This is a genomic window from Curtobacterium sp. MCLR17_036 (genome assembly GCF_003234445.2).
Taxonomy (GTDB): Bacteria; Actinomycetota; Actinomycetes; order Actinomycetales; family Microbacteriaceae; genus Curtobacterium.
The window spans coordinates 332612-389550 of sequence record NZ_CP126269.1 but is presented as its reverse complement, the minus strand read 5'-3'; the positions used below and the strand labels follow the sequence as shown (position 1 = coordinate 389550).

The 56939-nt window shown below is 72.1% G+C and carries 52 protein-coding genes, 1 tRNA gene and 1 pseudogene (2 of these 54 running past the window's edge); 25 read left to right on the top strand and 29 right to left on the bottom strand.

Translation table 11 applies throughout. The features are described from left to right. Window positions 1-48, bottom strand: the start of a protein-coding gene (locus DEI99_RS01960; protein ID WP_258369315.1) for an ABC transporter substrate-binding protein. Its footprint begins 1695 nt before the window's first position; the window shows 48 of its 1743 coding nt (coding positions 1-48); it begins with the start codon at window positions 46-48; the stop codon falls past the left edge of the window. A gap of 97 nt (window positions 49-145) precedes the next feature. Further along, window positions 146-1252, bottom strand: a complete 1107-nt coding sequence (locus DEI99_RS01955) for a LacI family DNA-binding transcriptional regulator (protein ID WP_181434402.1) — start codon at window positions 1250-1252, stop codon at window positions 146-148. A gap of 209 nt (window positions 1253-1461) precedes the next feature. Here DEI99_RS01955 and DEI99_RS01950 point away from each other — a divergent pair, with 209 nt between their 5' ends. Beyond that, a complete protein-coding gene (locus tag DEI99_RS01950) occupies window positions 1462-1608 on the top strand; it encodes a hypothetical protein (protein ID WP_175472176.1) in 147 nt (48 codons plus the stop codon). Between the two features lie 221 nt (window positions 1609-1829). On the opposite strand, the gene DEI99_RS01945 is transcribed toward DEI99_RS01950, so the two are convergent. Next, the gene (locus tag DEI99_RS01945; protein WP_254782813.1) at window positions 1830-2531 is read right to left on the bottom strand and encodes a GntR family transcriptional regulator; all 702 of its coding nucleotides are present in this window, start codon (window positions 2529-2531) and stop codon (window positions 1830-1832) included. Between the two features lie 80 nt (window positions 2532-2611). Between DEI99_RS01945 and DEI99_RS01940 the strand changes: the two genes are divergently transcribed. After that, window positions 2612-3826: an MFS transporter gene (locus tag DEI99_RS01940; protein WP_111041372.1), complete on the top strand. Its 1215-nt coding sequence runs from the start codon at window positions 2612-2614 to the stop codon at window positions 3824-3826. A 192-nt stretch (window positions 3827-4018) separates the two neighbouring features. Here DEI99_RS01940 and DEI99_RS01935 read toward each other — a convergent pair whose 3' ends face one another. Further along, entirely contained in the window at window positions 4019-5197 is a 1179-nt protein-coding gene (locus DEI99_RS01935) for a baeRF2 domain-containing protein (protein ID WP_111041374.1), read from the bottom strand. Between the two features lie 190 nt (window positions 5198-5387). On the opposite strand from DEI99_RS01935, the gene DEI99_RS01930 reads away from it, so the two are divergent. The 4 genes and pseudogenes from DEI99_RS01930 to DEI99_RS01915 all read left to right on the top strand — a co-directional run bounded on the left by DEI99_RS01930 (window position 5388) and on the right by DEI99_RS01915 (window position 11759). Next, window positions 5388-6746, top strand: a complete 1359-nt coding sequence (locus tag DEI99_RS01930; RefSeq protein ID WP_111041376.1) for an extracellular solute-binding protein — start codon at window positions 5388-5390, stop codon at window positions 6744-6746. Continuing rightward, window positions 6743-7660, top strand: a pseudogene (locus DEI99_RS01925) (carbohydrate ABC transporter permease); the annotation flags it as partial. The gene DEI99_RS01930 and the pseudogene DEI99_RS01925, both read left to right, overlap by 4 nt. A 176-nt stretch (window positions 7661-7836) precedes the next feature. Further along, window positions 7837-8772, top strand: coding sequence for a carbohydrate ABC transporter permease (locus tag DEI99_RS01920; RefSeq protein WP_111041380.1), 936 nt, complete (start codon window positions 7837-7839; stop codon window positions 8770-8772). Beyond that, on the top strand, window positions 8769-11759 hold the full coding sequence (locus tag DEI99_RS01915; RefSeq protein ID WP_284180916.1) for a glycoside hydrolase family 2 TIM barrel-domain containing protein: 2991 nt from the start codon (window positions 8769-8771) through the stop codon (window positions 11757-11759). The genes DEI99_RS01920 and DEI99_RS01915 overlap by 4 nt, the downstream gene beginning before the upstream one ends. 304 nt (window positions 11760-12063) lie before the next feature. On the opposite strand, the gene DEI99_RS01910 is transcribed toward DEI99_RS01915, so the two are convergent. Beyond that, the gene (locus DEI99_RS01910) at window positions 12064-12489 is read right to left on the bottom strand and encodes a DUF3151 domain-containing protein (protein ID WP_111041384.1); all 426 of its coding nucleotides are present in this window, start codon (window positions 12487-12489) and stop codon (window positions 12064-12066) included. 273 nt (window positions 12490-12762) lie between these two features. On the opposite strand from DEI99_RS01910, the gene DEI99_RS01905 reads away from it, so the two are divergent. Beyond that, the gene (locus DEI99_RS01905) at window positions 12763-14334 is read left to right on the top strand and encodes an ABC-F family ATP-binding cassette domain-containing protein (RefSeq protein ID WP_111041386.1); all 1572 of its coding nucleotides are present in this window, start codon (window positions 12763-12765) and stop codon (window positions 14332-14334) included. Between the two features lie 6 nt (window positions 14335-14340). Here DEI99_RS01905 and DEI99_RS01900 read toward each other — a convergent pair whose 3' ends face one another. From DEI99_RS01900 to DEI99_RS01885, 4 genes are read right to left on the bottom strand one after another with little or no spacing between them, the layout of a single operon-like run. Then, window positions 14341-15036 carry an SDR family oxidoreductase gene (locus tag DEI99_RS01900; protein ID WP_071253050.1) on the bottom strand — a complete coding sequence of 232 codons (696 nt, stop codon included), beginning with the start codon at window positions 15034-15036 and terminating at the stop codon, window positions 14341-14343. Between the two features lie 10 nt (window positions 15037-15046). After that, entirely contained in the window at window positions 15047-15538 is a 492-nt protein-coding gene (locus DEI99_RS01895) for a DedA family protein (protein WP_111041387.1), read from the bottom strand. Window positions 15539-15574: 36 nt separating this feature from the next. Beyond that, the gene (locus tag DEI99_RS01890) at window positions 15575-16606 is read right to left on the bottom strand and encodes a YihY/virulence factor BrkB family protein (protein WP_111041388.1); all 1032 of its coding nucleotides are present in this window, start codon (window positions 16604-16606) and stop codon (window positions 15575-15577) included. Between the two features lie 4 nt (window positions 16607-16610). Continuing rightward, window positions 16611-17138: a hypothetical protein gene (locus tag DEI99_RS01885; protein WP_071253056.1), complete on the bottom strand. Its 528-nt coding sequence runs from the start codon at window positions 17136-17138 to the stop codon at window positions 16611-16613. A 64-nt stretch (window positions 17139-17202) separates the two neighbouring features. On the opposite strand from DEI99_RS01885, the gene DEI99_RS01880 reads away from it, so the two are divergent. Then, the gene (locus DEI99_RS01880; protein WP_111041397.1) at window positions 17203-17943 is read left to right on the top strand and encodes an MBL fold metallo-hydrolase; all 741 of its coding nucleotides are present in this window, start codon (window positions 17203-17205) and stop codon (window positions 17941-17943) included. Between the two features lie 135 nt (window positions 17944-18078). Here the strand turns inward: DEI99_RS01880 and DEI99_RS01875 are convergent, their stop codons facing one another. From DEI99_RS01875 to DEI99_RS01845, 7 genes are all read right to left on the bottom strand, one after another. Next, complete coding sequence (locus tag DEI99_RS01875; RefSeq protein WP_111041398.1) at window positions 18079-19122, bottom strand: Gfo/Idh/MocA family protein; 1044 nt, start codon at window positions 19120-19122, stop codon at window positions 18079-18081. 375 nt (window positions 19123-19497) lie between these two features. Continuing rightward, window positions 19498-20424, bottom strand: coding sequence for a prenyltransferase (locus DEI99_RS01870; protein WP_111042255.1), 927 nt, complete (start codon window positions 20422-20424; stop codon window positions 19498-19500). Next, window positions 20421-20855 carry a lycopene cyclase domain-containing protein gene (locus DEI99_RS01865; RefSeq protein WP_111042253.1) on the bottom strand — a complete coding sequence of 145 codons (435 nt, stop codon included), beginning with the start codon at window positions 20853-20855 and terminating at the stop codon, window positions 20421-20423. Before DEI99_RS01865 ends, DEI99_RS01870 begins: the two co-directional genes overlap by 4 nt. Next, the gene (locus DEI99_RS01860; RefSeq protein WP_071296802.1) at window positions 20852-21184 is read right to left on the bottom strand and encodes a lycopene cyclase domain-containing protein; all 333 of its coding nucleotides are present in this window, start codon (window positions 21182-21184) and stop codon (window positions 20852-20854) included. Before DEI99_RS01860 ends, DEI99_RS01865 begins: the two co-directional genes overlap by 4 nt. Next, window positions 21184-22824 carry a phytoene desaturase family protein gene (gene crtI / locus DEI99_RS01855; RefSeq protein WP_111042251.1) on the bottom strand — a complete coding sequence of 547 codons (1641 nt, stop codon included), beginning with the start codon at window positions 22822-22824 and terminating at the stop codon, window positions 21184-21186. The genes DEI99_RS01860 and crtI overlap by 1 nt, the downstream gene beginning before the upstream one ends. Further along, the gene (locus DEI99_RS01850; RefSeq protein ID WP_111042249.1) at window positions 22821-23744 is read right to left on the bottom strand and encodes a phytoene/squalene synthase family protein; all 924 of its coding nucleotides are present in this window, start codon (window positions 23742-23744) and stop codon (window positions 22821-22823) included. Before DEI99_RS01850 ends, crtI begins: the two co-directional genes overlap by 4 nt. Further along, entirely contained in the window at window positions 23741-24799 is a 1059-nt protein-coding gene (locus DEI99_RS01845; protein WP_071253065.1) for a polyprenyl synthetase family protein, read from the bottom strand. The genes DEI99_RS01850 and DEI99_RS01845 overlap by 4 nt, the downstream gene beginning before the upstream one ends. A 21-nt stretch (window positions 24800-24820) precedes the next feature. Here DEI99_RS01845 and idi point away from each other — a divergent pair, with 21 nt between their 5' ends. From idi to DEI99_RS01815, 6 genes are all read left to right on the top strand, one after another. Next, the gene (gene idi, locus DEI99_RS01840) at window positions 24821-25363 is read left to right on the top strand and encodes an isopentenyl-diphosphate Delta-isomerase (RefSeq protein WP_071253070.1); all 543 of its coding nucleotides are present in this window, start codon (window positions 24821-24823) and stop codon (window positions 25361-25363) included. Between the two features lie 302 nt (window positions 25364-25665). Next, window positions 25666-26715: a magnesium and cobalt transport protein CorA gene (locus DEI99_RS01835; protein ID WP_111042247.1), complete on the top strand. Its 1050-nt coding sequence runs from the start codon at window positions 25666-25668 to the stop codon at window positions 26713-26715. Between the two features lie 230 nt (window positions 26716-26945). After that, on the top strand, window positions 26946-27965 hold the full coding sequence (locus DEI99_RS01830; RefSeq protein WP_111042245.1) for a LacI family DNA-binding transcriptional regulator: 1020 nt from the start codon (window positions 26946-26948) through the stop codon (window positions 27963-27965). 527 nt (window positions 27966-28492) lie between these two features. Further along, entirely contained in the window at window positions 28493-30016 is a 1524-nt protein-coding gene (gene mmsA, locus DEI99_RS01825; RefSeq protein ID WP_071253197.1) for a multiple monosaccharide ABC transporter ATP-binding protein, read from the top strand. After that, complete coding sequence (gene mmsB / locus DEI99_RS01820) at window positions 30013-31305, top strand: multiple monosaccharide ABC transporter permease (RefSeq protein ID WP_111042243.1); 1293 nt, start codon at window positions 30013-30015, stop codon at window positions 31303-31305. Before mmsA ends, mmsB begins: the two co-directional genes overlap by 4 nt. A 65-nt stretch (window positions 31306-31370) precedes the next feature. Then, complete coding sequence (locus tag DEI99_RS01815; RefSeq protein WP_111042241.1) at window positions 31371-32480, top strand: substrate-binding domain-containing protein; 1110 nt, start codon at window positions 31371-31373, stop codon at window positions 32478-32480. A gap of 158 nt (window positions 32481-32638) precedes the next feature. Here DEI99_RS01815 and DEI99_RS01810 read toward each other — a convergent pair whose 3' ends face one another. The 3 genes from DEI99_RS01810 to dcd form a co-directional block, all read right to left on the bottom strand. Then, window positions 32639-32971, bottom strand: coding sequence for a HepT-like ribonuclease domain-containing protein (locus tag DEI99_RS01810; protein ID WP_071253199.1), 333 nt, complete (start codon window positions 32969-32971; stop codon window positions 32639-32641). Between the two features lie 11 nt (window positions 32972-32982). Beyond that, window positions 32983-33498, bottom strand: a complete 516-nt coding sequence (locus tag DEI99_RS01805; protein WP_181434486.1) for a helix-turn-helix domain-containing protein — start codon at window positions 33496-33498, stop codon at window positions 32983-32985. Window positions 33499-34019: 521 nt separating this feature from the next. Beyond that, the gene (gene dcd, locus DEI99_RS01800) at window positions 34020-34607 is read right to left on the bottom strand and encodes a dCTP deaminase (protein ID WP_071253081.1); all 588 of its coding nucleotides are present in this window, start codon (window positions 34605-34607) and stop codon (window positions 34020-34022) included. 71 nt (window positions 34608-34678) lie between these two features. Between dcd and DEI99_RS01795 the strand changes: the two genes are divergently transcribed. Next, window positions 34679-36724, top strand: a complete 2046-nt coding sequence (locus DEI99_RS01795) for a bifunctional copper resistance protein CopD/cytochrome c oxidase assembly protein (RefSeq protein ID WP_111042237.1) — start codon at window positions 34679-34681, stop codon at window positions 36722-36724. Between the two features lie 75 nt (window positions 36725-36799). Here DEI99_RS01795 and DEI99_RS01790 read toward each other — a convergent pair whose 3' ends face one another. The 3 genes from DEI99_RS01790 to DEI99_RS01780 all read right to left on the bottom strand — a co-directional run bounded on the left by DEI99_RS01790 (window position 36800) and on the right by DEI99_RS01780 (window position 41366). Then, window positions 36800-39736 (bottom strand): Ig-like domain repeat protein, encoded by a 2937-nt coding sequence (locus DEI99_RS01790; RefSeq protein WP_111042235.1) that lies wholly within the window; start codon window positions 39734-39736, stop codon window positions 36800-36802. Between the two features lie 204 nt (window positions 39737-39940). Continuing rightward, window positions 39941-40288 (bottom strand): hypothetical protein, encoded by a 348-nt coding sequence (locus DEI99_RS01785; RefSeq protein ID WP_071253085.1) that lies wholly within the window; start codon window positions 40286-40288, stop codon window positions 39941-39943. Beyond that, window positions 40278-41366, bottom strand: coding sequence for a DUF6177 family protein (locus DEI99_RS01780; protein ID WP_111042231.1), 1089 nt, complete (start codon window positions 41364-41366; stop codon window positions 40278-40280). Before DEI99_RS01780 ends, DEI99_RS01785 begins: the two co-directional genes overlap by 11 nt. Window positions 41367-41564: 198 nt before the next feature. Here DEI99_RS01780 and DEI99_RS01775 point away from each other — a divergent pair. After that, window positions 41565-41635: transfer RNA gene (locus tag DEI99_RS01775), tRNA-Gly, on the top strand. A gap of 57 nt (window positions 41636-41692) precedes the next feature. Here DEI99_RS01775 and DEI99_RS01770 read toward each other — a convergent pair. Next, window positions 41693-42385 carry an SDR family NAD(P)-dependent oxidoreductase gene (locus DEI99_RS01770; RefSeq protein WP_111042263.1) on the bottom strand — a complete coding sequence of 231 codons (693 nt, stop codon included), beginning with the start codon at window positions 42383-42385 and terminating at the stop codon, window positions 41693-41695. Between the two features lie 129 nt (window positions 42386-42514). Here DEI99_RS01770 and DEI99_RS01765 point away from each other — a divergent pair, with 129 nt between their 5' ends. From DEI99_RS01765 to DEI99_RS01755, 3 genes are all read left to right on the top strand, one after another. Continuing rightward, window positions 42515-43366, top strand: coding sequence for a helix-turn-helix transcriptional regulator (locus tag DEI99_RS01765; protein ID WP_181434485.1), 852 nt, complete (start codon window positions 42515-42517; stop codon window positions 43364-43366). Window positions 43367-43416: 50 nt separating this feature from the next. Beyond that, window positions 43417-43857, top strand: coding sequence for a cytidine deaminase family protein (locus DEI99_RS01760; protein ID WP_111042229.1), 441 nt, complete (start codon window positions 43417-43419; stop codon window positions 43855-43857). A gap of 383 nt (window positions 43858-44240) precedes the next feature. After that, entirely contained in the window at window positions 44241-44942 is a 702-nt protein-coding gene (locus DEI99_RS01755; RefSeq protein ID WP_146247151.1) for a hypothetical protein, read from the top strand. Window positions 44943-45066: 124 nt separating this feature from the next. Here DEI99_RS01755 and DEI99_RS01750 read toward each other — a convergent pair whose 3' ends face one another. Beyond that, window positions 45067-45888, bottom strand: a complete 822-nt coding sequence (locus tag DEI99_RS01750) for a hypothetical protein (RefSeq protein ID WP_146247150.1) — start codon at window positions 45886-45888, stop codon at window positions 45067-45069. 336 nt (window positions 45889-46224) lie between these two features. Here DEI99_RS01750 and bla point away from each other — a divergent pair, with 336 nt between their 5' ends. The 4 genes from bla (at window position 46225) to DEI99_RS01730 (ending at window position 50684) form a co-directional block, all read left to right on the top strand. Then, window positions 46225-47178 (top strand): class A beta-lactamase, encoded by a 954-nt coding sequence (gene bla, locus DEI99_RS01745; RefSeq protein ID WP_111042223.1) that lies wholly within the window; start codon window positions 46225-46227, stop codon window positions 47176-47178. Between the two features lie 31 nt (window positions 47179-47209). Then, window positions 47210-48316, top strand: coding sequence for an FAD-dependent oxidoreductase (locus DEI99_RS01740; RefSeq protein ID WP_111042221.1), 1107 nt, complete (start codon window positions 47210-47212; stop codon window positions 48314-48316). A 39-nt stretch (window positions 48317-48355) separates the two neighbouring features. Beyond that, window positions 48356-49468, top strand: a complete 1113-nt coding sequence (locus DEI99_RS01735) for a glycerate kinase family protein (RefSeq protein WP_111042258.1) — start codon at window positions 48356-48358, stop codon at window positions 49466-49468. 169 nt (window positions 49469-49637) lie between these two features. Beyond that, window positions 49638-50684, top strand: a complete 1047-nt coding sequence (locus DEI99_RS01730; RefSeq protein ID WP_111042219.1) for an NAD(P)-dependent alcohol dehydrogenase — start codon at window positions 49638-49640, stop codon at window positions 50682-50684. Window positions 50685-50761: 77 nt separating this feature from the next. On the opposite strand, the gene DEI99_RS01725 is transcribed toward DEI99_RS01730, so the two are convergent. The 4 genes from DEI99_RS01725 to DEI99_RS01710 all read right to left on the bottom strand — a co-directional run bounded on the left by DEI99_RS01725 (window position 50762) and on the right by DEI99_RS01710 (window position 54760). Next, window positions 50762-52168, bottom strand: a complete 1407-nt coding sequence (locus tag DEI99_RS01725) for a hypothetical protein (protein WP_146247149.1) — start codon at window positions 52166-52168, stop codon at window positions 50762-50764. Then, a complete protein-coding gene (locus tag DEI99_RS01720; protein ID WP_111042215.1) occupies window positions 52158-52988 on the bottom strand; it encodes a TIGR03943 family putative permease subunit in 831 nt (276 codons plus the stop codon). The genes DEI99_RS01725 and DEI99_RS01720 overlap by 11 nt, the downstream gene beginning before the upstream one ends. Then, a complete protein-coding gene (locus DEI99_RS01715) occupies window positions 52975-53988 on the bottom strand; it encodes a permease (protein ID WP_111042214.1) in 1014 nt (337 codons plus the stop codon). Before DEI99_RS01715 ends, DEI99_RS01720 begins: the two co-directional genes overlap by 14 nt. A gap of 193 nt (window positions 53989-54181) precedes the next feature. Next, window positions 54182-54760, bottom strand: a complete 579-nt coding sequence (locus DEI99_RS01710; RefSeq protein WP_258369469.1) for a TetR/AcrR family transcriptional regulator — start codon at window positions 54758-54760, stop codon at window positions 54182-54184. Between the two features lie 98 nt (window positions 54761-54858). Between DEI99_RS01710 and DEI99_RS01705 the strand changes: the two genes are divergently transcribed. Beyond that, the gene (locus tag DEI99_RS01705) at window positions 54859-55173 is read left to right on the top strand and encodes a DMT family transporter (RefSeq protein ID WP_071253114.1); all 315 of its coding nucleotides are present in this window, start codon (window positions 54859-54861) and stop codon (window positions 55171-55173) included. 1 nt (window position 55174) lies between these two features. Further along, window positions 55175-55558 carry a DMT family transporter gene (locus DEI99_RS01700; protein WP_111042212.1) on the top strand — a complete coding sequence of 128 codons (384 nt, stop codon included), beginning with the start codon at window positions 55175-55177 and terminating at the stop codon, window positions 55556-55558. A 604-nt stretch (window positions 55559-56162) separates the two neighbouring features. Here the strand turns inward: DEI99_RS01700 and DEI99_RS01695 are convergent. Then, window positions 56163-56939, bottom strand: partial view of a CE1758 family FMN-dependent luciferase-like monooxygenase gene (locus DEI99_RS01695; RefSeq protein ID WP_111043129.1) — the 3' portion only. The gene runs 363 nt beyond the window's last position; only the last 777 of its 1140 coding nucleotides appear in the window; its start codon lies off the right edge, out of view — the gene reads right to left on this strand; it ends in the stop codon at window positions 56163-56165.

Genomic DNA, 56939 nt, shown 5'->3' with positions numbered 1-56939 from the left:
GTGGCCCGGGTCGCGCGGGCCGCGCGTGCGCTGTGGGGGAAGCGTCATTGCTCGGTCGACCTCCATGTCGATTCGGTACGTGCTCAATGTATGCGCTTACATCGCGCCGCGCAACCGGGATGTTCCGTGGCGGCCCGGTACGGATCTACGGCTGGAGCGACGGCGGGCAGCTCTCGCGCAGCAGCACCTCGACCGGCAGCCGCACCGCACGCGGCGGCCCGTCCGGACGCTCCAACCGGTCCACGATCGCGAGCACCGCGGCACGGCCGAGCGCCCCCATCGGCTGGTGCACGGTGGTGAGCCGCGGTGCCGCGAACCGCCCCGCGTCGATGCCGTCGAACCCCGTCACGACGACGTCATCGGGGACCCGGACGCCCCGCGCGGCGGCGGCCTCGAGCACCCCGAGCGCCGACTGGTCGTTCGAGCACAGGATCGCCCGCGGCACGTCGCCCGCCAGCAGCGACGCCGCGAGCTCCCGCGCCCGTGCCCGTCCGAAGTCGCCGTGCACGATCCGCACCGACGACGCCGGCACACCGTGGTCGTCGAGCGCCGCCCGGAACCCGGCCGAGCGCTCCATGTCGTCGGGCGAGTCGATCGGGCCCGCCAGGTACGCGAGCGACCGGATGCCGAGCCGCCCGATCACGTGCGACGCCAGCGTGCGCATCCCGGCGGCGTTGTCCACGCTCACCGAGTCGAAGCCGTGTGACCGGCGGTCGTCGGCGAGCACCACCACGGGGATGCGGCGCGCGACGTGTTCGAGCAGGTCGTCCGGCACGGTCTGCGCCAGCACCGCGAGGCCGTCCACCCGACCGGCGACGTCGTTGACGATGACGTCGCGCGACGAACCGCGCCCCGCGGCGACCATCAGGGCGAGGCCGCGCTGCCAGGCCTCGGTCTCGGCACCGCGCAGGACCTCGTCGAAGTACAGGTTCGACGAGAACGGCTGCGTCATGTGCCGCCGGTCGTCGACCACGCGGACGCCGCCGTCGGTGACGAGATCGGGGCGCTCGTCCGGCACCACGTCGAACCCCGGCAGCAGCAGGCCGACCACACCGGTGCGCTTGCCGGCGAGGCCCCGGGCGTTGCCGGAGGGCACGTAGCCGAGACTCCGGATCGCCGCCTGCACGCGGTCGCGGGTGCCCTCGCGGACGGCGTCCGGCGTGCGGAGCACGCGCGACACGGTGGCGATGGAGACGCCCGCCGCAGAGGCGACGTCGTAGACCGTGGGAGGTGCGGTGCGCTGGTCGGCCAAGCCGTGCCTCCCGTCCGACGTCCGCTGGAACCGCGCCTCGACCGCGCGGCCGGACCATCCTAGTTCTCCACAGGTCGACGGAGACGCTTGCGGCAGGGCAGCGGTGGCGTGACACTGGTGCGACCTCAGTACGTCCCGTGAGGAAGCGCACCAGCGGGCCGTGTGCCCGCACCGACCAGGTTGCCCACACACAGGGGAAGGACACCGACATGTCACAGTCGACACGATCCGGGAGCAAGCTCGCCAACCGCGCGAGCCACGACGAGGCCGAGGTGCGCGACGCGCTGCTCGACCACACGGAGGGCGCCACCTTCGACGACCTCGACGGCGCAGGGGAACCCGCCGAGCGGCCGTAGCGGACGGTCGCGCGGGCCTCCGGCGGTGTGCCGGGAGGCCCGTGCCCCGCACCCTGCGCGGGTCACCTCGGCGGGTGGTCGCGTCAGCGGCGCCGGTCCGGTCGCGTCAGCGGCGCTGAGCCGGGCGCGTCGACGGCGCTGAGCCGGGCGCGTCAGCGGCGCCGGGCCGGTCGCGTCATAGGCGCTGAGCCGGTCGCGTCAGCGGCGCTGAGCCGGTCGCGTCAGCGCTCGGTGGCGCCGACGATCGTCATGCCCGCTCCGCGCAGCCGGCGTCGCTCCTGGGCGATCCAGCCGAGCAGGCGGTCGTTCGTGCCGGCGACGTGGGCCGCCACGAGGTCCGCTGCCCGGTCGGCGTCGCCGTCGCGCACGGCGTCGATGATGGCGCTGTGCTCCTGCCAGGCGGCGTCGCGCGCCTCGGGGGTGCGGACCTCGATCCACCGGGTGCGTTCCAGGCGGGTCAGGGCGTCGGCGATGGCGTCGGTGACGAACCGGTTGCCGCCGAGGGCCGCGAGGTCGAGGTGGAACGTCGAGCCCATCCGGATGCCGGCCTGCTGGTCCGGGGTCGGACGGAGGGCGTCGAGGTGCCCGCGGACCTCGGCGAGCTGCTCGGCACTGGCCCGCTCGACGGCGAGCCGGACGGCCGCCGGCTCGAGGATCCCGCGGAGCTCTGCGAGCGAGGCGATCTCGTCGAGGTCGATCGGTGTGACCGTCCACGAGCGCCCCTCGTGCAGGATGAGTCCCTCGCGCTCGAGCCGGGACAGCGCGGCACGGACGGGGGTGCGCGAGGCGTGGAACCGAGCCTCGAGACCGCGCTCCGAGATCCGCTCACCCGGTGCGATGTCGAGCGTGAGGATGGCCGCGCGGAGGTTGTCGTAGAGCTGGGCCGTCTGCGACACGGGGGCGGCGTCGGTCGTGTCGGTCACGGCGGACAAGCCTAGCGGCGTCGTGCCCGGAATGGTATACCGCTGTGGTACACCAACTGGTTCCACGACGGGACGGCAGCATGCCCACGACCGACGTCCGGCGACGGACCCCCGCCGCGACGACGCCCGTGCCGGCCCGCGCGTGGACGATGCTCGCCCTCGGGGTCGCGGCGCAGGCAGCCGGGACGCTCGTCGTGTCCGCCCCGGCGCTGCTCATCCCCCACCTGCACGCGCACGGCACGTCGCTCCCCGTGGCGGGACTGCTCGCGGCCGCGCCGACCTTCGGCATGGTGCTGACGCTCATCGCCTGGGGAGCGGTCACGGACCGCTTCGGCGAGCGCATCGTCATCGCCGGCGGCCTCGTGCTCACGACGGTGGCGGTCGTCGGCGCGTGGCTCGCGGCTGGCGATCCGGTGCTGCTCGGCCTGGCGTTCCTGGCCGGCGGCATGACGAGCGCGTCGACGAACGCCGCGAGCGGACGCGTCGTCGTCGGGTGGTTCCCGAAGGAGCGACGCGGACTGGCGATGGGGATCCGGCAGATGTCACAGCCGCTCGGGGTGACGCTGGCGGCCGTGACGGTCCCGCAGCTCGCCGAGGGCTCGGGGATCCGCGCCGCCCTGGTGCTGCCGATCGTGCTCTGCGCGGTGCTGGCGGTCGCCTGCGCGATCGGCATCCAGGACCCGCCGAGGCCCACCCGGTCCGCGGTCGCCGAGTCGGTCACGACCAACCCCTACCGGTCGAGCGGATTCCTGTGGCGGGTGCACGCGGTGTCGGTCCTGCTCGTGGTGCCGCAGTTCACCCTGTCGACCTACGGACTGGTCTGGCTCGTCGGCCTCGGCTGGTCCACGCCGGCCGCCGGGCTCCTGGTCGGCGCGTCGCAGTTCGTCGGTGCCGTCGGGAGGATCCTGGTCGGCGGCTGGAGCGACCGTGCGGGCTCCCGGGTCGGGCCGCTGCGGATCGTCGCGGTGGGCGCCGCCGTCGTGATGGCGGTGCTGGCGGTCGTCGACGCGACGCACCTGGCCGGCGCGGCGGTCTTCCTGGTGCTCGCGACGAGCGTCACCGTCGCCGACAACGGGTTGGCGTACACGTCGGTGGCCGAGGCAGCGGGGCCGTTCTGGTCCGGCCGGGCGCTCGGCGCGCAGAACACCGGGCAGTTCGTCGCCGCGAGCGCCGTCGGCCCCGGGGTCGGCGCGCTCGTCACGGCGTTCGGCTTCGCGGCGTCGTTCGGCCTGGTCGCCGTGCTGCCGCTGCTGGCGCTGCCGTTGGTGCCGCGCGCCTACCGCTCGCACGACTGAGGCGGCAAGGCCGTCGGGGAGTCCCCCGTCGGAACGTCCCATCGCACGTGCAGTGGGAAGCTGTTCCGCGCGTCGGAGGCAGGAACTTCCGGCCTCCGACGCGCGATCCACCTCACCACGCGCGGTTCAGCTCACCACGCGCGGAACAGCACCCCGCACCCCCACCTCAGCACCCGGCACGGGTCAGGCGGGTCAGGCCGGGACGGCGGGGCCGACGGGCCAGCGGAGGAGTGCGGCGGCCGGGGCGCCACCGGGCAGGGACGCGGCGTTCACGAGCACGAGCTCGGCGTCGGTCAGGACCGCGGCGCGGACGAGCGCGCACACCGCCGGGACCGCCCCGATCACCGGGGTGCCAGCAGCCTGCTCCGGGGCCGTCGCCACCCAGGGGGCACCGGCCAGCGCCAGGAGCGTCCGGTCCCCGATCGCGACCGCGTCGAGCGCGACCGTCGACCCCTGCGCCTGCTGCAGCGCCTCGACGACGGAGCCGATGCCGGTGACGACCTGGTTGTCCCCGCGCCCGGCGTGCGTGCGGAGGCGGTCCTCGAGATCGTGCCGGTGCGTCGCCACGGCCCGGGCCAGCGCGGTCTCGACGTGCTCGACGAAGGCCTGCTCCGCACCGGCGTCGGCGCGCGGGTCGCCGGGGAACACCGAGGTCAGGGCGCGCGTCTCGGCGGACAGGGCCTTCACGAGCAGCTCTCGTGCGGTGACGTCGCCGGCCACGACGACGAGTCCGGGCCGGAGGGTGCGGACGGCCTCGTCGACGGCCGCGGCGGTCTCGGCGGAGTTCTGCCGCCAGATCTCCTCGGTGTGCTGCTGCCAGTGCGGCTGCTTCCACCCGGTCCCGGCCTTGGCGTAGTGCAGGGTGTCGTTCCGCCCCTGCACCTGCTGCTCCGACTCGGCAGCGGCGACCGGTGCGTGACCGAGCCGGTAGGTGCGGAAGGCGCCGCCCTCCTTGCTCGCGTGGACCACGAGGAACGGCAGGTCGACCGGTCGGTGCGCGACGAGCGGGACCAGGTCCGGGACGGCTCCCACGCCGACTGACCCCACGCCGACGGACCCCGCGCCGTGCAGACGCCCGGGCAGGACGTCGCTGACCACCACCGACCCGTCGTGGACGAGCACGTACCGGCTCACGGGTGACGGGACGCCGGCCTCCTGCTCGAACTCGGCGGCCACGGTGTCGACGACGTCGTCGGTCGCGCCCTGGGCACGGAGGGCCTCCTCGACGGCGCGGAGCCGCAGCGCCGCCTGCCGTCGGGGGTCCTCCACGTTGCCGGAGGCGTCCGCGTAGGCCCAGGCCCACGTCCCTCCGTGTTCCAGTCGCTCCCCCAGGATCCGGTGCAGTTCGCTCGTCGCGTTCGTGGACGTCATGGCAGCTCCTCTCGGACGGTTGCCGGAGCCGACGAGCCCCGGCGCTCTCACGTGCCGCCACACTCCCCCCTCGCGGTGACGCCCGACCGGAGTGGACGGCGAACACCCAGGCGCGAAAGCACACCGACGCTCGGTTTTGTGGTTTGCTGAGGCGCAACCCCGATCCGACGACGAACCGGAGTGCACCGCGATGACGCAGCGCCCACCATCCCTCTCCAGACGACAGCTGTTGGGCTTCGGCCTCGGCACCGCGGCGGCCGGACTGCTCGCCGGGTGCGCGGTCCCCGGCTCGACCAACGTGAACCGGGCGGCGCTCGTCCCCACCGCCGCCTCCGGCGAGACCGTTCAGCTCACCTACTGGGCGTGGCTCAAGGACCTGCAGAAGGTCTGCGACGTCTGGAACGCGCAGAACCCGCGCATCCAGGTCACCGCGAACTGGATCCCCGGCGGCAACACCGGCGGCTACCAGAAGATGTACTCCGCGCTCGCGGCCGGCGGCGGCCCGGACATCGGGCAGGTCGAGCTCCGGCAGATCCCCGAGTTCATGCTCGCGAACGGCCTGGTCGACCTCGCTCGCTACGGCGCGAAGGACCACCAGGCGAAGTACGACGACGCCGCCTGGGCGCAGGTCTCGTTCCTCGACGGCGTCTACGGGATCCCGCAGGACACCGGCCCGATGGGCTTCTACTACCAGACCGCACTGCTCGAGCAGGCCGGCGGCGAGCCCCCGGCGACCTGGGACGCGTGGCGCGACCTCGCCGACAAGGTCCGCTCGACGGGCAGGCGGAACTACCTCGAGGTGTTCCCGGTCGCGGACGCGTCGCCCTTCGCGGCGTACGTGCAGCAGGCCGGAGCGCGGTGGTTCCGGACCGACGGCGACGAGTGGGTCGTCGACATGACGGACGACACGACGATGATGGTCGCCGAGTTCTTCGACGGCGTCATCGACGACGACCTCGTCGACACGAGCGCCGGTGCGTTCACCCCCGGCTGGTACGCGTCCGCCGCGAGCGGCGGGGTCGCCGCCGTGACGAGCGCAAGCTGGGCCGACGCCCTGATCCAGTCCGTGCAGGGCGGCGAGGGCAAGTGGCAGGTCGCCCCGATGCAGACGTGGGGCGACACCGGCTCCGGCTCGAGTGCGATCGGCGGTTCGACGGCCGCGGTCCTCGCCAACGCGCAGCACCCGGCAGAGGCACTCGAGTTCATCACCTGGATGACCACGTCGAAGGAGGGCATCGACGCGATGATCGAGTACTGCGGCATCGGCTGGTCGCCCGCGAAGGACTACATCGGCCAGGCCCGACAGGAGCCGTCCGAGTGGTTCTCGGGCCAGCGGTACAACGAAGAGGTCTTCGTCCCTGCGGCGAAGGAACAGAACATCGACTGGTCGTGGTCACCGGTGACGCAGTCGGCGTTCACGAGCCTGCAGAACCAGTTCCGGCGCAAGCTCACCGGCGGGCTGAAGCTCACCGACGCGGTGGAGCTCGCCCAGCGGGAGATCGTCCAGTCCTTCCGGGACAAGGGCCTCGGCGTCAGGACGGCACGATGAGCGCGACGCAGCCGCGGAACGGCTTCCGCACGAGCACGAAGGCCACCAGCGCGCAGAAGCGCGCGCCGTGGATCCTGCTCGGACCCTTCCTCGCCCTGTTCGTCCTGACGTTCGTCATCCCGATCATCAGCGCGGTCTTCCAGTCGTTCACGACCGTCGACCGCGAGGGCCTGTTCGGCGAGGACGGCGTCGTCGGCCGCTTCGCCGGGTTCGACAACTACGTGATCGCCCTGCAGGACAGCGGGTTCGTCGCCTCGATCGGCCGGATGCTGCTGTTCGGCATCGTGCAGGTCCCGGTGATGATCATCGCCTGCACGGTCCTCGCGCTGCTGCTCGAGTCGGCGAGCGCCCGGTGGCCCGCGTTCTTCCGCGCGATCTACTTCATGCCGTACGGCGTCCCCGGGGTCATCGCGACGATCCTGTGGTCGTTCCTGTACGTGCCCGGCCTGTCGCCGATCGTGTCCCTGCTGCAGTCCGTGGGCCTGCAGCCGGACTTCCTCGGCGCGGACAGCGTGCTCTGGTCCATCGCGAACATCGTGACGTGGACGTACACCGGCTACAACATGCTCATCATCGTGGCGCAGCTGAAGTCCATCCCCGGCGAGGTCTACGAGGCCGCGAAGATGGACGGCGCCGGCCCGTTCCAGGTCGCGTTCCGGATCCAGATCCCGCTCATCGCGCCGGCCCTGGTGCTCACCACGGTGTTCTCGATCATCGGGACGCTGCAGCTCTTCGCGGAGCCGCAGATCCTGTCGACCGTCGCACCCGCCATCGACACCGAGTACACGCCGAACTACGCCGCCTACACGAACGCGTTCGCGTTCAACGAGTACGGCGTCGCGAGCGCGCAGGCGGTCATCATCGCGCTTGCCGCGTTCGTGCTGTCGTTCACGTTCCTCGCGCTGACGAACCGCGCGCCGAAGGACGAGCGCGACCGCCGCAAGCGTGCGAAGCGGGACGGACAGGAGGCCCGGCGCGCGCTCCAGACGCGCGCTGCGGACGACCGCAGGGTCACCACCCAGGCCGCACCGGGCCTCCGGGCCGGGTCCGGTCCGCACAACGGAACGAACGTCACGAAGGGGGCGGACGCATGACCAGCGAAGCCATCGAAGCGCCGGCCACCGCGAAGACGGCGGTGCCGGTCGACACCACGGCGATCTCGGCGCACCAGCGCCGCAAGCTCGACCGCTCCCCCGGATCGCAGATCGTCGTGACGGGCATCCTCGTCATCGTCGCGCTGTACTTCCTGGTGCCCCTGTACTGGGTCGTCATCGCCGCGACGAAGACGACCGGAGCGCTCTTCTCGACGAACGGGTTCTGGTTCGGCGGCGAGTTCGCGCTCTGGAGCAACCTGCAGCAGGTGTTCTCGTACGACGGCGGGATCTTCGTCCGCTGGATCGCGAACAGCATCCTGTACTCCGGCGTCGGCGCCGTCCTGGCGACCTACTTCGCCGCCGCCGGCGGCTACGCCCTGGCGAAGTACGAGTTCCGCGGCCGACAGCTCGTGTTCGGCACGATCCTCGGCGGGGTGCTCGTGCCGGGGACCGCGACCGCGCTGCCGCTGTTCCTGCTGTTCTCGACGCTCGGGCTGACCGACACGTACTGGAGCGTGCTCATCCCGAGCCTCGTCTCGCCGTTCGGGCTGTTCCTGTGCCGCGTCTACGCCCAGGCCTCGGTGGACACCGCCCTGCTCGAGCAGGCCCGGATCGACGGCGCCGGCGAGCTGCGGATCTTCCACACCGTGGTGCTCCGGCAGATGACGCCGGCACTCGTCACGGTGTTCCTGTTCCAGGTCGTCGGCATCTGGAACAACTTCTTCCTGCCGCTCATCATGCTGGCGGACCAGAAGCTGTACCCGATCACGCTGGGGCTCAACAACTGGCGTGCCCAGGTCGATCGTCTGCCAGAGTTCTACCAGCTCACCACCGGCGGCGTGCTCGTCTCGGTCATCCCGCTCGTGGTCGCCATCATCGTCCTGCAGCGCTTCTGGCGCGGGGGCCTCACGGAAGGATCGGTCAAGGGTTGACCAACGCCGCACTCGCATCCACCGCACCCGGATCGGACACCCGGCTCGCGCCACGCGCCTGGCTGCACACCGACGCCCCCGCCCTGTCGCTGAACGGGGAGTGGGACTTCCGCTGGTCGCCGGTCGCCGACGTCCCGCTGCCGGGGCCCGACGACACCTGGGGCACGATCCCCGTGCCGGCGCACTGGGTGCTCCACGGCCACGGCGCCCCGAGCTACACGAACCTGCAGTACCCGTTCCCGATCGAGCCGCCGCACCCGCCCGAGGAGAACCCGACGGGCGACCACCGCCGCACGTTCTCGGTGCCGGACGCCTTCGACGGCGCAGCCCGCGTGCTGCTCCGCTTCGACGGTGTCGAGTCGCACTTCCGGGTGTGGGTGAACGACGCTCTCGTGGGGTGGAGCACGGGTTCGCGGCTCGCAACGGAGTTCGACGTCACGTCCGTGCTGCGACCGGGATCGAACGAGGTCCGCGTCCGGGTGCACCAGTGGTCGGCGGCCTCGTACCTGGAGGACCAGGACCAGTGGTGGCTGCCGGGCATCTTCCGCGACGTCACGCTGCTCGCCCGACCGACCGCGCCGATCGACGACGTATTCGTCCAGGCCGGCTGGACCGCTGCGCTCGGGAGCGCGGCGAGCGCGGGGACGGCGGCGTCCGGCCGCCCCTCGACCGGGACCGGCACGATCACGTTCCCGACGCTCGACGCGGCCTTCCCGGTGCGGTTCGCCGTGCCCGACCTGGGCGTCGACGTGACCTGGGCGACGGCCGACGACGTCGCACCGATCGAGGTCGAGGGCGTCGAGCCGTGGAGCGCCGAGCTGCCGCGGCTGTACGACGCCATACTGTCGTCCGAGGGCGAGACCGTCTCGCTCCGGCTCGGCTTCCGCACGGTGTCGATCGTCGGCGACCGGTTCCTGGTGAACGGCGAGCGCGTGGTGTTCCACGGCGTGAACCGGCACGAGACGCACCCGGAGCGCGGTCGTGTCTTCGACGAGGAGCACGCCCGGGCCGACATGGCCCTGATGAAGCGGAACAACGTCAACGCGATCCGCACCTCGCACTACCCGCCGCACCCCCGCGTCCTCGACCTCGCCGACGAGCTCGGCTTCTGGGTGGTGCTGGAGTGCGACCTCGAGACGCACGGGTTCCTGTTCACGGACTGGGTCGGCAACCCCTCGGACGACCCGGCGTGGCGCGAGGCCTACCTCGACCGCATCGCCCGCACCGTGGAACGCGACAAGAACCACGCGTCGATCGTCATGTGGTCGCTCGGCAACGAGTCCGGCACCGGCCGCAACCTCGCCGCGATGGCGCAGTGGGTGCACGACCGCGACGACGAGCGCCCCGTCCACTACGAGGGCGACTACACGGGCGAGTACACCGACGTCTACTCGCGGATGTACCCGACGCTGCAGGAGACCGAGTCGATCGGCGGCGGCCCGGCGACACCGCTGCTCGGGTGCGGCCCGGCCGAGGCGGCCCGCCAGCGGTCGAAGCCGTTCATCCACTGCGAGTACGTGCACGCGATGGGCAACGGCCCCGGCCAGATCGCCGAGTACGAGGCGCTGGTCGACACCTACCCGCGCCTGCACGGCGGGTTCGTCTGGGAGTGGCGGGACCACGGGCTGCTCGCGCACACGGCGTCCGGCCAGCCGTACTACGCCTACGGCGGCGACTTCGGCGAGGTCGTGCACGACGGCAACTTCGTCATGGACGGCCTGGTGCTGCCCGACGACACCCCGACGCCCGGGCTCGCCGAGTTCGCGGCCGTCGTCGCGCCGGTCCGCCTGTCGTCGTCCGACACGACGCTGCTGATCGAGAACCGGTACCACTCGGCCTCCACCGCAGGGCTGCGGTTCTGCTGGACGCTGTCGCGGAACGGCGTCGTCGAGGCCTCCGGGCGACTCGCTCCCGGCGTCGTCGCGGCGCGGGAGTCGGCCACGGTGCCGGTGCCCGACGAGGTCGGCGCAGCGGCAGCCGGGGACCTCGCTCCCGGTGACGAGCTGTGGTTCGACGTCACGGTGGAACTGGCGGGGCCGACCGCGTGGGCGGACACCGGCCACGTCGTCGCACGCACCCAGCGGCTCGTCGCGACGCGTCCGGCGGACGAACCACGGGCCTCCCGGCAGACCTGGGACGGCGACCGCCTCGGCGAGGGGACCTTCAGCGCCCGGGGCGACCTGGTGTCCTGGAAGGGCCACGAGGTCGCCGGCCCCCGGCCCGAGCTCTGGCGCGCACCGACCGACAACGACAGCCTGGCGTCGCAGGGCGGTTACGAGACCGCCGACCCGGTGCTCACCCACGGCGTCGGCGACCCGGACGCGCCGGCCTCGGCGGTCCGCTGGCGTGCCCGCGGGCTGGACCGGCTGACGCACCGGCTCGTGTCGGTGACCCGGACCGGTTCCGGTCTCGAGCAGCACGTGCGCGTGGCGGCGGCGAACAGCGGCTGGGGGCTCGACGTCACCCACCGCTGGACCCTGACGGCCGACGGCCTCGTGCTGCAGACCGACGCCGTGCCGTTCGGTGCCTGGGACGTCACCTGGCCGCGGATCGGCGTGCGCTTCGACCTGCCCGCCTCGCTGGCGGACGAGGACGCGACGTGGTTCGGCACCGGGCCGCTCGAGTCGTACGCCGACTCGTCGCACGCGGCGCGCGTCGGCCGGTTCACCGCGCCGGTGCGGTCGCTCGGGGTGGAGTACTCGCGGCCGCAGGAGACCGGGCACCGGCCGGCGTTGCGGACGCTCTCGGTCGGGCCGTTCACGGTGTCGACGGTGGGGGCGCACCGTGCCGGCTTCACCCTGTCGCCGTGGACCGCGCAGCAGGTCGACCGTGCGGAGCACCCGTACGAGCTCCCGACGTCCGACCACCTGTACCTGTACCTCGACGCGGCGCAGCACGGGCTCGGGTCACGCGCGTGCGGGCTCGACGTGCTGCCCGAGCACCAGCTCTGGCCGCAGGCGTTCAGTTGGAGCGTGCTGCTGGCGTAGGGGCGCCGGTCGGGCCTTCCGCAACCAGGTTCCGGACACAGCACCGCGCATCGGCGTGGTTCCGTGTCCGGAACCTGGTTTCGTCGTTCGCGGCGGTTGCGGCACGGGCGGCGGGCGGGCGGCACGGGCGCGCCCCGCTGTCGTCATCGCGCCCCGTCTCTTCGGGGCGCGATGACCGCGGCGGGGCGCGCCGCGCGCGGGTCTGCGCGCCGCGCACAACCAAAGTGCTCCCAAACCACGTATCGCCGTGGTTCGGGAGCACTTTGGTTGTGCGGAGCGCACTCGCGGCGCCCGCGCTGCGCGGCTACGCCTCGGCGTCGAGGGCGCGCAGCGCCTCGGGGTCGCTCGCGTTGAGGAAGTCGGTGAGGCGCTCGGGCTCGCCGGGCTCCTCGATCGCCAGGGCCGCACGGCGCAGGGCGAACAGGGCGCGGAGCACGCCGCGGTTCGGCTCGTGCGACCACGGCACGGGGCCGGCGCCGCGCCACCCGGCCTTCCGCAGGGCGTCGAGCCCGCGGTGGTACCCGACGCGGGCGTACGCGTAGGACTCGAGGGTGGCGCCGCGGGCCCAGGCCTCGTCGGCGAGCAGGGCCCACGCCAGGCTCGACGACGGGTACGACACGACGACGCTGGCGACGGGGGCGTCGGCCTCGAGCGCCGCGGTCACCTCGGGTTCGGCGGGCAGCAGGGTCGACGGGTTCGTCGAGGGGTTCGGCAACAGGTTCTCCGGCATGCCCCCAGCCTGTCATCCCTTGCGGGTGCCCGCGTCACGGGATTACCGTGGAGGCCACCTCGTCGTCATCGCGGGGCCGCCGGGGCGGGAGACCGACCGGCGGGACGGATGACGGACACGGGGGTCCCCCGACGGAAGCAGACGATTGCTGTCGATCACCGGTACCGCTCAGCCCACGCGCTGACACCGTGATCGCGCGCCCCGTCGGGCGCTCCACCGCACCGCGGTGGCCTCGGTGTCGTGCGCCCAGCACCGACACCGGGAGACACCCCCATGCCCACCAGTCCGTCCGTCGTCCTGCACGACGTCACCTTCGCCTGGCCCGACGGCACCGTCGCGCTCGACCACCTGTCCGCCGCCTTCGGTCGCGGACGCACCGGCCTGGTCGGGAGGAACGGGGCCGGCAAGTCCACGCTCGTCCGGCTCGCGACCGGCCGGCTCCACCCCACGTCGGGCAGCATCACGACGTCGGGTCCCGTCGACCACCTGCCGCAACGCCTCGCGACGGGGAACGACGACACCGTCGCCGACCTGCTCGGCATCCGGTCCACACTCACCGCGCTCCGGACCGTCCTGGCCGGCGACGCCACGGCAGCACAGCTCGACGCCGTCGGCGACGACTGGGACCTCGAGGAACGGGCCGCCGCCGTGCTCGACCGGGTCGGGCTCGACGGCGCCGACCTCGAGCGGCCGGTGTCGACGCTGTCCGGCGGGCAGTCCGTGCTCGTCGCCGTCGCGGGCGTCCGGCTGCGCGGCCGACCGATCGCGTTCCTCGACGAGCCGACGAACAACCTGGACCGCCGTGCCCGCGGGGTGCTGCTCGACCTGGTTGACGACTGGCGCGGCACCCTGGTGCTCGTCAGCCACGACCGGGAACTCCTGGAGCACGTCGACGAGACCGTCGAGCTCCGCGCCGGGTCGGTGACCGTGTTCGGTGGGACGTTCAGCGCGTTCGAGGAGCACCTGGCCGTGCAGCAGGCGGCCGTCGAGCGCGAGGTCCGCGTCGCCGAGCAGCGGCACCGCACCGAGAAGCGGCAACGCATCGAGGCCGAGACGAAGATCGCGCGTCGTGCGAAGGCCGGTGAGCAGGCGGGCCGGTCGATGCCGAAGATCCTGGCGAACGAGCAGCGGAAGAAGGCGCAGGAGACCGCCGGCCGACTCCGCGTCGGGTACGCGGACGACGAAGCCGCCGCACTCGCCACCAAGCGCGAGGCCGAGCTCCGCCTGCGCGACGACGAGTCGATCCACGTCACCCTGCCCGACCCGGGCGTCCCGGCGTCGCGTCGGATCGCCACCGTGACCGTGCGCGGGCGGGACGTGATCGTGCAGGGGCCGGAGCGGATCGCGGTCACCGGGGACAACGGCGTCGGCAAGTCCACCCTGCTCGAACAGCTCGTCGGTGCCCCCGCAGCCCGGGAGCACCCGCTGCCCGAGACCGGGGCCGTCGCCCACGTCGACCGGATCGCGTACCTGCCGCAACGGAAGGACGGCCTCGACGACACCGCCACGGTGCTCGAGAACGTCCGCCGGGACGCCCCGCACGTCCCCGTCGCCGAGGTGCGGAACCGGCTCGCGGGGTTCCTGGTGCGTGGCGACACCGTCGACCGCCCGGCAGGCGACCTGTCCGGCGGGGAGCGGTTCCGGGTGGCGCTGGCGGCCCTGGTGCTCGCCGACCCGCCGCCGCAGCTGCTCGTGCTCGACGAACCGACGAACGACCTCGACCTGACGAGCGTCGACCAGCTCGTCGACGCGCTGCGGACCCACCGCGGAGCCCTCGTCGTGGTGAGCCACGACGAGACGTTCCTGGAACGGCTCGAGCTCGACGACCGGATCGAGCTGCGGTGATCGGCGTCAGCGCCGTCGGGTCGGCCGGATCGCGAGCGACTCGACGGTGCCCCGCTCCGGCAGGTCGACGACGGTGCGGACCGCGGCGGCGACGTCCTCCGGGGCCAGGTAGTAGGCGGTGTCGTAGTCCTCGCCGAGCTTCTCGGTCAGGGCCCGTTGCATGTCCGAGTCGGTCCGGCCCGGGTGCACGCTCGACACCCGCACCCCGTTCGCCCGCTCCTCTTCGCGCAGGGCGTCGGCGAAGGCCCGCAGCGCGAACTTCGACGCCGCGTAGACGCCACCGCCGGGACCGGCGAGGAACCCGGAACCGCTGTTGATCGGCACGACGATGCCCCGCGCCGCCCGGAGCGCCGGGAGCGCCGCCCGGGTGAGCTCGGCGACCGCGAACACGTTCGTGGCGAAGACCTGCTCCCACACGGCACGCGGGGTCTCGGCGACGGTGGTGCCCTGCTCGACGCCGGCGGAGTGCACGAGCACGTCGAGCCGCTCGGGCAGCGCCGGCAGGTCGCCCGCGCCGAGGTCGCCGACGAACGGCGCAGCACTCGGCAGTTCGGCGACGAACGCGTCGACGGCGTCGGCCGACCGGCCCCCGACGAGCACGTGGTGGGTGCGGCCGAGGTCGGCGGCGATCGCGCGGCCGATGCCGCGGGTGGCTCCGGTCACCAAGGCGACCGGACGGTTCTGGAGCGGTTCTGTCGTCACGTGGGCCAGCCTACGGAAGCCGGGCCGGGCCTCCTGTGCGGCGGCGACGTCTGTGGATGACCGTCAGCGCGACGGCGGCGGCGACCACGAGTCCCCCGATCGCGGCGACGCCCCACGGCGAGCCGGCGAGCGCCGCGACCACTGCCCAGAACACGGCGAACCCGACGGTCGCGTACAGGAGCGCCCACACGACGCAGCCCGGCACCATCGCGACCGTGTACCGCCACCAGGCGACCCGGGCGAGCCCCGCGGCCGCGTTCATCACCGTCTGCAGCCCGACCACGACGAAGCTCGCCGTGACGACCGGCAGCCCCCAGCGCTCGAGCAGGGCGGACTCGCGGCGGACGGCGGGCGACCGCAGCCACCCGCCCCACCGCGACCGGGACGCCCCCGTCACCGCCAGCCGCGCGACCCAGTACGTGGCCTGCGCGCGGCAGAACACGACCAGGAAGAGCGCGAGGAGGAGCCACCGGAACGGCAGGCCCTCGAGGAAGGACGGCACGCTCGCACGGTAGCGCCCCGACCCGGGGACCGACCGTCAGTCGTTGTCGACGCCCTGGCGGATGCGGATGCCCTCGAGGACGTCCTGCGCGCGCTTCTCGTCCTGCTTCTCGATCTGACGGGTGTCGCGCTCGGGGAGCTGGATGTCCTCCTCCGCGCGGATGCCGGCCTGCAGCTCGCGGCCCCGCTCGATCTCGGCGTCGAACTCGGCGCCGAACAGCAGCGCGTTGTTCGTGATCCAGATCCACAGCAGGAAGACGATGACACCACCGAGCGAGCCGTACGTGGCGTTGTAGTTCGAGAAGTTCCCGACGTAGAACCCGAAGCCGACGCTCGCGATGATCCAGATGAGCAGCGCCAGGATCGACCCGCCGCTCACCCACCGGAACTTCGGCTGCTTGACGTTCGGCGACCAGTAGTACAGCACCGCCACGACGAGGACCGCGATGACGAGCATGATCGGCCACTGCACGATGAGCAGCACCGTGGCGGCGACGTCGCCGAGCCCGATGAGGTCGCCGAAGCTGCGGGCGAGGGGACCGCTGACGAGTGCGAGCAGCCCGAGCACGAGCAGGACGACGGTGGTCACGGTGACGCCGAGCATGGTCGGGCGGAGCTTCCAGATCGGCCGGCCCTCGCGGACGTTGTAGATCCGGTTCATCGAACGGCCGAAGGCGCCGACGTAGCCGGAGGCCGACCAGAGCGCGCCGAGCAGACCGACGATGAACGTGACGGGTGCGGCGGGCGAGCGGACGAGGCCCTCCACCGGCTCCCGCAGCAGCTCGGCGACGTCCTTCGAGCCGACGTTGCCGATGATCGTCAACAGGGAGTCGACCGTGTCCTTCGGGTTCGACACCAGGCCGAGGATCGACACGACGGCCAGCAACCCGGGGAACAGCGCGAGCACCGAGTAGTACGTCAGGCTCGCGGCGAGGTCGGTGCACTGGTCGCTCGAGAACTCGCGGAGCGTCTTCTTCAACGTGTAGACGAGCGTCGGCTTCTTGAGGTCGGTGGGGCTGTCGGCCTTGCGGGGGTCGTCGGCCGGGGGCTTCTGCTGGTCGTCGCTCATCGTCTCAACCCTTCCGTGCGGCGAGGCGCTTCGCGGCCTGCTTCGACCGCTTCACCGCCGCCTTGCGGTTCTTGTCGGCCCGCCGCTGCACGGCGCTGATGCCGACCTGCTGCTTCACCCGTGCCTTGTGCGCCGGGTCCTGCTCGAGGGCTTCCTCGGCGGCCTTCCGCCGCGCCTTGCGGCCCTTCCGGCCGCCCTGCGCCTGCTCCTTCGCCGACGGGGCGTCACCACGCGTGCCGAACGGCAGCAGCGCGGTGAACGCGGAGCTCGCGGGCGGGGTCGCCAGGTGCCCGGCGGGGCTGTTGCGCATCGAGATGCCGACGATGATCGCCGCGACCCCGGTGAGACCGGTGATGCCCATCGCCACGAGGGGCGTCGGGTCGCGGTGCCACCGCTGCTTGGTCTTCGCGACCGCGAGCCGGGTCCGGGCGGGCAGGTTCGCACGCCGCTTGAGTTCCGTCACGGTGTCCGTGATGCCCTCACGGGTGCGGACGTTGGCGAGTTCGAGCTCGGGCAGACTGTCCTTGGCCATTCTCCATTTCCTACACGTGCGCGGCCGGGATCGTGCACAGCAGCACCTGGTTACCGTGCCGGTCATGCTCATCCGGGACGCCGCCGAGGGGATCCACCGCCTCGAGGTCGCACACACCAACACGTACCTCGTCGAGACCGGCGACCGACTGCTCGTCGTCGACGCCGGGCTGCCCGCCGCGTGGCCGCACCTGCAGCTCGCGGTGCACGACCTCGGGTACACGCCCGACCGCGTCGAGGGGCTCCTGCTCACGCACGGCCACTTCGACCACGTCGGCACCGCGGCGCGGATGCACCGGGACTGGGGCACGCCCGTCCACGTGCACCCGGGCGACCGGGCACTCGCCGCCCACCCGTACTCCTACCGCCCGCAGACGAACCGCCTCGGCTTCGTCGCACGGCACCCGGGCGGGTTGCGGCCGCTGGGGCGCATGCTGCTCGCCGGCGCCGCCACCGTGTCCGGCATCGACGACACCCTGCCCCTGGAGTCCCGCGTCGACGTCCCCGGCACCCCGTGGATCATCGAGACGCCGGGGCACACCGACGGGCACGTCGCGCTGCACTTCGCCGACCGCGACGCGGTGATCGCGGGCGACGCGCTCGTCACCCTCGACCCCTACACCGGCGGCATCGGGCCGCGCATCGTGGCGCCGGCGGCGACCTCGGACGTCGACACCGCCGTCGCCTCGCTCGAGCGGCTCGCGGACACCGAGGCGAAGCACGTGCTGCCCGGCCACGGCCCCGGCTGGTCGCTCGGCGCGCGTCGTGCCGTGGCGCAGGCCCGGCGGGCGGCTGGCGCGGCCTGACACGTCCGCGGGGTGGACGGACCCCGCGACGCGGCGGACGGGAGGCACGGGCCAGGCCGGCACCGTGCCTCCCGTCCGGCACGTGGAAGCGACCGGAGGGTGCCGGCGATCAGCAGGGGCCGGCTGCGGCTGCGCTCAGCTCGGGACGACGACGTCCTCGGGTCGGCCCGAGGCGGCGGAGCGGCCCGCCGCCTCCATGAGCGCGAGGCTCCGCAGGTTGTCGCGGCCGCTCGTCTCCGGCGCGGGACCGCCCTGCACCGAGCGCGCGAACGCCTGCAACCCGCCCTGGCGGTCGGTGTGCGCGAGGGTGGGCAGCTCGACCGGCTCGGCGTCGTCGTCCTGCGTGCGGCGGAACGTCACGCGGTCGCCCGCCACGGCGTTCGGGGCACCGGAACGGCTGGTGAACCAGAGTTCGCCGTCCTCGCCCTGGATGCTCCACTCCCCCGCCCAGGCGGTGCGCGGCGCGCGGCTCAGCCAGCTGCCTCGGTAGCTCACGACCAGTCCGTCGTCGAGCTCGATGATCATCGACGCGACGGCCTCGTCCTGGTACTTGCTGTACGACGGGTACGAGGACTTCGCGTAGACCCGCACCGCCTCGCGCCCGGTGATCATCCGGAGCAGGTCGAAGTGGTGGATCGCCATGTCGTTGATCATCGCGTGCGGGAACCGGTAGTGCGGGTGCTCCTCGAACGCCAGGTCGTTGTCCCACTGACGGAAGTCGATCGTGATCGCGGAGAGCTCGCCGACGGCGTCCGCCTCGAGCATCTCCTGCACGACGCGGGGCGCCGGGTACCAGCGGTAGTTCTGGCTGACCTGCAGCACGAGTCCGAGTTCCTCGGCACGGCGGACCGCGGTGACGGCCTCGTCCGTGGTGTTCGCGAACGGCTTCTCGACCAGGACGTGCTTGCCGGCCTCGAGGGCCTCGAGCGCGAGCGGCACGTGCGTGACGGCGGGCGCGGTGATGACGACGGCGTCGGCCTCGACCGCGGCGAGGGCCTCGGTGAGCGATCCGAACGCGGCCGACGCGGGCAGCCCGAGGTCCTGGCGGACGGCCTCGAGCGTCGGGGCCGTCGGGTCGACGATCCCGACCACCTCCACTTCGGAGACCTCTGGGATGGCGGTGCGGGCCCAGTTGCCGCCCCACCCTCCGAGACCGACGTGGATGATCCGGACCGTCATGCGCGCACTCCTTCGTGACTGCCGTCGTGGCTGGTGTCGCACCACGGACGCCGCGGTGCGTGCGTCCAGTCTGTCAGTGCGGCGGTGGCGGGTGGGCGGGCGCGGGTGAGCGGGCCCGGGTGCGGGCGGTCGTGGGTGGGCGGGCCCGGGTCGCCGGCGGTCGTGGGTGGGGCGGTCGTGGGTGGGTGGGCCCGGGTCGCCGCGGTCCACCGGGATCGCGCCCCCGGACACGCGTCGCGCCCCGGTGAGCCGGGGCGCGACGACCGCTGCGGGGCGCGGACAGCGAGGGCCGGGGCACGACCGGGCGCCCGAACCTCAGGCGGGGCGCAGACCGCGGACCGCGGGGCACGTTTCGCGACGAATCGCCCGTCGGCCTCAGTGCGTGAACGCGTACGCGATGAGCGCCATGGTGACGATGAACCCGGCCAGGTAGTTGATCCAGAGGAACCGCTTCCACCCGGCGTTCGCGGCCTCGGCACCGTCGTCCGTCACGTTCCACCACGGCAGCACGTTGAGCGCGTAGGGCACGACGACGACCGCGGCGATCGGCCCGGGGAACGCCGAGAACAGCAGCGCGACGCCGGCCACCACGTAGGCGACGAAGGCCAGGCGGACCGTGGCCCGCGCCCCGATCACGGTGGCGACGGAGCCGATGCCGCCGGCGCGGTCGGCCAGGACGTCCTGCACGGCGCCGAACGCGTGCGAGGCGACACCCCACAGGAAGAACGCGATGCACACGGCGACGAGTTCCCCGGTCCAGTGCGGGCCGGCGAGGGCGAGGCCGTAGACCGCCGGCGACACGAAGTGGGTGCTCGACGTGAGCGAGTCGAGGAACGGCTTCTCCTTGAAGCGCAGCCCCGGCGCCGAGTACGCGATGACCGCGAACACGCTGATCGCCAGCACGAGCCACGACCAGGGGCCGTTGCCGCTCACCGCGCCGAGCACCACGAGCGCGACCAGGAAGGGGACGTTCGTGACGACGACGGCCCAGAGCGTCGTGCGGTGCACGCTCTTGTCGAGCAGCGCGCCCTCGACGCCGCCCTTGCGCGGGTTGCGCAGGTCGGACTCGTAGTCGAAGACGTCGTTGATGCCGTACATGGCCAGGTTGTAGGGCACCAGGAAGTACACGACGCCGACCAGGAACGCGACGAGCGAGAACCCGCCGCCGCCGTCGACCCCCACCCCGCTGCCGAGCAGGTACGCGGCACCGAACGGGTAGGCGGTGTTCACCCAGCTGATCGGCCGCGACGACACGAACAGCGCGCGCAGGGTCGACGGCCTGGAGGCGGTGCTGGCGTTCACGGGTGGTCCTCCGGTCGTGCGGTGGTCGGCTTGGGCGCGGGGCGCGCCGCGGTCGCGTCGTGCGGTCGGGTCGCGTCCCGTCCGCCGGAGCGGTCGAACAGCACCCAGAGGCTGGGCAGCAGCACGACCGCCGACATCGCGTAGGCGAGGTCCTCGACCGGGATCACCCCGATCTTCGCACCGCTGATGAGTCCGGCGTCGTAGTCGACGATGCCGAGCCCGACGATGACGTTGTCGAAGACGATCGTCATGACGAGCAGGGCGACGCCGGCGACGAGCGAGGTGGTCACGGCGACACGACGGCCGTGACCCGGTCGGCGTCCGGCGGCCCGGGCACGACGCGCGGCGACGACCCCGGCGACCACGGCCACGACGGCGGTCACGGCGAAGAAGGGCAGCGCGAGCAGCGCGTACGCGCCGGTGCCGGTCACGGGCGCCGCCGTTCCGCAGCCCGGGCGACGACCGGCCGGACGAACCCGACCAGGTCCATCGTCGAGTAGCAGAGCAGCAGCAGGAAGAAGAGCTCCTCGAGCGGGACCTCGGGTGCCAGGAGCACCCCGGTGAGCAGGTCCTGCGGCCCGATGAAGAAGATGCCGGCCGCGACACCGGCGACGTCCCACACCATGAAGAACGCGACGCCGACGACCATCACGGCAGCCGCCCGCCAGGGTGCCCGCCAGAAGAACAGCCGGAAGCGGGCGTCGAGCACGGTCATGCCGACCAGGGACACCACGAGGCCGGCGAGGTACACCCCCGGCATCAGGCGGCGCCGGTCCGGTCCCTCGGCGCCCGGAGCGGTGTCGGCAGCGGTTCGGTGCTCGTGTCCCCGTGGATGCGCTTGAGCAGCACCTCGGCACTGATCAGGCACATCGGCAGGCCGATGCCCGGGATCGTCGAGGCGCCGACGTAGTACAGCCCCTGCACCTTCGTCGAGGCGTTCTTCTCGCGGAAGAACGCGCTCTGCTTGAGGGTGTGCGCCGGGCCGAGCATCGAGCCGTTCCAGGCGTTCAGGTCGTCGGCGAAGTCGCGCGGACCGATCGTCCGGCGCACCCGGATCCGGTCGCGCAGGTCCGGGACGCCGGCACGTTCGGCGACGACGTCGATCGCGCGGTCGGCGATCCGCTCGACCTCGAAGTCGCCGGCGCCGTCGACGCCGCCCTTGCCGATCGACAGGTCGGCCGGCAGCGGCACGAGGATGAACAGGTTGCTCGAACCGCGGGGCGCGACGGACGGGTCCGTCTCCGAGGGGGCGCAGACGTAGATCGACGCCGGGTCCGGCACGTGCCGGTCCTTCCCGAAGATCGCGCCGAAGTTCGCCTTCCAGTCCTCGGTGAACACGAGCGTGTGGTGCAGCAGCCCCGGCGTCGGCCCGTCGATGCCGAGGTACACGAGCACGGCGCTCGGCCCCGGGTCGCGGGTCTTCCAGTGCTCGGCGCCGTGGGTGCGGTGCTCGCGGTCGAGCAGCTGCATCTCGGTGTGCTGCAGGTCGGCGGCGCTCACCACGAGGTCCGCCGGGGCGGTGTGCTGCACACCGTCGCGGTCGCGGTGCACGACCCCGGTGACGACGCCGTCCTCGACGACGATCCGCTCGACCTTCGCGCCGGCGATGACCCGGGCGCCCTCGGCCCGGGCGACGCGCTCGACGGCGCCGATGACCTCGGTGATGCCGCCCTTCGGGTACAGCACCCCGTCGGCGAGGTCGAGGTGGCTCATCAGGTGGTACATGCTCGGCGCGGCGTACGGGCTGGTGCCCAGGAAGACCGCGGGGTAGCCGAGGATCTGCCAGAGCCGCCGGTCCTTGACGGCCGAGGCGGCGCGGGACGACAACGGCTGCAGCAGGAGCCGGGCGAGCTTCGGCAGACGACGGAGCACGTCGGGGGCCGCGAGCTTCGTGAGGTCCTGGAACGTCGTGTACAGGAACCGGCGGATCGCCATCGCGTAGGTGTCCTCGGCCGAGGCGAGGTACTTCCGGATCCGCGCGCCGGCGCCCGGTTCGACGGACTCGAAGAGCGCGATGTTCGCCTCGCGGTCCGCCCGCAGGTCGATCGGCTCGTCGTGGCCCTCGGTGTAGACGCGGTAGCCCGGGTCGAGCTTCACCAGGTCGAGCTCGGCGTCGGCCGAGGTGCCGAGCAGCTGGAAGAAGTGGTCGAACACCTCGGGCATGAGGTACCACGACGGCCCGGTGTCGAACCGGAAGCCGTCGCGCTCCCACGAGCCGGCGCGGCCGCCGAGTTGGGTGCGCTGTTCGAGCACCGTGACGGCGAAGCCGTCACGGGCGAGCAGGGCGGCGGCCGCCAGGCCGCTGATGCCACCACCGATCACGACGGCGCGGCGAGCGGGCACCTTGCGCCGGGTCGGGGACGCGGCCGTGTCCGGACGGGAGGCGCGGGGCGGGGTCACGGGGTGCCTCCCGTCCGACGGGTGGACGCCGTCGACCGCACGGGCGAGCGTCCGGCGAGCACCTGCGCGGCCAGGCGGGCCTTCACCGGGTTCGGGACGCGCACGCGCGTCGTCACCAGGCGGTGCGCCGGCGTGCGTGCGATGCGGTCGTTGAGCTCCTGGAACAGGGCGTGCGCGAGGCCGACCGCGTTCCGGGCGTCGGCCGGCAGCAGCCGGATGGTCCGGGCGGCGTGGTCGAGGTCGTCCTGGACGTCGGCCACCAGACGCTCCTTCGTGCTCTCGTCGAACGAGCGGATGTCGACCCCTGGGAAGTAGGAGCGACCGAGCACCTCGAAGTCGGCGTGCAGGTCGCGCAGGAAGTTCACCTTCTGGAACGCCGCCCCGAGGGCACGGGCCCCGGCGACGAGCTCGGCCTGGTCGAAGGTCGGTCGTCCGGCGCGGTACACGAAGGCGCGGAGGCACATGAGCCCGACGACCTCGGCCGAGCCGTACACGTAGGCGTCGAACGACGCGTCGTCGTGCTCGGTGCGCTCGAGGTCCATCCGCATCGACGCGAAGAACGGCTTCGTGAGCTCCGCGCCGAACCCGGTGACCCGGGCGGTGCGGGCGAACGCGTGCACGACCGGGTTCACCGAGAAGCCGAGGGCGATCGCGCGCTCGGTGTCGGCCTCGAGCTCGTCGAGCACCGTGCGGGCGAGGTCGCGATCGAGACCGGCCTCGGTCGCCGGGCCGTCGACGACCTCGTCCGCGACGCGGACCAGGGCGTAGACGTTGCGGATGTGCTCCCGTGTGTCCTTCGCGAGCAGCCGGCTGGCCAGGCCGAACGACGTCGAGTACCGGTCGATGACGACGCCCGAGGCGGCCTCGGCCGTCGCGTCGTACAGGGGCAGGCGGCGCGACGGTGACGTGGTGGTCGTCACCGGGCGCGTTCCACGAGTTCGGTCACGAGGCCCTCCAGGCGGTCGGCGAGGTCGTACGGCAGCCCGGACAGCTCGGCACGTGCGAGTGCGACGTGCTCGGCGATCCGGGACTCCGCGGCGGATCGGGCGCCGCAGGTGACCAGGGTCGCACGGAGTTCAGCCGCGCGCTCCTCGGTCAGGTCCGGGTCGCCCAGGTACGGCGCCAGGTCCGGCCAGCAGTCGGTGGTGGCGGCGTAGGCGATGAGCATCGTGCGCTTGCCCTCGCGCAGGTCGCCGAGGACGCTCTTGCCGGTCGTCGTCTCGTCGCCGAAGACCCCGAGCAGGTCGTCCACGATCTGGTACGCGATGCCGATCTCGCGGCCGAAGGCGCCGAGCGCGGCGACGACGGACTCGTCGGCCCCGGCGAGCACGGCGCCGGACTGCAGCGGGGCCTCGAACGAGTACACGCTCGTCTTCGCGCGCTCCATCTGCAGGACCTCGTCGACCGTCGGCATCACGCCGAGGGCGAGGTCGACGTCGGTCATCTCGCCGGCGGCACTGGCGAAGACGGCCTCGTCGAGGAGCTCGAGCAGGCGTGCGCGGCGGTGCCCCTCGGCGCCCGAGGCCTCGATGAAGCGGGGCGCGGCGGCGAGCGCGAGGTCGCCGGCGATGACCGCGGCGCTCATCCCCCGGTGCTCGGCGGTGGGCAGCGGCAGCCCACCCGTCGTGCCGGTGTCGCGGAAGGACCCGGCGACGTTCGGCTGCCCGCGGCGGGACCAGTCGCGGTCGATGACGTCGTCGTGCACGACGAGGGCGGTGTGCAGGAGTTCGTAGGCGGCGGCGACGTTCGCGGCGGCAGGCACGTCGGTGCCGCCCATGCCGGCGTACGCGGTGAGGACCATGCGCGGCCGGAAGCGCTTGCCGCCCATGCTCGCCTTGCGGAGCACGCGCCAGAGTTCCTCGGACGGTCGGCCGTAGCGCTCGGCGCGGGCCGACGACACAGCGAAGAAGCGCTCGAGGCAGTCGTCGACGAGCGCGAGGTCGATGTGTGCGACGGTGGTCGCTTCCTCGCTCATTGCCCTAATCTATCGGTGCAGATGAATGCTTTCCCGGAAACCGTGGTCCTGCTGGCCGACGACCGTACCCCGGTCGGCACGGCGGACAAGTTCACGGTGCACACAGACCACACGCCCCTCCACCTGGCCTTCTCGTGCCACGTGCGGAACACCGACGGGGACGTCCTGGTGACCCGGCGAGCCCTGTCGAAGAAGACGTGGCCGGGCGTGTGGACCAACACGTTCTGCGGCCACCCCGGACCCGACGAGTCGTTCGAGGACGCCATCGCCCGCCGTGCCTCGCGCGAGCTCGGCATCACCGTGCGCGACGTCGAGGTCGTGCTGCCGGACTTCCGGTACCGCGCGGTCGACGCGTCCGGCATCGTCGAGAACGAGGTCTGCCCCGTCTTCCGTGCCGTGACCGACGACACCCCGGCCCCCGCCGACGACGAGGTCGCCGAGTGGGCGTGGGTCTCCGAGGACTCCCTGCACGAGGCCGTCGCCGGCGCACCGTTCGCCTGGAGCCCCTGGCTCGGGTGGCAGCTCGCCGAGCTGCGGACGGCCGGCCTGCGCGTCACGCGCTGAAGCCGGCCCGGCCCGGCCCGGTGCCGCCGGGTCCGTGGTCCTGCCGGTCGGACGGACCGGCTCGTCCCGTGCACGGACCGGCTTGTCCCGTGCACACGGCAGGCGTACGCTCGTCCGTCGGCAGCCCCTCCGGGCACGGCCGGACGAGACGAGAAGGGCAGGTGAGGCGCGATGTCGGGTGACCATCCTCGATCGGGCCGACCGCCCCTGGTGGTCGTCGCGCCCGTTTGCTGACCCGCCCTGCCCCGGTGTCGACCGGGGCGCCACCGCGCCTGCCTGCTCCCGACCCGAGGAGCACGCACATGGCACTGATCGACAACGCGATCTACGTCCGGGGACGCCGCGTGGAGTCGCCGGCATCACCGTCGCGACCCGTCGGCGGCGACCTGACGTGGATCGGCCTGCTCCGCCCCGACGCACGTGAGCTCGACGCCGTCGCCGCGGAGTTCGACCTGCACGAGAACGCCGTCGAGGACGCCGCGAAGGGGCACCAGCGGGCGAAGCTCGAGCGCTACGGCGACACCCTGTTCGTCGTGCTCCGGCCCGCCTGGTACGAGCCGACCGCAGGTGCGGTCGCGTTCGGCGAGGTGCACCTGTTCGTCGGCGACCGGTTCGTGGTGAGCGTCCGGCACGCCGACCGGCCGGACCTGGGGGCGCTCCGGGCCCGCGTCGAGCAGGACCCCGACTTCCTCGCGCGCGGGTCCGAGGCGGTCACCGCCGCCGTGCTCGACGAGGTCGTCGACGGCTACGGCCCCGTCGTCGAGGTGCTGCAGGACCAGATCGACACCATCGAGGACCAGCTGTTCGCCGGCCAGGTCGACCCGGGCGTCTCGAAGCGCATCTACCAGGTGCTCAGCGAGGTGCTGTCCTTCCAGCGCGCGACGAAGCCGGTGCCGTCGATGGTCCGCGGACTGCTGCGCGGTGCCGACAAGTACGGCGTCGACGACGAGGTCCAGCACCGCCTGCGGAACGTGCTCGACCACGCGCTGCGCGTCTCGGAACGGATCGACTCCTTCCGCGCCCTGCTCGAGAACGCCCTGACCCTGCACGCCACCCTGGTGTCCCAGGAGCAGAACGAGGCGATGCGCCGGATGACGAGCGCGAGCCTGGCGCAGGGCGAGGAGAGCCGCCAGCTCGCCCGCGCCGCGCACCGGCAGGGCGAGGAGGTCAAGAAGATCTCGTCGTGGGCGGCGATCCTGTTCGCGCCCGGGCTGATCGCCGGGGTCTACGGCATGAACTTCGACCACATGCCGGAGCTGCACTGGCGGTACGGGTACCCGGTGGCGATCGTCGGCATGCTGGCACTGATGGGCGTGCTCTGGCTGGTGTTCCGAAAGCGCAACTGGCTCTGACGAACCGGACACACCGCCCGGCCCGTGGTGAGCGTCATCGTCATGAGGACCAGTCGGATCCGCGGCGTCGCCACACGCCGTCGGCCGCGGCGCCGTGCTGCCTGCACGCACCGGAAGCCGTGGCGGACCACGTGCGGCTGGCGTGCAGGGCACGGGCGTGCATAATGATCTGGCTCGGAATGTGAACGTGCACATCGATGTGCCACGGCCCCGAGCGGAAACGAGCAGCAATGGCGTCATCGCGGACACAACAACCGCGTTCGCCCAGCATCCGTGACGTCGCACGGGTGGCGGGCGTCTCGCACCAGACCGTCTCGCGGGTGCTGAACAACTCGGACGCGATCCGGGCGGAGACCCGCGACAAGGTCGTCGCGGCGATGGAGCAGCTGCAGTACCGCCCGAACCGCGCGGCTCGGGCGCTCGTGACGAGTCGCACCCACACGATCGGCGTCCTGACGGCACGACGGGCCCACTACGGACCGGCCGTGGCCCTGCAGGCGATCGAGGATGCCGCGATGCTCCGCGGCTACTCCGTCACGACGGCCAACATCGCCGAGGCGACGGACGCCGCCGTGCGCGAGGGCCTCGGGCACCTGCTCGACCTGGACGTCGAGGGCATCGTGGTGATCGCCCCCCAGCAGCGCGTGTTCGACCTCATCGCCGAGCTCGGCATCCGCACCCCGTACGTCACGATGCGCGCCAGCGTCGGCGAGGACCCGACGGCGCTCTGGGTCGACCAGATGGAGGGCGCCCGGCTCGCGACCGCACACCTGCTCGACCTCGGGCACGAGCACGTCCGGCACATCGCGGGGCCACAGGACTGGATCGAGGCGGACGCCCGGATGCAGGGGTTCCTGCGCGAGATGTCCGACCGGGACATGGCGGTCGTCCCCCCGATCCTGGGCGACTGGACCGCCGACTTCGGCTACCACGCCGGCCGGGAGCTGCTGCGGTGGCGCGACTGCACGGCGATCTTCTGCTCGAACGACCAGATGGCGCTCGGGGTCATGCACGCGGCGCGGTCGTACGGGCTGGACGTGCCCGGCGACCTGTCGGTGGTGGGCTACGACGACATCCCCGAGGCGAAGCACTTCTGGCCCCCGCTCACGACGGTGCAGGTCGACTTCGCCGAGCTCGGGCGGCGGTGCGTGGACCTGCTCCTGCCGAGCGAGGGCGAGTTGCTCCGCCCGATCGACATCGTCCCGCAGCTCGTCGTGCGCGCGTCCACGGGGGCCCCGCGCAGCCGCTGACGCCCAGGCCCCTGAGGCGCCTCCGACCTGCGATCCGCCACCTCGCGCCGTACACCCCCGGCAGGTTGCAGTTCCGCGCACGGGGAGCACTTCCGCGCGTAGCAGGCCAGAACTTCCGGCTGCCTGAGCGCGATCCACCCTCCCACGCGCGGAACGGCCTCCGACGCGCGGAACAGCACCCTCCACGTCCGAAGCGCGCCACCGCACCCCCAGCCCGGGGGACGCGCACTCCGGATCACGCAGGCCGTTACAGAACTGCGACCAATCCGAATTGACAGCCGCACCGGGGCTGTGCGTAAATTGCCTCCGTCCTGCCGATGTGACCGTTCACATGAGCGTCACACCAGCCGGGCACCGGACGCGACAACGAAGTCCACACAGGCCCCCTGTGCCGACTCGCTGCCGCAGCAGAACCACTCGAACAACTGCCGCGTCGAGGCGGCAGAAGGAGATGCACTGTGGCGTCAACCCCGATCGGTACCGGTCTCGAGACCCGGTCGATCACCGCACCCGAGACGATCCTCGAGATGCGATCCATCACCAAGGAGTTCCCTGGTGTCAAGGCACTCTCGGATGTCTCCCTCCAGGTCCGCGCCGGCGAGATCCACGCGATCTGCGGCGAGAACGGTGCCGGCAAGTCGACCCTGATGAAGGTCCTGTCGGGCGTCTACCCGTACGGCACCTACAGCGGTGAGATCGTCTACGAGGGCGAAGAGGTCCGCTTCGCGAACATCAAGCAGTCCGAGCAGGCCGGCATCGTCATCATCCACCAGGAGCTCGCGCTCGTGCCGGAGCTGTCGATCACCGAGAACCTGTTCCTCGGCAACGAGCCGAGCCGTGGCGGCGTCATCAACTGGACCGCCGCGCAGCTCCGCGCGCAGGACCTGCTCGCCCGCGTCGGCCTGAACGACGACCCGGACACGCAGATCAAGAACATCGGTGTCGGCAAGCAGCAGCTCGTCGAGATCGCGAAGGCCCTGCACAAGGACGTCAAGCTCCTCATCCTCGACGAGCCGACCGCCGCGCTCAACGAGAACGACTCGCAGCACCTGCTCGACCTGATCGTCGGCCTGAAGGCCAAGGGCATCGCGAGCATCATCATCAGCCACAAGCTCAACGAGATCGAGCAGATCGCCGACGAGATCACGATCATCCGCGACGGCAAGACCATCGAGACGCTCAACGTCAAGGCGGACGGCGTCAACGAGGACCGCATCATCCGCGGCATGGTCGGCCGTTCGCTCGAGTCGCGCTTCCCCGACCGCACGCCGAAGATCGGCGAGACCTTCTTCGAGGTCCGCAACTGGACCGTGCAGCACCCGCTCGACTCGTCGCGCCTGGTCTGCAAGGCGTCGAACTTCCACGTCCGCCGTGGTGAGATCGTCGGTTTCGCCGGCCTCATGGGCGCCGGCCGCACCGAGCTCGCGATGAGCCTGTTCGGTCGCTCCTACGGCACCTGGCTCGACGGCCAGATCATCAAGGACGGCCGCGAGATCAAGGTCACGAACGTCCAGCAGGCGATCGAGAACGGCATCGGCTACGTCTCCGAGGACCGCAAGGCGCTCGGCCTCAACCTGCTCGACACCGTGAAGCGCTCGACGGTCGCCGCCGACCTGCAGAAGATCTCGAAGGTCGGCGTCGTCGACTCGCTCGAGGAGTACTCGGTCGCCGAGAAGTACCGCAAGATGCTCCGCACCAAGGTGCCGAGCGTCGAGGACAACGTCGGCAAGCTCTCCGGCGGCAACCAGCAGAAGGTCGTCCTGTCGAAGTGGATGTTCACCGACCCGGACATCCTCATCCTCGACGAGCCGACCCGCGGCATCGACGTCGGCGCCAAGTTCGAGATCTACGGGATCATCCAGCAGCTCGCGGCCGAGGGGAAGGGCATCATCCTCATCTCCTCCGAGCTCCCTGAGCTGCTCGGACTGTCCGACCGGATCTACACCATCTTCGAGGGTCAGATCACCGCTGACCTGCCGGCCGACCAGGCCGATCCCGAATCGCTCATGCGCAGCATGACCTCCGCGCGGAAGGGCGCCAACGCCTCATGAACAACCTGAAACTGCTCTTCGGCAAGGGCAACAGCATCGGCCAGTACGGCATGGTCATTGCGCTCATCGCGATCGTGATCTTCTTCTCGATCACGACGAAGGGGCTCATCCTCGAGCCCACGAACGTGATCAACCTGTTCCTGCAGTACTCGTACATCCTGATCCTGGCGCTCGGCATGGTCATGGTGATCATCGCCGGCCACATCGACCTGTCGGTCGGTTCGGTCGCCGCCGTGGTCGGCATCGTCGTGGCGCAGTCCATGGCCGTGTGGGACTTCCCGGTGTGGGCCGCGATCGTGCTGGGCCTGGTCTGCGGCGCCCTGATCGGTGCCTGGCAGGGCTTCTGGGTCGCGTTCGTGAAGGTCCCCGCCTTCATCGTGACGCTGGCCGGCCAGCTCATCTTCCGCGGTGTCAACCAGATCATCGGTGGCTCGACCTCGGTCCCCGTGCCGGACGGCTACACCCCGATCGGCGCCGGCTTCCTCGGTGACTTCGGTCCGGACTTCGGCTACAGCAACGGCACCCTGCTCATCGGGCTCGTCACGATCCTCGCGCTCATCATCATCGAGGCGCGCGGCCGTGCCCGCCGCAAGAAGATGCAGGCCGAGGTCCCGCCGCTGTGGGTCTCGATCGTCCGTACCGGCATCCTCGTCGCCGTGACCCTCGTCGCCACGTACCTGTTCGGTGCCGGCCCGATCGGCACCTCGGTCCCGATCGTCGCGATCATCCTCGGTGTCCTGACGATCGTCTACGGCTTCGTCACGAAGAACACGATCTTCGGTCGCCAGGTCTACGCCGTCGGTGGCAACGCGAACGCCGCCGTCCTGTCCGGTGTCTCGGCGCGGAAGGTCAACTTCTTCGTCATGATGAACATGTCGGTCCTCGCCGCGATCGCCGGCATGGTGTTCGTCGCCTACTCGGGTGCCTCCGGCCCCGCGGACGGCACCGGCTGGGAGCTCGACGCGATCGCCGCCGTGTTCGTCGGTGGTGCCGCCGTCGCCGGTGGTGTCGGTACGATCTCCGGGTCGATCATCGGTGGTCTCGTCATGGCACTGCTGTCGAACGGTCTGCAGCTCATGGGCCTCGAGTCGAACAAGGTGCAGATCATCCGCGGTCTCGTCCTGCTCGTCGCCGTCGCCTTCGACGTCTACTCGAAGTCGCAGGGTCGTCCCTCGCTCATCGGCGGCATGATGCGCCAGTTCCAGCGCAAGGACACCGAACAGAACACGGTGGCCGCCCAGCAGCCGCGGTCCATCGAGGACCAGCCGGACAAGGTCACCCTCCCCTAGAACCCTCACTCCCACAGCGGGGCCCCGGCCCCACACCTCCTCAACGAAGAGAAAGCAACAATCACATGCGCAAGAAGATCGTCGCCGGCCTCAGCCTGGCGCTCATCGCGGGCCTCGCCCTCAGCGGCTGCTCGGCTCGTGGCACCTCCGGTGACACCGGCAGCGATGGTGGCAGCTCCATCAAGAAGGGCGACCTGATCGGCGTGGCCCTGCCCGCCAAGACCTCGCAGAACTGGGTGCTCGCGGGCGCCGCGTTCAAGAAGTCGATCGAGGACGCCGGCTTCAAGGCCGACATCCAGTACGCCAACGCCGGCAACCCGGTCCCGGACCAGCAGTCGCAGATCTCGGGCATGATCACCAAGGGCGCCAAGGCCGTCATCATCGGTGCCGCCGATGGTTCGCAGCTCACCGCGCAGGTCAAGTCGGCCAAGGACCGTGGCGCCACCGTCATCGCCTGGGACCGCAACATCCTGAACACGAAGAACGTCGACTACTACGTGGCGTTCAACAACTTCAAGGTCGGCCAGCTCCAGGCCCAGGCACTGCTCCAGGGCCTCGAGGAGAAGAAGGGCGACAAGCCGTACAACGTCGAGCTCTTCGCCGGTTCGCCGGACGACGCCAACGCCACCGTGTTCTTCAACGGTGCGATGGACGTCCTGCAGCCGAAGATCGACGACGGCACCATCAAGGTCGTCTCCGGCCAGACCACCTTCCAGAAGGTCGTCACGCAGGGCTGGCTCGCGCAGAAGGCCCAGTCGCGCATGACCGACCTGCTCGCGCAGTACTACACGGGTGACACCGAGCTCGACGGCGTCCTGTCGCCGAACGACACCCTCGCCCGTGCGATCCTCACCGCGACCAAGGCCGCCGGCAAGGACAACCCCGTCGTGACGGGCCAGGACTCGGAGACCGCTTCGATCCCGCTCATCATGAAGGGCACGCAGTACTCGACGATCTACAAGGACACGTCGAAGGAGGCCCAGGCCGCCATCGACCTCGTCTCGACGCTCTCGAAGGGTGACAAGCCCGACACGAAGATCGACAAGACGAACAACTACAACGGCGTGAAGACGGTCCCCGCGATCGAGCTCACCCCGGTCCTCGTCACGAAGGACAACGCGGTCGAGGCCTACAAGGGCAACGACACCCTCGAGGCGCTCGCCGAGAAGGGCTGATCACCTCAGCGCACCACGGACGGCCCCGTCTCGCCTCGGCGAGACGGGGCCGTCCCGCGTTCCACGGTGGCCGACCACGGGACGGACGGGAGGCCCGGCGCACGTCGTGCGCGGAGCCTCCCGTCCGCCCCGTGCGCACCCACACGACGTGGGCCGGGTCAGCGGAGGCGGGCACGCAGGCGACGAGCCGCCTCGGCGAGGTGCGGCACGTCCGTGCGTGCCGTGCCGGACACCACGGCGCGGGTGGTGTCGAAGTAGCGGCGCGTCAGCCGCTCGCCGAGGTCGGCGACCCGCGCCCAGGGGATGCTCGGCTCCCCCGCGGTGAGGCTGCTCGGCAGGACCCGGACCGCCTCGCCGATCTCGACCAGCCGCATCCGGACGGCGTCGTGCACGAGGTCCTCGGGCAGCTGGTCGTCGTCGACGTAGCGCCCGATCGCCTCGCACGCGCCGATGACGTCGTCGAGGCGGTCGCGGACGTCGCGCTGGGTCACGGACCCGGGGCTCACAGCGGGACCGCGCGGCGCACGATCTCGGCGCTCATGCCCGCCGCGTCGACGACGTCGACCCGCACGCCGAGGATGCGCTCGGCCTCGTCCTGGATCCGCATGAGCGCGAAGATCCCGAGCCCGGGGTCGACGTCGATCATCAGGTCGACGTCGCTGCCGGGGCCGTCCTCGCCGCGGGCGACGCTGCCGAACAAGCGGGGGTTGTGGCCGCCGAAGCGCTCGACGACGGCGATGAGGTCCTGCCGCGCTGCGGTGACGCGCTCGCGCAGGGGCGGCGGCTCCTCGACCGGGTGCAGGTCGATCGTCGTCGTGAAGCCCGCCGCACGCAGCATCCGTTGCAGTGCGGCGAGCGAGGGCTCCCGGCGGCCGTTCTCGTACGTGCTGATGACGCTCTGCGTGACCCCGGCGCGGCGGGCGAGCTGGACCTGGGTGAGTTCGGCTCGGTCGCGGGCGTCGCGGATGAGCGCGGCCGCGGACACCACGGGCTCCGGTCGAGGGGGGACTGCGGACATGCTGCAACGATACACAGAATGCGACATTTCGTACCGCGTGTGACGGAAGGTGCTGCGGTGGTGCCGTGGGGGCACGGGATGTGGTGCGGGGGGTCCGGGCGCGGCCGTGCCGACGCGGGGCGACGAGGTGGACGTCGTGCGACAGCGATGTTGTCGCGCGGGGGTCGCGTCCGGGATCGCGTCGGTTGACCGCGACGAGGTCGTGGCCGTCGTACGACAGCGATGGTTTCGCGCCAGCGGCCGAGTCCACCTGCGCCTGGCTGTGTCGACCACGACAAGGTCGACGTCGTACGACAGCAATGTTGTCGCGCCCGCGGCCGACCGCGTCCGCCCGCGTCCGCTGGGGTCGACCACGACAAGGTCGACGTCGTACGACAGCAATGTTGTCGCGCCAGCGGCCGCCCGGGTGCGCCTGCGCCTGGCTGTGTCGATCACGACAAGGTCGACGTCGTGCGACATCGATGGTGTCGCACCCGCACCCGCGCCCGTGTCGCCCGGGCCGTCCGGCTCGACGACCGGGGTCAGTCCCGGACCGACACGTCCGCCCGGTGGAAGTTCAGCGCGGAGCGCGACGGGGTCGGCCCGCGCTGCCCCTGGTAGCGCGACTGGTACTCGGCCGAGCCGTACGGCTTGTCGGCGGGGCTCGACAGCTGGAAGAAGCAGAGCTGCCCGATCTTCATCCCCGGCCACAGCTTGATCGGCAGCGTCGCCACGTTCGACAGCTCGAGGGTCACGTGCCCGGAGAACCCGGGGTCGATGAAGCCAGCGGTCGAGTGCGTCAGCAGCCCGAGGCGCCCGAGCGAGCTCTTGCCCTCGAGCCGCGCCGCGATGTCGTCCGGCAGCGTGACGACCTCGAAGGTCGAGCCGAGGACGAACTCGCCGGGGTGGAGCACGAAGGCCTCGTCCGGGTCGGTCTCGACCAGGCGGGTCAGGTCGGGCTGGTCGACCGCCGGGTCGATGTGCGGGTACTTGTGGTTGTCGAACAGCCGGAAGTACTTGTCGAGCCGGACGTCGATGCTCGAGGGCTGGACGAGCGAGGCGTCGTGGGGGTCGAGGCCGATCCGGCCCTCGGCGAGCTGGGCGGTGATGTCGCGGTCGGAGAGCAGCACGCGCAGCAGCCTAGCGGGACCAGCAAACGCACGGCCTGGTTCGCAGGCCGAACGCCTACCATTGGACGGTCATGACCGTCACGTCACCCGAAACCCAGCCCGCCGGTCGGACGCCGGACTCCGCGCCGACCACCGCGCGGTCGTCCACCGTCGCGACGGTCCTCGTCGTCGCCGTCCCGCTCGCCGCCGCGTGCGCCGTGCTCGGCATGACGCTGACCGGCGCGTTCTCGGCCGGACAGCAGCTGGTGTCCGCCGGTGACCTCGTCGAGTACGGCCTGCCGATCGCCCGCGTCGTGCACGACACGATGGCCGCGCTCACCGTCGGGCTGCTCATCGTCGCGGCGTTCGCGCTGCCGGCGCAGAAGCAGGACCACGGAGCGGTGTCGAGCGTCCAGCACCGTGCTGCACGGTGGGCGGCGGTGACCGGTGCCGTCTGGTTCCTGGCAGCCGTGGTGGGCCTCGTGTTCACCGGTGCGAACACGTTGGGCGTGCCGCTGACGAGTCCGGTCTTCGCCCGCAACTTCATGCTCTTCGCGTTCCAGGTCGAGATCGGTCAGGCGCTCGTCGTGTCGGCCGCCGCGATCCTCGCCGCCACCGTGCTCGCCGCGGCGGCGACACGGGTCACGACCCTCGCCTTCGCGACGGTCGCTGGGCTGTTCGCCCTGCTGCCCCTGGCCCTCTCCGGGCACGCCGCCGGGTCGCTCGAGCACGCGAACGCCGTCAACTCGCTCGCCGTGCACCTCATCGCCGTGTGCGTCTGGGCCGGCGGGCTCGTCGCGGTCGTCGCGCTCCGCACCCGCACGAAGGGGGCGACCGGCCGCGTCGTCGCCCGTTACTCGACCCTGGCCGGGTGGGCGTTCGGCGCCGTCGCGTTCTCCGGCATCGTGAACGCCTCGCTGCGCCTGACCGGTCCGCTCGACCTCGTCACCACGACGTACGGCTGGCTCATCACGGTCAAGGCCGCGATCCTCGTGCTCCTCGGCGTCGCCGGGGTGGTGCAGCGCCGACGGCTCGTGCCCGGGCTGCTCCGCGCGCCGCTCGACCGTGCGGCGTTCACCCGCTTCGCCCTCGCCGAGATCGTCTTCATGGCGGTCGCGATCGGCGTCTCGGTCGCGGTGTCGCGCTCGCAGCCGCCGATCCCGCAGACCCCGGAGACCGGCGAGGACACCCGCTCCGGCCTCATCGGCTTCTCGTTCCCGCCGGCGCAGACGGTCCAGACGTACCTGACCCAGTGGCACATCGACTGGATGTGGCTCGGCCTCGCCGTCGTCGGGGCGGTCTGGTACCTGCTCGCGGTCCGGAAGCTCCGGCAGCGCGGCGACGCCTGGCCGGTCGGGCGCACCATCGCCTGGGTGATCGGGTGCGCGCTGTTCGCCTGGACCACCTCGGCGGGGCCCGCGGTCTACGGCATGATCCACTTCTCGTCGCACATGCTCCAGCACATGCTGCTGATGATGTTCGTACCGCTGCCGCTCGTGCTCGGCGGGCCGGTGCTGCTCGCCATGCGCACGCTGCCGGTCCGGAACGACGGGTCCCGCGGCGCACGCGAGTGGCTGATGGCCTTCGTGCACTCGCGGTGGATGCAGTTCCTGGCGCAGCCCGCCGTCGCGGGGGTCGTCTTCGCCGGCTCCCTCGTCGTGTTCTACTTCACACCGGCGTACCAGGCCGCGATGCAGTCCCACGAGTGGCACGTCGCGATGATCGTGCACTTCGTGCTGAGCGGCTACCTGTTCTTCTGGGTGTTCGTCGGCGTCGACCCGGGTCCGAAGCGCCCGCCCTACCCGATCCTCATCATCGCGCTGCTCGCGACCCTGGCGTTCCACGCGTTCTTCGGCGTCGCGGTCATGACGTCGCAGTCGGTGTTCGCCGTGGACTGGTTCCACGCGCTCGGCCAGACGAACGACGCCGCACTGCTCGACGACCAGCACACCGGCGGTGGCATCGCCTGGGGCGCGTCCGAGCTGCCGATGGTGTTCGTCGCCCTGCTCGTGGTGAAGAACTGGATCCGCACGGACGGTCGCGAGGCGAAGCGTCTCGACCGCAAGGCCGACCGGGACGGCGACGCCGACCTCAAGGCGTACAACGAGCGGCTCGCCGCGATGCGCGACCGCGACTGACGCACACGGTGACTGCCGCGGAGACGACGACCGCGCACCGGGTGGACACCCGGTGCGCGGTCTCGTTCGTGGCGGCTACTCCGTGCCGGCGCGGGCGGTCCGTGCCCGTCGGACGGCCATGACGCCGAGGCCGGCCAGCAGCAGGGCGACCGCCAGGGCGATGCCGGTGCCGACTGCCACCGGAGCGCCGGTGAAGGCGAGCTGCCCGTCGGCGTCCGGTGCCGCCGGCGCGGTGGAGACCGACGGTGCCACGGGTGCGGCCGAGGCCGACGGTGTCGCGGTGCCCGACGGCGCAGCGGTCGGCTCGTCCGACGGCTCCGTGGGCTCCGCGGGCGAGGTCGGGTCGGTGCCCGGCTCGACGACGACCGGGGCCGCCGCGACGACGATGCGCAGGGCACTGCTCGACGCCGCGTAGGACACGTCACCACTGTAAGTCGCGGTCACCGTGTTCGTGCCCTCGGGCAGGGCGTCGGTGGTGCAGCTCGTCTCCGGCAGGGTGACCGTGCACAGGACGGAGCCGTCCGCAGCGGTGAAGGTCACCGTCCCGGTCGCGCCGGCGGGCAGGCCCGAGGCGGTGAGCCGGACGGCCGTGCCGACCTGCGGCGCAGCGGTGTCGGTGCTCGCCACGAGCTCGGTCGGCTGTGCGGTCACGACGAGCGTGAATGGCGCGCCGTCGGCGGCCTCGTGGTCCTCGTCGCCGCTGTAGTGCGGGTGCACGGTGTACTCGCCGCCGTGCAGGTCGGTCGGGATCGCGCACGACGTGGTCGGCAGCGTCGCGGTGCACAGCGCCGTGCCGTCCTCGGTCCGGTACTCGATCGTGCCGGTGGCGTCACGGGGCACCTGCGGGGTGTCCAGCGTGACGGTCTCGCCGTGCATCACCGTCACCGTGGTGTCGGGAGCGCCCGGCTCGCCGCCGGTGCCCGGACCGGTGCCCGGGCCGATCTCGGTCGTCGCCTTGCGCACCGGCAGGTCGATCGCGACCGACGTCGAGCCCGCGTGGAACGCATCACCGGAGTAGACGGCGACCACCGTGTGCGTACCGGCACGCAGGCCGTCGGCCACGCAGCTCGTGTCCGGGAGCGTCGTCGAGCACAGCACGGTGGAGCCCTCGCGGTACTCGATCGTCCCGGTCGGGGCGGGCACCGTGTCGGACGCGTCCGCGACCGGTCCGGTGACGTCGAGCGTGACGGGCGCGCCGTAGGACGGGGCCTCGGGCGTCGTGCCCACCGTGACGGCGGTCGGGACCTTCGTGGTGGCGAGCGCCGCGGTGCCGGTGGCGGCCGCGTGGTCGGCATCGCCGTCGTACGAGGCGGTGATCCCGCGCGTCCCGACCGTCGAGGTCGGCGTCGGGCAGGACGCGACGCCGTCGACGATCGACGCCGTGCAGAGCACCGCGCCCGTCTCGGCGTCGCGGAACGTCACGGTGCCGGTCGGTGCGGTCGCGCCGGTCTGCTCGGACGAGGCGACCTCCGCGGTCAGTCGGACCGTGTCCCCGACGGTCGCAGTGACGTCGGCGGCCGTGACGGTCGTGCCCTGCGGCTGCACCGTCAGGTCACGGGTGACCGTGACGGCCTCGGCGTCGGTCGACGCGAGGACGGTGGAGATCGTCGTCGTCCGTGCGGCGCCGGTCACCGTGTACGGGATCGAGAGCGTCGGCAGGTCGGTGCCGGGCTGGACCGGCGAGGCGGCGTCGACCGCCTGGTCGCAGGTCACGACCCGGCCGACGGGCGGCGCGCAGGTCCAGCCGGCGCCGGTCACGGCGGTCACGTCGGGCGTGACGCCGGCGGGGAAGGTGGTGGTGGCGCGGACGAGCTGCGACTCGGAGCCACCGTCGGCGGAGACGGTGGGGGTGACCGTGTACGTGCCCGAGCCGGCGTGCGCGACCTTCGCCGTGCCTCCCGTGCTGGCGGTCAGGGCCGGGACCGGACCCGCGATCGTCGTGGCACGGAGGTAGTTGACCTCGTGCACGTCGTTCTGTCCGCCGGTGCCCGCAACCCAGCCGTAGGTGAGCTTGTAGGGGTAACCGGTGGCGGGGTCGACCCACGACGGGTCGACGTTCGCCGCGTTGCCGCTCGTCAGTTTCGGCAGCGCGCCGCGCACGACCTGCTGCGTGCCACCGATCGACGTGAAGACGACGGCGTACTGCCCGCCGGGCACCGTGATCGCGGTGTTCTCCTGCGCGGCCAGGGTGGACGTGGTCGGGTTGATGACGATCTCGACGGGGACCTTCGCCTGCGCGCGGTCGGTGACGCCGGTCTTGTTCAGCGAGCCGTTCACGACCGTCCGGGACTGCACGCAGTACCCGGTGCCGCCGTTGCCCGGACCGCGGACGGTGACCGCGTTGGCCGTCAGCGTGCGGTTCGTGCCGGCGTCAGCGGTGCACCCGGTACCGCCGAATTCGCGGTTGCCGAAGTTGCCGAAGCGGTCGAGGCCGATGCCGAGGTACGCGTGGGACATGCCCTGCGCGTTGTTCGCGGTGCTCGCACTGTAGCCGAGCGACCCGCCCAGGTAGCCGATGCGCTCCGGTACGGCGGGGTTGTACGGGTCGGTCGCGGCGAGGTAGAAGACGATGCCGTCGGCCGAGGTGCCGTTGTACTGGTAGCTGTCGAAGACCGCGTCGATGCCCTTGGTGATCGGTACGGACTGCGTCGCGCCGATGCCGCCGGCCTGGTTGTTCACGGCGCCGGTCAGGCGCAGCGCCCCGCGTCCGTCGGCGTCCGCGGTGCCGGCGCAGGTCGGCACCGAGCCGGTGTTCGACGTGCCACCGGCCGGACGCGCGGTGAGGCAGGCGACGTTCGCCGCGCCGGACTGCGTGGACGGCAGGATGTAGGCGTCGCCGGCGCTGACGCCCGTGAACCCCTCGTTCACGAAGGTCGTCTGCGCGGGAGCCGCGGCGGAGGCCGAGGTCGTGCCGGCGCCGACGAGCGCGACGCCCGCCAGCCCGGCGACGACGACGCCGGTGAGGATGGTGCGAGCGCGCGCGACGGCACGCTGCTGGAGTTGTGTACGCACTGGAGCCCTGTTCAGTGAGAAGAGCGGCGCCGACGAGGAGCGTGCGCGCCCGGCTCGTCGGCTCGGGTGTTCACACCGTAGGACCCGGTCGCGTACCGACGGGTCTCGGAAGATGAGTTCTGACCACTTCTGGGGGTGCGGTGAGCGCGGGCGGCGCGGCGGGCATCCACGGAGCGCGGGCTCGTCGGGGCAGGTGGCGGACCGTCAGTCCCCGTGCACGATGCACACCGCGTCGAGGTCCAGCGCGGCCTCGAGCGCGGCGGAGATGCCCGACTCACCGTCCGGACCCGCCGGGGTCACCGTGTCCACCCACCACAGCGGGGTGGCGATCGGCGGGGCGTCCGGCAGGATCCGCTCGACCTCGTCCGGGGCGTCCACGCGGCGCACCCCGAGCACCGTGATGACCGGGTGACCGGCGTCACGGCAGACCTGCATCATCGGGCCGTCGTCGAGGGCACGCACGCCCCAGGTCTCGTCGTGCAGCAGGAGCGCCTCGGCGACCTCGCGCGTCTCCACCGGCTGCCGGCAGAGGATCGTGACGTCACGCGGCACCGCGACCGCCCGCCACCCGGGACTCGCGGACGTGGCCGTCCAGGGCACCCTCGTCGTGTGCGGGGTCGAGCGGCGCTCCGCCGACGAGCCGCAGGAAGCGGTCCTCGTCGATGCGGTCGAGGAACGACTCCAGGGCTTCCCAGCCGTCCTCGAACCGGATGATCATGCCGCCGTCGTCGGTGCCGGCACCGGTCCGGGTCCCGAAGGACGCGATCGTCGTGCGCTGGGGTGGCCAGGTGCCGTCGCGGTCGAGGAAGGCGACGGCCTCCGGGCCGACGACCACGGCGAGCGGCGTCGGTTCCCCGTGCGAGACCGCCCGCACCAGGTGGTCGGCGTCTCCGCGACGCTGCATGACGACGCCGAAGACCGGGACGACCTGGTCGGCGACCTGCTGCACGGCGGCGAAGAGCCGGTCCGCCAGGTCGGGGTCGGCGTCCGCCTCGGGGACCGTCAGGGCGGCCGACATCGTCTCGACGACCACGCCGTCCACCAGGTGGGCGGTCATCGTCGCCGAGAACCCCTCGCCCACCGCGTACGACGTGGAGACCCCGGGGGCCTCGTGCTTCGCGTACTGCGTGACGACCCAGCGGTCCCACGGCACCGCGAGCGGCTCGGCCGTGCCCCAGCGCGTCGGGCAGGTGCCGACCGTGTGGCACAGGGCCTCGATCGCGGACCCCATGTCCACCGCGCGTTCCGGGTGGTGGCGCAGGGTCAGGTCGATGCTGATCTGGCGGACCGAGCCGTCGGACACCGGGTGCTCCGGTGCGGGTGCGCCCACGAGCTCGGGGGCGACGTGCACGAAGTCCTCGACGCCGGAGGCGGCGACCCCCGTCCGCCCGTCCCGCAGGCGTCCGTCGGGGCCGGCCACGACCCACGCGGCGCCGTACGCGCCGAGCGCGTGCCGCAGGGCGGGGGTGATGGCTGCCTCCTGGCCGGTGCGGAGCACGACCGTGCGTCCGGCGTCGGCGGCGCGACGGAGCAGCGACGCGAACGCCTCCGTCAGCCACACGACGGGCGAGGCGGAGTCGACCACGAGGGCTGTGCCCACCACGTCGTCGATGAGGGGATGCCTGACCATCCGGGTCCTCCTCGGTCTGCTGGCGCTCGGACTCCCTGGACGGTACACACGCCGACGACACGTGTCCGTCGGACCGGCGGGCTCACAGCGGAGACACGGGAGGCCCGGATCACCTCGGCAGGACGGCGCACGGTGCGCGCTCGGCTGGCTTCCAGCGGAGAATCCGCTAGGCTTGCCACGTCCCGCTCGGCGGGGTGCGCGAGTGTAGTTCAATGGTAGAACTCCAGCTTCCCAAGCTGGTAGCGCGGGTTCGATTCCCGTCACTCGCTCCGACACTGAGGGCCGCCCGATGGGCGGCCCTCAGTCGTTCCCGCGTACGGGGTCGGTCACCAGGGCAGGGTGCCGTCCGCATCGGTCGCGGTGCCGGTCGGCGCCGCTGCTCCGAGCGTCGCGATGCGGACCGCCGCGGACGCGCCCTGCTCGACGGTGTGACCGAGTCCCCCGGTGAACTCGGTGGCTGTCTGGCCCGGATCGACCGCGTTGAAGCGGATGTCCGGGATCGTCCTGGCGTACTGCATGGTCAGCATCGTCACGGCCGTCTTCGACGAGCCGTAGGCGGCGAGCGGGTACTGCGACTCGACCCGCTGCGGGTCGCCGGTCAGCGTGAACGACCCGAGTCCACTGGTGACGTTGACCACCGACGGGTGTGCTCCGCGTCGGAGCAGCGGCAGGAACGCGCGGGTGACGCGGACCAGACCGAACACGTTCGTCTCGTAGACCGCACGGATCTGGTCGACGGTCATCTCCGCCGGCGGAGCGACCTCGCCGAGGACCCCGGCGTTGTTCACCAGGACGTCGAGCCGTCCGACGCGGTCCCCGAGCAGCGCGACGGCTGCCGCCACGGACCCGTCGTCGGTGACGTCGAGCTGGACGGTGTGTGCCCCGAGCGCCTCGGCGGCGGCGCGGCCCCGGTCGAGGTCCCGTGCGCCGATCCACACGTCGTGACCCGCGGCTGTCAGTTGCCGGGCCATCTCGAACCCGATGCCCGTGTTCGCGCCGGTGATCAGGGTGGTCGTCATGGGTGGGCTCCTCGTCGTCGTGGTCAGCACGGTGTGCCGTGCCTGCGACCAGCGTGGGTCTGGTCGGCCACCGCAGCCAGGGAAGGCCGCTCCCTCCCTGCGGCGCCGCCAGTCGGGGAGGATGGCACCGTGGACGAGCACCCCGTGGACTCCGACCTCGGCGGCCTGCTGCGCGCCTGGCGGGAACGCCTGGCCCCCGAGGACGTCGGCCTCGAGCCGTACGGACGTCGACGCACCCCGGGCCTGCGACGGGAGGAGGTGGCCCAGCTCGCCGGCGTCAGCGTCGACTACGTCACACGGTTGGAGCAGGGACGGTTCCGCGCACCGTCGGCACAGGTCACGGTGGCACTCGCCCGTGCCCTGCAGCTGAACCGCGTCGAGCACGACCTGCTGCACCGCGCAGCCGGCATCGCTCCGCCCGTGGCCGGTGCGGTCTCCCGCCACGTCCCGCCCGGCGTGCAGCGGATGGTGTCCCGCCTGGCCGCGTTCCCGGTCGCCGTCTTCGCCGCGGACTGGTCCCTGCTCGACTCGACGCCGCTGTGGCAGCGCCTGTTCCACAGCCCGTCCGTCCTCGCCGACCCGGCGCAGAACCTGCTGGTCCAGACGTTCGTCGACGACTCCGTCGCGGGCATCGCGACGGCGCACGGCGGGTCGGACCAGTTCGAACGGGCCCTCGTCGCCGATCTCCGCCGATCCGTCGCGCTGTTCGGGCAGGACGCCGACCTCCGCGCCTTCGTCGGCGACCTCCGTGCGCGCAGCCCCCGGTTCGACCTGCTCTGGAGCGAGGGACGGGCAGCGGCACACACCACGCTCACGAAGACCGTGCACAACCGCCTGGTCGGCGACGTCGTCCTCGACTGCGACGTCATGGTCGTCCCGGACACGGACGTGAAGATCGTGCTCTACAGTTGCGCAGCCGCCGGACCCGACGCCGAGAAGCTCGACTTCCTGCGAGTCGGAGCGGCCAGCGCCTTCGGCTGATCCGAGGTGCTGTCCACCGGTCGACGCCCTCGTGGCAGTACGGTCGGACCATGTCGACCGACCTGCCCGCCTCTGCGGCCGCGCTGACCGACGACGACCACGCGCTCATCGAGGTCGCCCGCTCGACCATCGACGCCACCACGGACGCCGGCCCCGACGAGGACGGCGTGCACACCATGGGTGCGGCCGTGCGCAGCGCCGACGGACGGGTCTTCGCCGGCGTGAACGTGCACCACTTCACCGGCGGCCCCTGCGCCGAGCTCGTCGCCATCGGCGCCGCACGGGCCGGCGGCGCGACCGAGCTCACCGCGATCGTCGCGGTCGGCAACCACGGCCGGGGCGTGACGAGCCCCTGCGGTCGTGATCGCCAGGTCCTCGTCGACCTCCACCCGGACATCCGCGTAGTCCTGCCCGGTCCGGACGGGCTGGTGAGCGTCGCCGCACGCGACCTGCTGCCGCTGGCGTACGACCACCGAGCCGCGCAGGTCTGACGGAACCGGGCCCCGGCCCGACGGCGGCACGGCGCTGACCAGCACGCCAGCGCAGCGAGGGCGGATCGGGGGCCGCCTGAGCATGTCTCGCATCGAATAGGGTGGCCGGATCGACCATCGATCTCGAAGGGGGCGTCGTGCCGCTGCCGCTCAACTGCTCGGTGCCGTCCGCGCACCTCGGCTTCACCTGGGACCGGTCGGGGCGCTGCATGCACCACCGACCGCCGCGACATCCCGGTGCCGTGCCCCGCGCCTCTTTCCCACTCGAGCGTCTCCGACACGACTGGGACGCTTTCCTCGACGCGCACGCCCGCTGGTTCGGTGGAGAGCCACCGGAACCCGCTGAGCTCGATGCCTTCATCGCCGCCCTGTACCGACGGAGCATGGCTGTGGAGGTCAACCGCGCGGTACAGGTGCTCGACATCGCCGACTGGACCGAGCGCAACCGCAGGGCGTGGGACGTGCGGCAGCACATCTCCGCCGCACTCTTCCCGTACTGGCTCGACGACCTCGAGACCGTCGACCGCGTGGCACTCCACCAGGTCGACGCCCACGGCCCCTCACTGGAGTCGATGCAGACGGTGCTGAGCTTCGTCGTGACGCTCAGCTGGAAGATCCGAGCCGTGACCGAGCCGCAGACGCCGCCTGCTCCCGAGTACATCGAGACGACCGGAGCGACGCTCCTCGCCGAGGAAGCGCACCCCGTCTACGGGATGGCGCTGTACCTGTTCCCGCAGCTCTTCCTCCGCGTCACGGGGGCACCGCCTCGCTTCGCCGAACGGTTCGACGACGCGCTCCTCACCGTCCCGCCCGGGTACGAGGAGGCCGAGCAGCAGTTCCGCGCCCACCGGGACGCGCAGATCGCCCACACCACCGCGCAGCAGGCCGCAGCGGCGGCCGCGGTCCAGCAGCGGCGGCAGTCCACGCGCAAGGCGTGGGCACTCGGCCTCGGGATCGTCGGGGAGATCATCAGCGCCGAGGCGCAGCACCGCGACGAGAAGGCTCAACGGCAGTACGTGCGCGACCGCAACTACAACGCGGCGCAGCAGGCAGAACGGAACCGGCGCGCGGCCCGCTGGCCGTGACCCGTCGAGACGGTCCGGGTGCAGCGGTGGCTGGTGCACTCGGAGAGGCCGAGAGGGCTCCGCTCAGTGCCGGCGGGCGGCGACGCGTGGTGCGACCGCACTACAAGATGCGCGGCATGCGCACTCAGCCTTCTTCGTCGACTCGTTCTGTCCGGATGGGCTGCCCTGGAGCGCGGTAAGCGCGAGACACACGGAAGAGATCACCGGCGTAGGTTCTCGCAAACCAAGCAGCAAGACCGTGTTGTCTCAGCTGATAATCAAGAGCAATGGTCCTCGGTTCAACACCTTGTTCGATCTCAAGTCGGTCCAAGAAGTCGCGCGGCATCGCCTTGCGGACGGTCATCCCGCGGGCCTTCCGCACGAACCACCTCGTGGTCCGACCGGGAGTCTCAACGAACCAACCATGGTTACCGGGCACGGGTGGCTGTGGCGTCTTCCGCTTCCAGTGGAGGGAAGCGAAGTCGAGATCTGCGTGTTTCGCCCTCAGCCGCTCGATGGCTTCGTCTTCCCAATCCGGCTTCTCCCCCGTTTGCGCGTCCTCGGTGCCCTCGGCTCCTTCCTCTGACGCGCTCGGGTCGTAGTCCTGCGCCGACGCACGTTCCGCGACCTCACGGAGGAGTTCTCCTGATTGCTGCTGGAGTTCGAGGAGCTGCTCCTGCTGGACCCGCGACTCCTCTTGCAACGCCCGGATGTCCGTCACAGCTTCGTTGGTGCTCGTCACGAGGCCCTGGACGGACGTCACCGTGTTGCTCAGATGGCCGGACTCCTCACCCTGACGCCGGGCGATCAAGAAGGTGAGCACGATTGCGAACGCTGCCGCAACAGCACTCAGAGCCGTCGCCCAGACAGCGGAGGGCGCGAACGCAAGCACTGCTGCCACGACGGCCGCCACGCCGCCTGCGGTCGCCAAGAACACCGGCTCGAACAACTTCTTGAAAGTCCCCACGGCAGCGAGCCTACTGATGCGTGCGAGCGTCACGGTCGCAAGAACCCCTTCCAGGCCGATAGACAAGAAGTGTCCGGACAAACCCGAACGCGGTCAAGAGGCGCGGAGTCCGACAAAGGATCGGAAGTCATCCGAATCCCGTAGCGGACATTTCGATGGAAGACGATCTTTCCCTCGACTGTGTTCCCGAACCCGCACCTCTCCGCGGCAAGAGCGAGATCCGGCATCACCGGACACGCCGATCTGGATCGACCCGCGGCCCTGGGCCGAGGGGATGCTGCACACCGAGCGCTGATCTCCGACCTGCTGCGCAGGTACGTGCGCCAGGGTGCGGGCATGCGCCTCCACCTGCCCCACGTGCTCGTCGGGACGATCGTTGCCGCCCTCGCCCTGGCCGGTTGCACGAGCGGCGGCGCCCCGACCGCGAGCGGTCCCGACACCCCGACCACCACCCCGACGACTATGTCCGTGCCCACGGCGAGCGCCACCCCCGTCGACCAGGACCGGGTGGACCGGGCGCTCGCCGCCCTCGAGCAGCGGTACGACGCCACGGTCGGCGTCGTCGCGACCGACACCGGCACGGGTGCGACCGTGTCGTACCGGGCGGACCGGCGGTTCGGCTACGCGTCGACGATCAAGGTCCTGGCGGCAGCGGCGTTCCTGCGGGCGGTCCCCGCCGCCGAGCGCTCCGCGGTCGCGCACTGGACCCAGGCGGACGTCGCCGCGGCCGGGTACTCGCCGGTGACCGAGCAGCACGTGGCCGACGGGCTGCCGTTGGACGAGGTCGCCGAGGCAGCGGTCCGGATGAGCGACAACACCGCTCTGAACGTGCTGCTCGACCGCATCGGCGGCCCGGCTGCCCTGGACGCCGCACTCGCCGACCTCGGCGACACGACGACCGAGGTGGTGCACGACGAGCCCGAGCTCAACACGATCGAGCCCGGCAGCACCGAGGACACGACGACCCCGGCGGCGTTCGCGGCGGTCCTGGATCGGGTGCTCGACGGCCGCACCCTCGGCCGGGCGGACACGGCGCTGCTCACCGACTGGATGAGCGGGAACGCCACGGGTGACGCGCTCGTCCGTGCCGGTGCCCCGGACGGCTGGGTCGTCGCCGACAAGTCCGGTGGCGCCGGTCCGATCCGGAACGACGTCGCCCGGGTGACCCGACCCGACGGCGACCCGATCGTCATCGCCGTGCTGACCACCCGGAACGACCCGGACGAGCCGTACGACGAGGCACTCGTGGCCGAGTCCGCGCGCGTCGCGCTCGCCGCCCTCGACCGCTGACGTCGGTGGGACCGGCAACTACGCTCGGTGCATGCCCCACAGAGACGGAACCCACGTGGTCGTCGGCGGCGGCGTGCTCGGCGCCGCGACCGCCTACGCCCTGACCGCCCGGGGCGAGCGCGTGCTCCTGCTCGAGCAGCACGGGCGCGGTCACGAGCACGGGTCCTCGCACGGGGCGACCCGGATCTTCCGACAGGGCTACGCGGACGCCGAGTACGTCGCGCTGACCACGCGGGCGCTCGAGCGGTGGGAGGCACTCGAGGCCGCCGCGGGACAGGAGCTCGTCGTGCGCACGGGCGCGGTCGACCACGGCCGCCCCGAGGTCGTCGACGCCATCGCCGCGGCGCTGTCGGACGCCGGCATCCCGCACGAGCGGCTCTCCCCCGAGGCCGCTGCGGCGCGCTGGCCGGGCATCGCGTTCGAGGGGCACGTGCTCGCCCACGCCACCGCCGGCCGGATCCGGTCGGCCGCGGCGATCGAGGCCCTGCTCACCCTGGCCGAGCGGACCGGCCTCGCCGAGCTGCGCTTCGGGACACGGGTCACCGGCGTCGAGGACCACGGGGACACCGTCACCGTGACGCTGTCCGACGGCTCCGCCCACCGCACCCGGTCCCTGGTGGCCGCGGTGGGCTCGTGGGCCCCCACGCTGGTCGGTGACCTGTTCGCGGCACGCGGGGCGGGCCTCCCGGCCATCCGCGTCACCCAGGAGCAGCCGGCGCACTTCCCCAGCCACCTGCCGGACGCGGCGTGGCCGAGCTTCGTCCACTGGGCCGACGGCGACGACGTGTACGGGCTGCTCACCCCGGGCGAGGGCGTCAAGGTCGGTTTCCACGGCACCGGCCCCGTCGTCGACCCCGACCACCGGGACACCACCCCCGTCGCGGCGGAGGCGGAGCGACTGCAGGCGTACGTCGCACGGTTCGTACCGGGCGTCGACGCGACGAGGCCGACCTTCATCAGCTGCCTGTACGACAACTCCCCCGACGAGGACTTCGTCATCGACCGGCGGGGGCCGGTCACGGTGGCGACCGGGTCGTCCGGACACGGCTTCAAGTTCGCGCCGCTGCTCGGCGAGGTGCTCGCCGACCTCGCGACCGGCGGGGCGACGCACCCGCGGTTCGCGCTGCCCGTCGCCTGAGACTCCGGCGCCGCACCGACCGCCGCTACGGTGGAGGTCGTGCGCATCATCGTGGCTTCGGGCTCGTTCAAGGGCACCGCGTCCGCGGCGTCCGTCGCAGCGGCGATCGCCGACGGGTGGCGGACCGAGCGCCCGGAGGACGACCTCGTGCTCGCGCCGACGGCCGACGGCGGCGAGGGCACGCTCGACGCCTTCGCCAGCGCGTTCCCCGGAGCGGTCCGGGTGCCCGTCACGGTCACCGGTCCGGCAGGCACCCCCGTCGACACGACCTGGCTGCGACTGCCCGACGGCCGCGCGGTCGTCGAACTCGCGGCGACGAGCGGCCTGACCCTGCTGGCGGGACCGCTGCCGGACACCGCGACGAGCCGGGGCTTCGGCGAGGCGATCGCCGCCGCACTCGACGCCGGGGCGACCGGCCTGGTGCTCGGCATCGGCGGCAGCGCCTCGACGGACGGCGGCGCCGACGCGCTGGTCGCGCTGGGGGCGCTCGTCCACCGCGAGCCGGCGGGCGGTCCGCCCCGGCGGCTGCCGCAGGGCGCGGAGCTCCTCGACGACGTCACCGCCGTCGACACGACCCACCTGCGCCGCCTGCCGGAGGGCGGCGCCGTCGTGCTCACCGACGTCACGTCGCCCCTGCTCGGACCGCACGGCGCGGCGGCGGTGTTCGGGCCGCAGAAGGGCGTCACGCCCGACCGGGTCCCCGCGTTCGAGACCCGGCTGGCCGACTGGGCACGGTGCTTCCCCGACGTCGACCCGGCGACCCCCGGAGCGGGTGCGGCCGGCGGTGTCGGCTTCGCGCTGCTCGCGTGGGGTGCGACGCTGGCGGCCGGGGCCGAGGGCATCGCCGGGGTGCTCGGGCTGCCCGCGCTCCTCGACGGCGCGGACGTGGTGGTCACGGGCGAGGGTCGGTACGACGCACAGTCCGCCGCCGGCAAGGTGCCGAGCGTGGTGCGCGCGCTCGCGACCACCCACGCGCCGCGGGCCCGGGTGCTGCTCGTCGCCGGGGACATCGACGCCCCGCTCGACGACTTCGACGCCGCCGCCTCGCTCACCGTGCTGGCGACGCAGACCACCGGTGAGCCGGACGACGCCCTCGCCGACCCGCTGCGCTTCGCCCGGATCGCCGGGCAGCGGCTGGCCCGGCTGGCCTGACCCCGGATCGCCGGGCAGCGGCTGGCCCGACTCGCCTGACCCCGGCCGCCGACGCGCCCGACCGTGCCGCGAGGGGTACCCCAGCCGGGCCTCCCTCCGAGTGGCGCGCTCCACCACACTGGAGACGGGCCGCACCCGGTCCGCTCCCCCTTCCCCCACGAGGAGACCCATGCGCACCGTCAACGCGTACGCGGCACCGTCCGCCACCGAGCCGCTCGTCAAGACCACCATCACCCGTCGTGACGTCGGACCGAACGACGTCGAGATCGACATCGCCTACGCCGGCATCTGCCACTCGGACATCCACACCGTCCGCGGCGAGTGGGGCGAGATCCAGTACCCGCAGGTCGTCGGCCACGAGATCGTCGGCCACGTCTCGGCCGTCGGCGACGCCGTCACGAAGCACAAGGTCGGCGACCGTGTCGGCGTCGGCTGCATGGTGAACTCCTGCGGCGAGTGCGAGCAGTGCCTCGCCGGCCAGGAGCAGTACTGCCTGAAGGGCAACATCGGCACCTACACGAGCGTCGACCCCGCCGACGGCTCGATCACCCAGGGCGGCTACTCGCAGGCGATCGTCGTCGACCAGGACTTCGTCCTGCGCGTCCCCGAGTCGCTCGACATCGAGAAGGTCGCGCCGCTGCTCTGCGCCGGCATCACCACCTACTCGCCGCTGCACCACTGGAAGGCCGGCCCCGGCACGAAGGTCGCCGTCGTCGGCATGGGCGGCCTCGGCCACATGGCCGTCAAGATCGCCGTCGCGCTCGGCGCCGAGGTCACCGTCCTGTCGCAGACCACCTCGAAGCAGGAGGACTCGCTCCGCTACGGCGCGAAGGCCCACTACGCGACGAAGGACCCGGAGACGTTCGAGAAGCTCGCGAACTCCTTCGAGCTCATCATCAACACCGTCTCGGCGAAGATCCCGATGGGCGCGTACCTCGGCCTGCTCAAGGTCGACGGCACGCTCGTCAACGTCGGCGCCCCGTCCGAGCCGCTCGAGGTCCCGGCGTTCGCCCTCATCCCGCGTCGGCTCAGCTGGGCCGGTTCGGCGATCGGCGGCATCCGCGAGACCCAGGAGATGCTCGACTTCTGCGCCGAGCACGACATCCTGCCGGAGACCGAGCTCATCAGCGCCGACCAGATCAACGAGGCCTACGAGCGCGTCCTCAGCTCGGACGTCCGCTACCGCTTCGTCATCGACGCGGCCACGCTGGCCTAGTCGGCACCACCTGACGGACAGGAGGCCCGGTACCAGCTGGTACCGGGCCTCCTGTCCGTCGTCGCCGCGTCTGAACGTCAGCTGATCTCGTCACCGGACGGCAGCGCGCCGCACCAGTCGACCGACGCGGCGTCGATGCTCGCCTCGAGCGCGCCGGAGGTCGCGTCGACGATGCTCACCAGCTCGTCGCTCGCCGACTTCGTCGCGACCGCGACGAACTGCCCGTTCGGCGACGGGCAGACCGCCGTGACGCTCGCGTCGTCGGGCAGGGTGACGGCCAGCCGGGAGGCCCGTGTCCCGTCCACGCGCACGATCCGTGGCGAGATGGTCCCGTCCACCCGCACGTCCCCCAGCACCCGCAGGTAGGTGTCGTCCGTCAGCTGGGCGATCCGTCCGAGGTAGGGGGCGTCGGTGCTCGCGGCCGGCGCCTGCAGCGCCGACTCCGCCCCGTCGGTCAGGTCGAGCCGGACGATGCCGGTGCCGGTCTCGACCACGGCCGTGGTGCCGGTGCCGACGAACCCGTGCAGGTAGGTGGCGCTGCCGAGCCGCACCGGGTCGGCACGCCCGCTCATGTCGACGAGCACGAGGTCGTCGGAACCGGTCCGGACGAGCGCGCTCTCGGTGCGGGGCACGTAGGCCCACTGCCCCACGGTCATCGGTACCGCGCCGGTCGTCGGCTTGCCGTCCTCGGCGATCGCCGTCGGCATGTGCGTACCGGTCATGTCGACGACGTAGAGCCCGGTGTTGCGCGACTGCCCCGTCGAGGTGTCCGCGTACTCGAACCCGAACGAGGCCCCGTCGTCGGCGACGTGCAGCGCCGTGACCCGGCCCCGGGCGGTCGGCAGGGTGATGTGCTCGATCTCCGACGACGCGTCCTGCACCCCGCCGCGCAGCGGGACGACGTCGACCGAGGAGCTCGCGTCGCTCCCGCTGACGACCACCAGCGAGCGGCTGAGCCGTGCGTACTCGGTGATGTCCGCCGCCTGGTGCACGGTGGTCACGCCACCGGCGTCGAGCGACCGCCGGACGATCCGGTCCGGGGCGCCGCCGCCTCCGGGCACCAGGGCGAGCACGTCGGTGCTGCCGGTCCGGATCGACGCGATCAGGTCCGCGGTGGCACGCTGCCCCGGCGCCCGCACCCCGGCCACCGTCACGGTGTAGTCCCGGTCGTAGGCCAGCGGTCCGGTGAACTCGACGGCGATCGTGTTGCCGCTCGAGGTCACGGTGTGCGCGGCCGACGGACGGACCCGGACGTCGTCGGCGCTGACCCGCTCGAGCGCCTGGTTCGCCGTCAGGATCACGCGCTGCGCCGGTCGGGACACCAGGCCGGAGGCGTCGTACGAGACGTCGCGCAGCCGCGGGCCCTGCTGCGCCCCGACGACGGCGGCGAGCGCGGCGACGACGGCGAGGACGAGCACCACCGCCGTGTACCGCCGGTGGAACCGGTGCGCGACCGGGCGGCGGTCGCGCCGCTCAGTACTCATACGGGTCCTCCGGCTGCGCGATCGCCGTGACGTCCGCGGCGCGGATGACGATGCGGGCGTCGGCGGACTGGTCCGGGTTCGCCGCGAGCGCCCCGGTCACCCGCACCCACTGCCCCTGCTCGGGTGCGGTCCCGTCGCCGGCCTCGGCCGGGACCACGCCGATGCCGACCGGTTGGGCGTCCACGGCGCAGCAGCTGATGACGAAGCGCGTGAGCGTGAACGAGCCGCCGTCGCCGGGCACCACGAACCCGGTCAACCGGACCTGCTTGCCGACGAGGGCCGTGGTGTCGGTGGTCTGCCGGATGAGCGCCGCCCAGTCCTTGACGCCGTACGCCGAGGTGTCGACGCCCTCGCTGCCCAGGAGCGAGACCGCGGCCTCGGACCCGGTCGCGTTCGACAGGGTCGCCGAGTCCACGCTCCGCTGCTGCGCGGTGCGGGCGGACAGCGTCGTCGGGGGCAGGACCAGCATCGACACGGTGACCCCGATCGTGACGACCGCCGCGGCCGTCCCGAGCAGGATGCGGACCGCGCGGCCACGGCCCGCGCGCCGACCGCCGTGCTCGTGGTCGTGGTGGTCGTCGTCGGCGTGGTCGTCGTCACCGTGCGTGTGCCCGTCGCCGCGGGCCGTGACGACGAGGCCGGCGACCGCCGCGGGCACGGCGACCGCGGCGAGCACGATCGTGAAGACCGCGTAGCGCGGGTTGATGTACAGGTCGAGGTGCCCGACCAGGGCGAGCCACAGCGTGCAGACGGCGACCGCCAGCACGGACCCGAGGCCCAGGTACGCGTGCGCGCGGCGCCCGGTGTCAGACGAGGACATTCATCACCAACCCGACGGTTCCGGCGAACAGGACGCACACGACGGCGAGCAGCACCAGGAAGCGGACCCGGAACGTCGTGCGGAGGAGCGCGATCATCTTCACGTCGATGATCGGCCCGATGATGAGGAAGGCCGTGATGGACCCGGGCAGGAACGTCGACGCGAACGACAGCGCGAAGAACGCGTCGACGTTCGAGCACAGCGAGACCGTCATCGCGAGCAGCATCATCGCCGCGACGGACAGCACCGGGTTCGCCCCGATCGCGACCAGGGTGGACCGCGGCACGGCCACCTGGATCGCGGCCGCGAGCCCCGCGCCGACGAAGAGCGCCGGCATCATCGTGGCGGTCTCGCCGCCGAACTGCGCCGCGCTCTCCCGCCAGCGGTTGCGCGCCCGGGGCGCCCCGACCGTGGCACGGCAGCGGGCCTCGAACGCGGGGAGCAGCAGGTCGGCCGGGCGGCGGTGCGCGGCGACGATCCAGCCGACCAGGTTCGCGACGACGAAGCCCCCGACGATCCGCACCGGCAGGATCCACCCGGACCACCCGAACGCCTGCGCCGTGCTGATGATGACGAGCGGGTTGAGGATCGGCGCGGCGACGAGGAACGTGACGGCCTCGGCCGGGGTGAACCCGCGCAGCATGAGGCCGCGGGCGAGCGGTACGTTCCCGCACTCGCACACCGGGAACAGCATGCCGATGAGCGAGATCACGGCGCGGCGCCCGAAGGGGTTCTGCGGCAGGACCTTCTCGAGGGCGCCGGCCGGCACCCAGACCTCGACGACGATCGACAGCACGATGCCGAGCACCACGAACGGCAGCGACTCGACCACGACGCTGATCGCGAGCGTCAGGAAGTCCTGCACGACGTCCGGCAGCCCCGCGGTGCCGACGCTCGGCGCGGCGATCCTGATGCCGAGCAGGACGACGACGGCGAGCAGCACGAGGCCGGGGCCGGTCAGGGTCCGGGAGCGCTGCGGCGGCGGCGTGGTCGTCGTCACCGGGACAGGATAGGCGACGCGCGTGGGTCGGCAGTTCCGCGCGTCGATGGAGGAACCGCGCGTGCGGCAGATTCGCGCGTGGAGTGAGGAACTGCGCGTGGGAAGAAGAATCGCGCGTGGGCAGCAGGAAAGAAGGGCCCCCTACGCGCGAAAAGGCTTCCCATGTCAGGCGCGATGGGACGGAACGTCGCAATCAGGCGGGGGCGAGTTCCGTGAGGTGCCGGTCGACCACGTCGATCGCCCAGACGCCGGACTCCCCCGGGGCGAGCCGCACCACCTGCATCGCGAGTCCGTCGAGGAGCGCGTGCAACCGGCGCGCCTCGTACTCGTGGTCTCGCGGCGGGACGCCGAGCAACCCGAGGGCCTCCTCGCACCACGCCCGCACCTGGCCGACGACGCCGTCGAGCGTGGGGCGGAGTGCGGCGTCCGTGAGGGCCGCGTTGCCGAGGGCGAGGTAGACGTCGAGTTCGATGACGCGTTCGGCGTCGAGGGGCAGCAGCTCGACGACGATCCGTCGCGCCCGCTTCGGTGCGGGGAGGTCGGCAGGTAGCGCCTCGATGCGCTCGCACATCCGGTCGAAGACGAGGGTGATGGTGTGCTCACGCATGCTCGCCTGCGTCGGGAAGACGTAGCGCACGGTGCTCGGCGGCAGGCCCGCCGCTGCCGACACGTTCCGGACGCTCAGGGCGCCGAGGCCGTCCTCGGCGAGCACCCGGCAGGCGGCCTCGGAGACCACCCGGCGCCGGTCCTCGATGTCGATGCTCCTGGCCACACCTCATACTCGCACGATCGTACGACTTCATGCTACCGTGGGCGCCGATGTCGCACAGTCGTACGACATCCACGGATCGAGCACGAAAGGGATTCGTCATGGCATGGGTCGTCCTCGTCCTCTCGGGCGTCCTCGAGGCCGTGTGGGCCACCGCACTGAGCGCCTCGAACGGCTTCAAGAAGGTCGTCCCGACGATCGTGTTCGTCGCCGGCATGGTCGCGAGCATGGTCGGCCTGGCGTTCGCGATGCGGTCGATCCCGGTCGGCACCGCGTACGCCGTCTGGGTCGGCATCGGTGCGTCACTGACCGTGGTCGTCGCCGTCCTCCGGCGGCAGGAGGCCGCGTCCCTCGCCCGCATCGGCCTCGTACTCGGCCTGGTCGCCTGCGTCGTCGGCCTGAAGGTGGTGAGCTGACGTGGCCTGGATCGTCCTGTTCGTCAGCGCGGTGCTCGAGACCGTCTGGGCGACCGCGCTCGGCCGCAGCGACGGCTTCACCCGCCCGGGCCTGACCCTGGTCTTCGCGATCACCATCGTGGTGAGCCTCGTCGCGTTCGGGTACGTCCTGCGCCACATCCCGATCAGCACGGCGTACGCGGTGTGGACCGGCACCGGCGCCGCCCTCACCGTCATCTGGGGCATGGCCACCGGCGCCGAACCCGTGACCGCCCTGCGCGTGCTGTTCATCGCCGGCATCGTCGGCTGCGTCGTCGGCCTGAAGCTCGTCCCGGCCCGCCCTGCTCCCCCGCGCGGCCCTGCGCCTGGGCCTGGGCCTGGGCCTGGGGAGCAGAACCGCGCGTAGGCAGCAGTTCCATGCGTGGGTAGCAGTTCCGCGCATGGTGAGGTCATTCGCGCGTAGGAAGCCAAGCGTTCCTGCCACCTACGCGCGGGAAGCCTTCCCACTCCAGCCGCGATGGGTGAGAACGTCCGCGCACGCCGGACGGGAGGCCCGGCACGGGACGTGCGCCGAGCTCCCGCCCGTCGCCGGTCGCGACCACCGCCAACGGCGAGCAGTTCCGCGCGTGGTGAGGTGATCCGCACGTAGGAAGCCAGGCGTTCCTGCCACCTAGGCGCGAAAGGCCTTCCCAGGACAGCCGCGATGGGTGAGAACGTCCGCTCGCGCCAGACGGGAGGCCCGATGCCAGCCCGCGCCGCGCCTCCCGCCCGTCACCGGTCGCGACCACCGCGCACGGGCAGTGGTTCCGCGCATGGTGAGGCTATCCGCGCGTAGGAAGTCAGGCGTTCCTGCTCCCTACGCGCGAAACGCCTTCCCAGGACAGCCGCGATGGGATGAAACCCCACGGCGGGCACGCGCCGGCCCGCCCCCGCCCGCCCGCGCGCGCCTGGACGCACCAACGGCCGGGCCACCCGAGGTGACCCGACCGCTGCTGCTCAGCAGGAGGACGTCAGACGGACGCGCCCGTCCACTCGTCCTCGGCGGCGACGTGGTCACTGCCGACCGTGCCGGCGGCGAGCGCCGCGGCGGCACGCGAGGCGTGCGACGGCGGGTCGGAGGGCACGTCCGCCGGGCGTCCTTCGTCGTTCAGCTGTCGGAGCTGCGGCACGATGTCCGTCGCCAGGATGTCGATCTGCTCGAGCACCGTCTTGAGCGGCAGGCCGGCGTGGTCGATGAGGAACAGCTGGCGCTGGTAGTGCCCGACGTGGTCCTTCATCGCCGCGTAGCGGTCGACGACCTGCTGCGGGGAGCCGACGGTGAGCGGGGTCTGGGCGGTGAAGTCCTCCATTGAGGGGCCGTGGCCGTAGACCGGGGCGTTGTCGAAGTAGGGCCGGAACTCGTTGATCGCGTCCTGCGAGTTCTTCCGGGCGAAGAACTGCCCGCCGAGCCCGACGATCGCCTGGTCGGCACGGCCGTGGCCGTAGTGCTCGAAGCGCTGGCGGTACAGGCCGACCATCTGCTCGGTGTGCTGGATGGGCCAGAAGATGTTGTTGTGGAAGAAGCCGTCGCCGTAGTAAGCGGCCTGCTCGGCGATCTCCGGCGTGCGGATCGAACCGTGCCAGACGAACGGCGGGACGCCGTCGAGCGGGCGCGGGGTCGAGGTGAAGCCCTGCAGCGGCGTGCGGAACTTGCCCTGCCAGTTGACGACGTCGTTCTCCCACAGCTGGCGGACGAGCGCGTAGTTCTCGATCGCCAGGTTGACGCCCTGGCGGATGTCCTGCCCGAA

Coding starts and splice junctions, on each gene's coding strand:
- bla (WP_111042223.1), top strand. CDS start 46,225: ATGCGCCTCCACCTGCCCCACGTGCTCGTCGGGACGATCGTTGCCGCC.
- DEI99_RS01795 (WP_111042237.1), top strand. CDS start 34,679: ATGACCGTCACGTCACCCGAAACCCAGCCCGCCGGTCGGACGCCGGAC.
- DEI99_RS01875 (WP_111041398.1), bottom strand. CDS start 19,122: ATGACGGTCCGGATCATCCACGTCGGTCTCGGAGGGTGGGGCGGCAAC.
- DEI99_RS01740 (WP_111042221.1), top strand. CDS start 47,210: ATGCCCCACAGAGACGGAACCCACGTGGTCGTCGGCGGCGGCGTGCTC.
- DEI99_RS01805 (WP_181434486.1), bottom strand. CDS start 33,498: ATGTCCGCAGTCCCCCCTCGACCGGAGCCCGTGGTGTCCGCGGCCGCG.
- mmsA (WP_071253197.1), top strand. CDS start 28,493: ATGCGATCCATCACCAAGGAGTTCCCTGGTGTCAAGGCACTCTCGGAT.
- DEI99_RS01815 (WP_111042241.1), top strand. CDS start 31,371: ATGCGCAAGAAGATCGTCGCCGGCCTCAGCCTGGCGCTCATCGCGGGC.
- idi (WP_071253070.1), top strand. CDS start 24,821: ATGAATGCTTTCCCGGAAACCGTGGTCCTGCTGGCCGACGACCGTACC.
- DEI99_RS01720 (WP_111042215.1), bottom strand. CDS start 52,988: ATGTCCTCGTCTGACACCGGGCGCCGCGCGCACGCGTACCTGGGCCTC.
- DEI99_RS01705 (WP_071253114.1), top strand. CDS start 54,859: ATGGCATGGGTCGTCCTCGTCCTCTCGGGCGTCCTCGAGGCCGTGTGG.
- DEI99_RS01760 (WP_111042229.1), top strand. CDS start 43,417: ATGTCGACCGACCTGCCCGCCTCTGCGGCCGCGCTGACCGACGACGAC.
- DEI99_RS01885 (WP_071253056.1), bottom strand. CDS start 17,138: ATGGCCAAGGACAGTCTGCCCGAGCTCGAACTCGCCAACGTCCGCACC.
- mmsB (WP_111042243.1), top strand. CDS start 30,013: ATGAACAACCTGAAACTGCTCTTCGGCAAGGGCAACAGCATCGGCCAG.
- DEI99_RS01770 (WP_111042263.1), bottom strand. CDS start 42,385: ATGACGACCACCCTGATCACCGGCGCGAACACGGGCATCGGGTTCGAG.
- DEI99_RS01880 (WP_111041397.1), top strand. CDS start 17,203: ATGCTCATCCGGGACGCCGCCGAGGGGATCCACCGCCTCGAGGTCGCA.
- DEI99_RS01835 (WP_111042247.1), top strand. CDS start 25,666: ATGGCACTGATCGACAACGCGATCTACGTCCGGGGACGCCGCGTGGAG.
- DEI99_RS01905 (WP_111041386.1), top strand. CDS start 12,763: ATGCCCACCAGTCCGTCCGTCGTCCTGCACGACGTCACCTTCGCCTGG.
- DEI99_RS01755 (WP_146247151.1), top strand. CDS start 44,241: ATGGCTGTGGAGGTCAACCGCGCGGTACAGGTGCTCGACATCGCCGAC.
- DEI99_RS01780 (WP_111042231.1), bottom strand. CDS start 41,366: ATGGTCAGGCATCCCCTCATCGACGACGTGGTGGGCACAGCCCTCGTG.
- DEI99_RS01725 (WP_146247149.1), bottom strand. CDS start 52,168: ATGAGTACTGAGCGGCGCGACCGCCGCCCGGTCGCGCACCGGTTCCAC.
- DEI99_RS01860 (WP_071296802.1), bottom strand. CDS start 21,184: ATGCCGGGGGTGTACCTCGCCGGCCTCGTGGTGTCCCTGGTCGGCATG.
- DEI99_RS01890 (WP_111041388.1), bottom strand. CDS start 16,606: ATGAGCGACGACCAGCAGAAGCCCCCGGCCGACGACCCCCGCAAGGCC.
- DEI99_RS01930 (WP_111041376.1), top strand. CDS start 5,388: ATGACGCAGCGCCCACCATCCCTCTCCAGACGACAGCTGTTGGGCTTC.
- DEI99_RS01950 (WP_175472176.1), top strand. CDS start 1,462: ATGTCACAGTCGACACGATCCGGGAGCAAGCTCGCCAACCGCGCGAGC.
- DEI99_RS01830 (WP_111042245.1), top strand. CDS start 26,946: ATGGCGTCATCGCGGACACAACAACCGCGTTCGCCCAGCATCCGTGAC.
- DEI99_RS01920 (WP_111041380.1), top strand. CDS start 7,837: ATGACCAGCGAAGCCATCGAAGCGCCGGCCACCGCGAAGACGGCGGTG.
- DEI99_RS01935 (WP_111041374.1), bottom strand. CDS start 5,197: ATGACGTCCACGAACGCGACGAGCGAACTGCACCGGATCCTGGGGGAG.
- DEI99_RS01940 (WP_111041372.1), top strand. CDS start 2,612: ATGCCCACGACCGACGTCCGGCGACGGACCCCCGCCGCGACGACGCCC.
- DEI99_RS01910 (WP_111041384.1), bottom strand. CDS start 12,489: ATGCCGGAGAACCTGTTGCCGAACCCCTCGACGAACCCGTCGACCCTG.
- DEI99_RS01730 (WP_111042219.1), top strand. CDS start 49,638: ATGCGCACCGTCAACGCGTACGCGGCACCGTCCGCCACCGAGCCGCTC.
- DEI99_RS01845 (WP_071253065.1), bottom strand. CDS start 24,799: ATGAGCGAGGAAGCGACCACCGTCGCACACATCGACCTCGCGCTCGTC.